Origin of the sequence: Microvirga rosea (assembly GCF_020595095.1) — a bacterium.
GTDB lineage: Bacteria > Pseudomonadota > Alphaproteobacteria > Rhizobiales > Beijerinckiaceae > Microvirga > Microvirga rosea.
In genome coordinates this window covers 1-55387 of record NZ_JAJDOP010000015.1, presented here as the reverse complement: position 1 = coordinate 55387, position 55387 = coordinate 1, and the positions used below count along the sequence as shown (strand labels likewise).

Annotated in this window: 56 protein-coding genes (1 of these 56 cut by a window edge); 38 read left to right on the top strand and 18 right to left on the bottom strand. The window is 64.0% G+C overall.

The genetic code is table 11. The features are described from left to right. The 5 genes from ispG to LJD17_RS21560 all read left to right on the top strand — a co-directional run. On the top strand, window positions 1–912 hold the 3' portion of the coding sequence (ispG, locus tag LJD17_RS21580; protein ID WP_406600863.1) for a flavodoxin-dependent (E)-4-hydroxy-3-methylbut-2-enyl-diphosphate synthase. Its footprint begins 372 nt before the window's first position; only the last 912 of its 1284 coding nucleotides appear in the window; its start codon lies beyond the left edge, outside the window; it ends in the stop codon at window positions 910–912. Window positions 913–1101: 189 nt separating this feature from the next. Next, window positions 1102–3030, top strand: coding sequence for a potassium transporter Kup (locus tag LJD17_RS21575; RefSeq protein WP_406600862.1), 1929 nt, complete (start codon window positions 1102–1104; stop codon window positions 3028–3030). 57 nt (window positions 3031–3087) lie between these two features. Continuing rightward, window positions 3088–3636 (top strand): GNAT family N-acetyltransferase, encoded by a 549-nt coding sequence (locus tag LJD17_RS21570; RefSeq protein WP_227386267.1) that lies wholly within the window; start codon window positions 3088–3090, stop codon window positions 3634–3636. Window positions 3637–3684: 48 nt separating this feature from the next. After that, the gene (locus LJD17_RS21565; RefSeq protein WP_227386266.1) at window positions 3685–4284 is read left to right on the top strand and encodes a class I SAM-dependent methyltransferase; all 600 of its coding nucleotides are present in this window, start codon (window positions 3685–3687) and stop codon (window positions 4282–4284) included. A 99-nt stretch (window positions 4285–4383) separates the two neighbouring features. Continuing rightward, window positions 4384–5301 (top strand): DMT family transporter, encoded by a 918-nt coding sequence (locus tag LJD17_RS21560; protein WP_227386265.1) that lies wholly within the window; start codon window positions 4384–4386, stop codon window positions 5299–5301. On the opposite strand, the gene LJD17_RS21555 is transcribed toward LJD17_RS21560, so the two are convergent. Both LJD17_RS21555 and LJD17_RS21550 read right to left on the bottom strand, forming a co-directional pair. Continuing rightward, entirely contained in the window at window positions 5246–5791 is a 546-nt protein-coding gene (locus LJD17_RS21555; RefSeq protein WP_227386264.1) for a GNAT family N-acetyltransferase, read from the bottom strand. The two genes, LJD17_RS21560 and LJD17_RS21555, sit on opposite strands and share 56 nt — an antisense overlap. A gap of 2 nt (window positions 5792–5793) precedes the next feature. Beyond that, the gene (locus tag LJD17_RS21550) at window positions 5794–6720 is read right to left on the bottom strand and encodes a polyprenyl synthetase family protein (RefSeq protein ID WP_227386263.1); all 927 of its coding nucleotides are present in this window, start codon (window positions 6718–6720) and stop codon (window positions 5794–5796) included. Between LJD17_RS21550 and mtgA the strand changes: the two genes are divergently transcribed. The 3 genes from mtgA to LJD17_RS21535 all read left to right on the top strand — a co-directional run bounded on the left by mtgA (window position 6719) and on the right by LJD17_RS21535 (window position 9673). After that, complete coding sequence (mtgA, locus tag LJD17_RS21545; RefSeq protein ID WP_227386262.1) at window positions 6719–7498, top strand: monofunctional biosynthetic peptidoglycan transglycosylase; 780 nt, start codon at window positions 6719–6721, stop codon at window positions 7496–7498. The two genes, LJD17_RS21550 and mtgA, sit on opposite strands and share 2 nt — an antisense overlap. A gap of 155 nt (window positions 7499–7653) precedes the next feature. Next, complete coding sequence (gene rpmF, locus LJD17_RS21540; RefSeq protein WP_227386261.1) at window positions 7654–7839, top strand: 50S ribosomal protein L32; 186 nt, start codon at window positions 7654–7656, stop codon at window positions 7837–7839. A 193-nt stretch (window positions 7840–8032) separates the two neighbouring features. Beyond that, window positions 8033–9673: an EAL domain-containing protein gene (locus tag LJD17_RS21535; RefSeq protein ID WP_227386260.1), complete on the top strand. Its 1641-nt coding sequence runs from the start codon at window positions 8033–8035 to the stop codon at window positions 9671–9673. A 15-nt stretch (window positions 9674–9688) separates the two neighbouring features. On the opposite strand, the gene phaR is transcribed toward LJD17_RS21535, so the two are convergent. Beyond that, entirely contained in the window at window positions 9689–10276 is a 588-nt protein-coding gene (gene phaR / locus LJD17_RS21530) for a polyhydroxyalkanoate synthesis repressor PhaR (protein ID WP_227386279.1), read from the bottom strand. 245 nt (window positions 10277–10521) lie between these two features. Between phaR and LJD17_RS21525 the strand changes: the two genes are divergently transcribed. The 3 genes from LJD17_RS21525 (at window position 10522) to yddG (ending at window position 13576) form a co-directional block, all read left to right on the top strand. Then, window positions 10522–11700, top strand: a complete 1179-nt coding sequence (locus LJD17_RS21525) for an acetyl-CoA C-acetyltransferase (RefSeq protein ID WP_227386259.1) — start codon at window positions 10522–10524, stop codon at window positions 11698–11700. A gap of 171 nt (window positions 11701–11871) precedes the next feature. Then, complete coding sequence (phbB, locus tag LJD17_RS21520) at window positions 11872–12597, top strand: acetoacetyl-CoA reductase (protein WP_227386258.1); 726 nt, start codon at window positions 11872–11874, stop codon at window positions 12595–12597. 103 nt (window positions 12598–12700) lie between these two features. Next, on the top strand, window positions 12701–13576 hold the full coding sequence (gene yddG / locus LJD17_RS21515; protein WP_227386257.1) for an aromatic amino acid exporter YddG: 876 nt from the start codon (window positions 12701–12703) through the stop codon (window positions 13574–13576). Here yddG and LJD17_RS21510 read toward each other — a convergent pair. Then, window positions 13554–14309, bottom strand: a complete 756-nt coding sequence (locus tag LJD17_RS21510) for a GNAT family N-acetyltransferase (RefSeq protein ID WP_227386256.1) — start codon at window positions 14307–14309, stop codon at window positions 13554–13556. The genes yddG and LJD17_RS21510 overlap by 23 nt on opposite strands. A gap of 92 nt (window positions 14310–14401) precedes the next feature. Next, window positions 14402–15169, bottom strand: coding sequence for a hydroxyacylglutathione hydrolase (gloB, locus tag LJD17_RS21505; RefSeq protein WP_227386278.1), 768 nt, complete (start codon window positions 15167–15169; stop codon window positions 14402–14404). A gap of 111 nt (window positions 15170–15280) precedes the next feature. Here gloB and LJD17_RS21500 point away from each other — a divergent pair, with 111 nt between their 5' ends. The 4 genes from LJD17_RS21500 to LJD17_RS21485 all read left to right on the top strand — a co-directional run bounded on the left by LJD17_RS21500 (window position 15281) and on the right by LJD17_RS21485 (window position 19881). Continuing rightward, window positions 15281–16039 (top strand): class I SAM-dependent methyltransferase, encoded by a 759-nt coding sequence (locus tag LJD17_RS21500; protein WP_227386255.1) that lies wholly within the window; start codon window positions 15281–15283, stop codon window positions 16037–16039. A 195-nt stretch (window positions 16040–16234) separates the two neighbouring features. Continuing rightward, entirely contained in the window at window positions 16235–17188 is a 954-nt protein-coding gene (locus tag LJD17_RS21495; protein WP_227386254.1) for an acetyl-CoA carboxylase carboxyltransferase subunit alpha, read from the top strand. Between the two features lie 59 nt (window positions 17189–17247). Further along, a complete protein-coding gene (locus LJD17_RS21490) occupies window positions 17248–18345 on the top strand; it encodes a D-alanine--D-alanine ligase family protein (RefSeq protein WP_227386253.1) in 1098 nt (365 codons plus the stop codon). A gap of 210 nt (window positions 18346–18555) precedes the next feature. After that, window positions 18556–19881, top strand: coding sequence for a L,D-transpeptidase family protein (locus LJD17_RS21485; protein ID WP_227386252.1), 1326 nt, complete (start codon window positions 18556–18558; stop codon window positions 19879–19881). A gap of 57 nt (window positions 19882–19938) precedes the next feature. Here LJD17_RS21485 and LJD17_RS21480 read toward each other — a convergent pair whose 3' ends face one another. From LJD17_RS21480 to LJD17_RS21470, 3 genes are all read right to left on the bottom strand, one after another. Then, window positions 19939–20424, bottom strand: coding sequence for an EVE domain-containing protein (locus LJD17_RS21480; RefSeq protein WP_227386251.1), 486 nt, complete (start codon window positions 20422–20424; stop codon window positions 19939–19941). After that, on the bottom strand, window positions 20414–20803 hold the full coding sequence (locus LJD17_RS21475) for a VOC family protein (RefSeq protein WP_227386250.1): 390 nt from the start codon (window positions 20801–20803) through the stop codon (window positions 20414–20416). The genes LJD17_RS21480 and LJD17_RS21475 overlap by 11 nt, the downstream gene beginning before the upstream one ends. Window positions 20804–20939: 136 nt before the next feature. After that, the gene (locus LJD17_RS21470; RefSeq protein WP_227386249.1) at window positions 20940–21629 is read right to left on the bottom strand and encodes a helix-turn-helix transcriptional regulator; all 690 of its coding nucleotides are present in this window, start codon (window positions 21627–21629) and stop codon (window positions 20940–20942) included. Between the two features lie 132 nt (window positions 21630–21761). On the opposite strand from LJD17_RS21470, the gene LJD17_RS21465 reads away from it, so the two are divergent. Both LJD17_RS21465 and LJD17_RS21460 read left to right on the top strand, forming a co-directional pair. Further along, window positions 21762–22181: an NUDIX hydrolase gene (locus tag LJD17_RS21465; RefSeq protein ID WP_227386248.1), complete on the top strand. Its 420-nt coding sequence runs from the start codon at window positions 21762–21764 to the stop codon at window positions 22179–22181. Window positions 22182–22288: 107 nt separating this feature from the next. Beyond that, complete coding sequence (locus tag LJD17_RS21460) at window positions 22289–22969, top strand: LysE family translocator (RefSeq protein ID WP_227386247.1); 681 nt, start codon at window positions 22289–22291, stop codon at window positions 22967–22969. Between the two features lie 74 nt (window positions 22970–23043). On the opposite strand, the gene secA is transcribed toward LJD17_RS21460, so the two are convergent. Beyond that, window positions 23044–25854, bottom strand: coding sequence for a preprotein translocase subunit SecA (gene secA / locus LJD17_RS21455; protein ID WP_227386246.1), 2811 nt, complete (start codon window positions 25852–25854; stop codon window positions 23044–23046). 249 nt (window positions 25855–26103) lie between these two features. Here secA and LJD17_RS21450 point away from each other — a divergent pair, with 249 nt between their 5' ends. Both LJD17_RS21450 and argJ read left to right on the top strand, forming a co-directional pair. Beyond that, window positions 26104–26988, top strand: a complete 885-nt coding sequence (locus LJD17_RS21450; protein ID WP_227386245.1) for a peptidylprolyl isomerase — start codon at window positions 26104–26106, stop codon at window positions 26986–26988. Between the two features lie 153 nt (window positions 26989–27141). Beyond that, entirely contained in the window at window positions 27142–28383 is a 1242-nt protein-coding gene (argJ, locus tag LJD17_RS21445; protein ID WP_227386244.1) for a bifunctional glutamate N-acetyltransferase/amino-acid acetyltransferase ArgJ, read from the top strand. A 9-nt stretch (window positions 28384–28392) separates the two neighbouring features. Here the strand turns inward: argJ and LJD17_RS21440 are convergent, their stop codons facing one another. Continuing rightward, window positions 28393–28758 carry a hypothetical protein gene (locus LJD17_RS21440; protein ID WP_227386243.1) on the bottom strand — a complete coding sequence of 122 codons (366 nt, stop codon included), beginning with the start codon at window positions 28756–28758 and terminating at the stop codon, window positions 28393–28395. Window positions 28759–28905: 147 nt separating this feature from the next. Here LJD17_RS21440 and mutT point away from each other — a divergent pair, with 147 nt between their 5' ends. Both mutT and LJD17_RS24290 read left to right on the top strand, forming a co-directional pair. Beyond that, window positions 28906–29319, top strand: coding sequence for an 8-oxo-dGTP diphosphatase MutT (gene mutT, locus LJD17_RS21435; protein ID WP_227386242.1), 414 nt, complete (start codon window positions 28906–28908; stop codon window positions 29317–29319). 9 nt (window positions 29320–29328) lie between these two features. Then, window positions 29329–30261, top strand: coding sequence for a DMT family transporter (locus tag LJD17_RS24290; RefSeq protein ID WP_227386241.1), 933 nt, complete (start codon window positions 29329–29331; stop codon window positions 30259–30261). Window positions 30262–30265: 4 nt separating this feature from the next. Here LJD17_RS24290 and LJD17_RS21425 read toward each other — a convergent pair whose 3' ends face one another. Beyond that, window positions 30266–30979: an alanyl-tRNA editing protein gene (locus LJD17_RS21425; RefSeq protein ID WP_227386240.1), complete on the bottom strand. Its 714-nt coding sequence runs from the start codon at window positions 30977–30979 to the stop codon at window positions 30266–30268. A 132-nt stretch (window positions 30980–31111) separates the two neighbouring features. On the opposite strand from LJD17_RS21425, the gene LJD17_RS21420 reads away from it, so the two are divergent. Further along, window positions 31112–31615 carry an Mpo1 family 2-hydroxy fatty acid dioxygenase gene (locus tag LJD17_RS21420; protein WP_227386239.1) on the top strand — a complete coding sequence of 168 codons (504 nt, stop codon included), beginning with the start codon at window positions 31112–31114 and terminating at the stop codon, window positions 31613–31615. 13 nt (window positions 31616–31628) lie between these two features. Here the strand turns inward: LJD17_RS21420 and LJD17_RS21415 are convergent, their stop codons facing one another. Together LJD17_RS21415 and LJD17_RS21410 are read right to left on the bottom strand one after the other, a co-directional pair. Further along, the gene (locus tag LJD17_RS21415; RefSeq protein ID WP_227386238.1) at window positions 31629–31994 is read right to left on the bottom strand and encodes a DUF427 domain-containing protein; all 366 of its coding nucleotides are present in this window, start codon (window positions 31992–31994) and stop codon (window positions 31629–31631) included. 70 nt (window positions 31995–32064) lie between these two features. Then, window positions 32065–32946, bottom strand: a complete 882-nt coding sequence (locus LJD17_RS21410; protein ID WP_227386237.1) for a methyltransferase domain-containing protein — start codon at window positions 32944–32946, stop codon at window positions 32065–32067. 143 nt (window positions 32947–33089) lie between these two features. On the opposite strand from LJD17_RS21410, the gene LJD17_RS21405 reads away from it, so the two are divergent. The 6 genes from LJD17_RS21405 (at window position 33090) to nhaA (ending at window position 37513) form a co-directional block, all read left to right on the top strand. After that, window positions 33090–33872, top strand: a complete 783-nt coding sequence (locus tag LJD17_RS21405) for a ComF family protein (RefSeq protein WP_227386236.1) — start codon at window positions 33090–33092, stop codon at window positions 33870–33872. A 41-nt stretch (window positions 33873–33913) separates the two neighbouring features. Next, window positions 33914–34171 carry a glutaredoxin 3 gene (gene grxC / locus LJD17_RS21400; RefSeq protein WP_227386235.1) on the top strand — a complete coding sequence of 86 codons (258 nt, stop codon included), beginning with the start codon at window positions 33914–33916 and terminating at the stop codon, window positions 34169–34171. A gap of 110 nt (window positions 34172–34281) precedes the next feature. Then, complete coding sequence (locus tag LJD17_RS21395) at window positions 34282–35145, top strand: carbon-nitrogen hydrolase family protein (protein ID WP_227386234.1); 864 nt, start codon at window positions 34282–34284, stop codon at window positions 35143–35145. A 55-nt stretch (window positions 35146–35200) separates the two neighbouring features. Beyond that, the gene (locus LJD17_RS21390) at window positions 35201–35650 is read left to right on the top strand and encodes a DUF1178 family protein (protein ID WP_227386233.1); all 450 of its coding nucleotides are present in this window, start codon (window positions 35201–35203) and stop codon (window positions 35648–35650) included. Window positions 35651–35713: 63 nt separating this feature from the next. Beyond that, complete coding sequence (locus LJD17_RS21385; RefSeq protein ID WP_227386232.1) at window positions 35714–36235, top strand: metallophosphoesterase family protein; 522 nt, start codon at window positions 35714–35716, stop codon at window positions 36233–36235. A gap of 54 nt (window positions 36236–36289) precedes the next feature. Next, window positions 36290–37513, top strand: coding sequence for a Na+/H+ antiporter NhaA (gene nhaA, locus LJD17_RS21380; RefSeq protein ID WP_227386231.1), 1224 nt, complete (start codon window positions 36290–36292; stop codon window positions 37511–37513). Here the strand turns inward: nhaA and ubiG are convergent. After that, window positions 37486–38229, bottom strand: a complete 744-nt coding sequence (gene ubiG, locus LJD17_RS21375; RefSeq protein ID WP_227386230.1) for a bifunctional 2-polyprenyl-6-hydroxyphenol methylase/3-demethylubiquinol 3-O-methyltransferase UbiG — start codon at window positions 38227–38229, stop codon at window positions 37486–37488. The genes nhaA and ubiG overlap by 28 nt on opposite strands. A gap of 142 nt (window positions 38230–38371) precedes the next feature. Here ubiG and LJD17_RS21370 point away from each other — a divergent pair, with 142 nt between their 5' ends. From LJD17_RS21370 to LJD17_RS21340, 7 genes are all read left to right on the top strand, one after another. Beyond that, window positions 38372–39610, top strand: a complete 1239-nt coding sequence (locus LJD17_RS21370; protein ID WP_227386229.1) for an aspartate kinase — start codon at window positions 38372–38374, stop codon at window positions 39608–39610. A 93-nt stretch (window positions 39611–39703) separates the two neighbouring features. Further along, window positions 39704–41971 carry a phosphoenolpyruvate--protein phosphotransferase gene (gene ptsP / locus LJD17_RS21365; protein ID WP_227386228.1) on the top strand — a complete coding sequence of 756 codons (2268 nt, stop codon included), beginning with the start codon at window positions 39704–39706 and terminating at the stop codon, window positions 41969–41971. Then, window positions 41971–43053, top strand: a complete 1083-nt coding sequence (prfA, locus tag LJD17_RS21360; RefSeq protein WP_227386227.1) for a peptide chain release factor 1 — start codon at window positions 41971–41973, stop codon at window positions 43051–43053. Before ptsP ends, prfA begins: the two co-directional genes overlap by 1 nt. After that, window positions 43050–43463, top strand: a complete 414-nt coding sequence (gene fosX / locus LJD17_RS21355) for a FosX/FosE/FosI family fosfomycin resistance hydrolase (RefSeq protein WP_227386226.1) — start codon at window positions 43050–43052, stop codon at window positions 43461–43463. The genes prfA and fosX overlap by 4 nt, the downstream gene beginning before the upstream one ends. Then, complete coding sequence (gene prmC, locus LJD17_RS21350; protein ID WP_227386225.1) at window positions 43460–44320, top strand: peptide chain release factor N(5)-glutamine methyltransferase; 861 nt, start codon at window positions 43460–43462, stop codon at window positions 44318–44320. The genes fosX and prmC overlap by 4 nt, the downstream gene beginning before the upstream one ends. Before the next feature lie 420 nt (window positions 44321–44740). Beyond that, window positions 44741–45652 (top strand): DUF4167 domain-containing protein, encoded by a 912-nt coding sequence (locus tag LJD17_RS21345; protein WP_227386224.1) that lies wholly within the window; start codon window positions 44741–44743, stop codon window positions 45650–45652. A 140-nt stretch (window positions 45653–45792) separates the two neighbouring features. After that, window positions 45793–48000, top strand: a complete 2208-nt coding sequence (locus LJD17_RS21340) for a patatin-like phospholipase domain-containing protein (RefSeq protein WP_227386223.1) — start codon at window positions 45793–45795, stop codon at window positions 47998–48000. Window positions 48001–48075: 75 nt separating this feature from the next. Here LJD17_RS21340 and LJD17_RS21335 read toward each other — a convergent pair whose 3' ends face one another. Next, the gene (locus LJD17_RS21335) at window positions 48076–48858 is read right to left on the bottom strand and encodes an MOSC domain-containing protein (protein WP_227386222.1); all 783 of its coding nucleotides are present in this window, start codon (window positions 48856–48858) and stop codon (window positions 48076–48078) included. Window positions 48859–48926: 68 nt separating this feature from the next. Beyond that, entirely contained in the window at window positions 48927–49343 is a 417-nt protein-coding gene (locus LJD17_RS21330) for a tautomerase family protein (protein ID WP_227386221.1), read from the bottom strand. Window positions 49344–49437: 94 nt separating this feature from the next. Here LJD17_RS21330 and LJD17_RS21325 point away from each other — a divergent pair, with 94 nt between their 5' ends. Further along, the gene (locus LJD17_RS21325) at window positions 49438–50304 is read left to right on the top strand and encodes a LysR substrate-binding domain-containing protein (RefSeq protein ID WP_227386220.1); all 867 of its coding nucleotides are present in this window, start codon (window positions 49438–49440) and stop codon (window positions 50302–50304) included. 64 nt (window positions 50305–50368) lie between these two features. On the opposite strand, the gene LJD17_RS21320 is transcribed toward LJD17_RS21325, so the two are convergent. Together LJD17_RS21320 and LJD17_RS21315 are read right to left on the bottom strand one after the other, a co-directional pair. Next, complete coding sequence (locus tag LJD17_RS21320; RefSeq protein ID WP_227386219.1) at window positions 50369–50647, bottom strand: hypothetical protein; 279 nt, start codon at window positions 50645–50647, stop codon at window positions 50369–50371. A gap of 3 nt (window positions 50648–50650) precedes the next feature. Further along, entirely contained in the window at window positions 50651–50971 is a 321-nt protein-coding gene (locus LJD17_RS21315; protein WP_227386218.1) for a hypothetical protein, read from the bottom strand. 178 nt (window positions 50972–51149) lie between these two features. On the opposite strand from LJD17_RS21315, the gene clpB reads away from it, so the two are divergent. Both clpB and LJD17_RS21305 read left to right on the top strand, forming a co-directional pair. Further along, complete coding sequence (clpB, locus tag LJD17_RS21310; RefSeq protein ID WP_227386217.1) at window positions 51150–53774, top strand: ATP-dependent chaperone ClpB; 2625 nt, start codon at window positions 51150–51152, stop codon at window positions 53772–53774. Window positions 53775–54282: 508 nt separating this feature from the next. Beyond that, the coding region (locus LJD17_RS21305) for a right-handed parallel beta-helix repeat-containing protein (protein WP_227386216.1) at window positions 54283–55387 on the top strand (1105 nt) is incomplete at its 3' end.

Here is a 55387-nt window from a genome sequence, read left to right as displayed (position 1 = left end):
TACCGGATCAACCCGGGCAACGTCGGCTTCAAGGAAAAGAAGGACCGGCAGTTCGGGGCGATCGTCGAAATGGCGATCCGCCACGGCAAGGCCGTGCGGATCGGCGCCAACTGGGGCTCCCTCGACCAGGAGCTCCTGACTCACCTCATGAACGAGAACGCCGCCTCGGCCGCCCCGCGCGACATGCGCTGGGTCACCCGCGAAGCGATGATCCAGTCGGCCCTCCTGTCCGCTGCCCGGGCCGAGGAGATTGGCCTCGAACGGGATCGGATCATCCTGTCCGCCAAGGTCTCGGCCGTGCAGGACCTGATCGCGGTCTATCAGGAGCTGGCGCGCCGGTCCGACTATGCCATCCATCTCGGCCTGACCGAGGCCGGAATGGGGAGCAAGGGCATTGTGGCCTCCTCGGCCGCCATCGGGATTCTGCTGCAGCAGGGGATCGGGGACACCATCCGGTTTTCCCTCACGCCGGAGCCGGGAGGAGATCGCACCCTCGAGGTCAAGACGGCCCAGGAACTCCTGCAAACCATGGGATTTCGCACGTTCGTGCCTCTCGTTGCCGCCTGTCCCGGCTGCGGGCGCACGACGTCTTCGGTCTTCCAGGAGCTGGCGCGGGATATCCAGAACTGGATTTCCACCTCCATGCCCGAATGGCGCAAGACCTATGCGGGCGTCGAGAACTTGAACGTCGCGGTCATGGGCTGCATCGTCAACGGCCCCGGCGAGTCCAAGCATGCCCATATCGGCATTTCGCTTCCCGGAACCGGAGAACAGCCCGCGGCGCCGGTTTTCATCGACGGACACAAGGCCATGACCTTGCGCGGACCGACGCTGGCTCAAGATTTCCAGAAAATCGTCCTAGAATATATCGAGCGGAACTATGGCCAGCCGGGGCGCGATGCTGCGGAATAGATAAGTTTCCAGCCAAGCCTTATGGAACCCTAGCTCAAATTCGGTTTTACGCTTTGGCGCGATGTGCTAGAGAGCCCGCCGCGCCGGCACCGACGGCCGCCGTATCCGATGAGGAGGGGCGCCCTTCTAAGTCGTCTGAGAGCAGTTCAACGAGGGCCGTCCGCGGATCGATCCGCAAAGAACATACATATGGTACAGCACGCAGTCGCTCCTGGGCATGCGGACTCCGCAGCTCCGGAGGCCTCCCTTCCCGAATCCCATCACAACGTGAGCTTCTGGACGCTCATGTTGGGCGCTATAGGCGTTGTGTTCGGCGATATCGGCACGAGCCCTCTCTATGCCTTCAAGGAGTCCGTTGCCGCAGCGGCAGCGGGCGGCCCGGTCACCCGCGACATCATTCTCGGGGTGCTGTCCCTGATCCTCTGGTCGCTCGTGCTCGTCGTGACGGCGAAATACGTGTTCATCCTTCTGCGCGCCGACAACCGGGGCGAGGGCGGGACACTGACCCTCGTCGCCCTGGCGCAGCGGGCGCTCGGCCGGAGACACGGTCTCGTTCTCGTGCTCGGCATCGCCGGCGCGGGGCTGTTCTACGGCGACGCGGTTCTGACGCCTGCCATCTCGGTGCTTTCAGCCGTGGAAGGATTGAAGCTCGCCACGCCCGAACTCGATCCTTACGTGGTGCCGATCACCCTTGTGATCCTGGCCGCCCTTTTCATGGTTCAGAGCCGGGGAACCGGCCGGGTGGCAGCCTTCTTTGGACCGATCATGCTCGCATGGTTCGCGGCCCTTGCGATCGCGGGCCTCATGCACATCGCGGACGACCCGACCGTGATGTACGCCATGAACCCGGTTTACGCCTTCTCGTTCTTTCATCATCACCCCAGCGTATCCCTCGCGGTTCTGGGGGCGGTGTGCTTGTCGGTGACGGGCGCCGAAGCTCTTTATGCCGACCTTGGTCACTTCGGCGCGCGACCGATCCGCAGCGCCTGGCTGTATCTGGTTTTCCCGGCACTGGTCATCAATTACTTCGGCCAGGGCGCCTTGGTGCTGGCCCATCCGTCGGCAGCGGAATCGCCTCTCTTCCGCCTCGTTCCCGATTGGGCTCTTCTGCCCATGATCGGTCTTGCGACGCTCGCGACGATCATCGCCAGCCAGGCGGTCATCACGGGGGCGTTCTCCCTCACCCGCCAAGCCGTACAGCTCGGCCTCCTGCCGCGCCTCGAGATCCGCTTCACCTCCGAGACCCATCAGGGACAGATCTATCTGCCCCGGGTCAACATGCTGCTTCTCTTCGGCGTGATCGTGCTGGTTCTGATCTTCGGGTCGTCGAGCAACCTGTCGCACGCTTATGGCGTATCGGTGTTCGGAGCCATGGCGGTGGACGCCATCCTGGCGATCCTGGTGATCTGGAAGGGCTGGCGCTGGTCGCTGGCCCTGACGCTTGCCGTCATGCTCCCCTTCCTGTTCATCGACCTGGCCTTCTTCGGTGCGAACCTCCTGAAGATCTTCACGGGCGGTTATGTGCCGGTGATCCTCGCGGCGGCTCTGATGACGCTCATGTGGACGTGGGTGAAGGGCACGACCATCCTGTTCGAGAAGACCCGGAAGATCGACGTTCCGCTGCTCGAGCTCGTGAAGATGCTTGAAAAGAGCCCGCCCCACCGGGTCAAGGGAACGGCTGTCTTCCTGACCAGCGACCCCGACACCGCGCCGGCCGCCCTTCTCCACAACCTCAAGCACAACAAGGTGCTGCACGAAAAGAACGTCATCCTGACGGTGCGGAACGAGGATGTCCCGCGCATCGAGGACGAGGATCGGGTTCAGATCGAGCATGTGGGCGATTCATTCTGGCGCGTCCAGATCGCCTATGGCTACATGGAGACGCCCAACATCCCGCGCGGCCTCGCCATTCTGCGCAAGCGCGGCTTCAAGTTCGACATCATGGCCACGTCGTTCTTCCTGTCGCGGCGGTCGATCCGCCCTGCCGCCCAGTCCGGCATGCCGCTCTGGCAGGATAAGGTGTTCATCAGCCTCGCCAAGTCGGCGAGCGATGCCACGGACTTCTTCCAGATTCCAACCGGACGCGTGGTCGAGGTAGGAACCCAGGTGACCGTCTAGGACAGTTGTCATTCGTGCGGCGCGGTGTCAGGGTCCGGCTCCCGAGACACTTGCCCGATGACGATGATCTCTCTCACCCGCCCGAACCTCGCCGATCTCCCTGGCTACGAACATGCTCTTGCACAGGGTTGGTCGCCCAACACCGACCAGGATGTGAGCCGCGAGCAGCTGGAACAGCTGCGGCGCAATCCGGCGCAGTTCCTGCATGATCTCTACAGCAGCCCGACGATCCGCCTGCCTAATGGACGCGATGTCCCACGGCTGCCGGCTCATGACTTCTGGATCAGCGACGGCGAGTTCTGCGGCCGCATCGGCTTTCGCTTTCAACCGGGCACGGAAGAATTGCCGCCAACTTCCCTCGGCCATATCGGATATGCGGTCGTGCCGTGGAAACAGCGCCGCGGCTACGCCACGCAGGCCTTGAGGCTGATTCTGCCCATCGCGCGGGCCGAGGGTTTTTCCCGGGTGATGGTGACCTGCGACGAGACCAACGAAGCCTCCCGGAAAGTCATCCTCGCCAATGGAGGCATCCTCGACGGCCGGTTCCCGCATGCCAGTCTCACGGGAAAGATCAAGCTTCGGTTCTGGGTTCCGACGGCGGAATGATGTATTGGATCGCCGCTGCTAGAAAGTCTTCTGCCAGGAAAGAAATCCATGTCCGGCCATGACTCCGTAACATTGAACTTTTACGCCGACGAGGCGGAGATTTATGCGACCCGCGGCCAGGAGGCCAGTCATCGGCACATCGACGCCTTCCTGAAGCACCTGCCGGCAGGCGGCACGATTCTCGAGCTCGGTTGCGGCGGCGGCCAGGACAGCGAAGCGATGCTCGCCAGAGGCTTCGACGTGACGCCGACGGACGGCACCCCGGAAATCGCCAGGGAGGCCGAAAAGCGCCTCGGCCGGCCCGTGCGCGTCTTGCTGTTCGACGATCTCGACGAGCACGGCGTCTATGACGGCGTATGGGCGAATGCCTGCCTCCTTCACGTGCCGCGACAGGATCTGCCGCGCATCATCGAGCGGATCCATGCGGCCCTGAAACCCGGCGGCGTCTTCTATGCGAGCTTCAAGGCCGGCACCCGGGAAGGACGCGATAAATTCGATCGATATTACAACTATCCTTCGGAAGATTGGCTACGCTCCGCCTACAAGGAGCCCGTTTGGAAGAGTCTTGCCATCGCGGAGGAAGGCGGCAGCGGATACGATGCGCTGCCGACAAGCTGGCTTCATGCGATGGCCATCAAAACGCCCTGACAGCATGCCTCGTCGTGGCAGTCATCCAAGACGGCCTTTGAGCTTGACCGCTTGAGCCGTTCCTCATAACCCACGGGACATCTCACCCAAGGATATCCCGTGGCCGCTGCCTCTTCTTCCGCCCCTCGCTTCCGCTTCTTCTTCAGCAAGAGCGAAGCCGTGCTGGTGGCGATCACCATGATCTGGGGCGCGACGTTTCTGACCGTGCAGAACGTTCTTGCCGTCAGTGGGCCGCTGTTCTTCGTCGGCCTGCGCTTCGGCACGGCGGCGCTGGTGATGGGATGTCTTGCGGCGCCCGTGCTGCGCGGACTCACCTGGGCCGAAGCCAAAGCCGGCATTCTCATCGGCATCAGCATCTTTTTCGGCTACACCCTGCAGACATATGGCCTGCAGACGATCCCGAGCAGCAAGTCCGCGTTCATCACGGCGCTCTACGTCCCGATCGTTCCCCTGCTGCAATGGCTCGTCCTCCGCCGCCCTCCAGGCGTGATGTCCTGGCTCGGCATCGCATTCGCCTTTGCGGGGCTCGTGCTGCTCGCGGGCCCTGACGGAACGTCGATCGGCCTCGGCAGGGGCGAGTTGCTCACATTGATCAGTGCGGTGGCCATTGCGTCCGAAATCATCCTCATCGGAGGCTATGCAGGCCGGGTCGACGTGCGCCGCGTCACCGTTGTGCAACTCGCGACCGCGTCGATCCTTGCCTTCGCCGGCATGGCGCCGCTGGGCGAAGGCATTCCGGACATGTCGTGGCTGCTGATCCTGAGCGCCATCGGCCTTGGCGTCGCCAGCGCCGGAATTCAGCTTGCGATGAATTGGGCGCAGAAAACCGTATCACCCACCCGCGCAACCGTCATCTATGCGGGCGAGCCGGTTTGGGCGGGAATCGTCGGTCGGATCGCCGGAGAACGCCTACCCGCAGCGGCATTGATCGGCGCCGTCCTCATTATCGTCGGCGTGATCGTCAGCGAACTGAAGCCGCCGCGTTGGGCGAAGGAGCGCCGCTCGGTGGAGGCGTGAGAACGCTCGCCTCCCATTCCGGGCGCAGAATCGACATGAGGATCAGCGAAACGCGCGTTCCGTCGGGCTTGGCATAAGCCTCCCGGAGAATGCCGTCTTCCCGCAGCCCGAGCGTTCCGTAGACCGAGCGCGCCCGCGTATTGTGACCGAACACATGGAGCCACACCCGATAGGTGTTCGGTCGATCGAATGCGACACCCAGGACAAGCCTTAGAAAGCGGGTCCCGAAGCCGGCCCCCGGCTGTTGCACGGCCACACGCTTGAGAAGCACGTTGCCGAACGGATCGTCGAGATCCTGTAGAATCGCGAAACCGTTGGGTCTGCCGTCCTGCTCGCCGATCAGATAGGCGCTTCCCGGCTTTGCAAGCTCCGCTCGGTGCTGGGTCTCGTCCCAGCGCCCGACCAGACCGTCATAGCCCTCCGTCCGCTCGGTCGCCATGATGAAGGGAATATCCGCGAGTTCGCCCGGTCGAAGGGTCACGGCCTCCATGATCAGACCTCTCGCTCGGCCACGAAACGGACGGCCTCCCGCAGGATCTGCGCATCCGGCCCGAAGGGTTCGAGGGCCGTTTGAGCGTCTTCCACGAGGTGCCGACACTCCCGCTTGGCGCCCTCCATTCCAAGATGATCCACCAGGGTGGCCTTCCCCTTTTCGAGGTCCTTGCCGGTGCGCTTGCCCAGAGCCTCGGCAGAGGCCTCCCGATCGAGAATATCGTCGGCGACCTGGAAGGCGGCCCCAAGGGCGCGCCCATAGGCCCGCAACGCCTCGCGGGCCGTCGTGTCGGCCCGTCCGAGGATGGCGCCGGCCTCGACGGAGAAGGTCAGAAGCGCGCCGGTCTTCATCATCTGCAGCCGCCGGATGTCCGCCTCGCTCAGCGATGCCGGCCCGTAGCGCCCCTCCGCCGCAAGATCGAGCTGCTGGCCGCCCACCATTCCGCCGAGGCCTGACGCCCGCGCAAGGCCGAAAACCAGTTCGGCGCGGACGACCGCATCCGGATCCGTCGCAGGATCGGCCAGGATCTCGAACGCCAAGGTCTGCAGGGCATCGCCCGCCAGAATCGCCGTGGCCTCGTCAAAGGCTTTATGCACCGTGGGACGCCCACGCCGCAGATCGTCGTCGTCCATGGACGGGAGATCGTCATGGACGAGGGAATAGCAATGAAGAAGCTCGATGGCGCTGCCGGACCGAAGGGGACCGGCTCCCTCCCTGGAGAACAGGCGGGCCGTTTCGATCGTCAAAAAAGGGCGCAACCGCTTTCCGCCCCCGAGAGCGGCATGCCGCATGGCGGAAATAAGCCGTTCAGGCCTTGCCATCTCGCCCGAACGCGCTTCGTTTGATAGCAACGCTTCGAGGCAGACCTCGACATCCCTTGCGACATCGGACAGTCGCGCCATGAAAGAGCCGGTGGATGACATCATGTTCAGCCTGAATGCGGGCGCGCAGAGCGACCGCCCTGAGGGAAACGACAACGTGGACCCGGCGCGGGAAGCGGCTCCCCGGAAAAGGCGGTCGGCCGTATCCCGCTGGCTTCGCCGTTTCGTGGGGCTCGGCCTTGGGCTTCTTCTCTTATGGGCAGCCGCGGTCTTTTGGCTAGGCCTCTTGTACTGGGGCGTTCCGCCGGTCTCGACCCTCATGGTCGGCCGGTGGCTGACGCTCCAGCCGGTGGAGCGCCGGTTCATCAGCCTGGACGAGATATCCCCCCAGCTGCCGCTTGCCGTCATGACATCGGAGGACGGCCGATTCTGCGATCACAACGGTGTCGACTGGGACGCCTTGCGCGATGTGGTGGAGGCGGCGGACGAGGACGGCCCGGCCCGTGGGGCTTCCACCATTCCCATGCAGACGGCCAAGAACCTCTTCCTGTGGCCCGGGCGCTCTTATCTGCGCAAAGGACTGGAATTGCCCATCGCCCTTTACCTCGATCTGATCTGGTCGAAGCGCAAGATGATGGAAAATTATCTCAACATCGTCGAATGGGGCGAGGGCGTCTTCGGCGCCGAGGCCGCGGCCCAGAGATATTTCGGCAAGCCGGCCAAAACCTTGACCCGCCGGGAGGCGGCCTTGCTGGCGACAGCGCTTCCCAACCCCCTCGTGCGCAATCCGGGGCGCCCCAGGCCTGGACACCGGGCCTTGGCCGCGCGGCTCATGGGACGCATGGAGGGAGCGGCCCCGTTCAGCGACTGCCTCAAGGGGTGAAGCTACAGGAGGTCGCAGCCCGATCGACGGACAGCCGCCGCGTTTAGGGCTAGATATTTCCTCAAATACCTTGTATGAGGCGCAACCTCATCAAGTTCCTAATGTGAGCGTTCCCCGGTTCGAGCGGGCGCTCCGCTGTTGACCGGAGACGAGAAATGGCCGTTCCAAAAAGAAAAACGTCGCCTTCGCGGCGCGGCATGCGTCGCTCCGCCGATGCCTTGCAGGCCCCGACCTATATCGAGGACAAGGATTCCGGCGAGCTGCGCCGTCCTCACCACATCGACCTGAAGTCCGGCATGTACCGGGGCCGTCAGGTTCTCAAGGTGAAGTCGGAAGCTTAAAAAGCTGCCTATGCCAAGTACCAAACCGGCGCCGCAAGCGCCGGTTTTTTGTTGTTGAAGGCTTTCCGAAAGCGGTCAGCCTTTACAGTTCATTAAGCCTCAAGCCCGATCCTGAGCGCTGTTCTTCAAGGATGTCGACGGGCGGTTCGCGCCGCTCTCCATCCTTCATGTGTGCGTATCAGGGATCGGTGTCATGACAAGGAAGCGGCAGGGGCGGGCTGGGTTTTTCAAGGGAGCATCCTTGGCCCGGCATACGCAGTCCCTGCCGGTGGCGGACCCGCAAACCGCTCTCGCGGCCCTGAAGGCCACGGTTTACGAGTGGGATCTCGCGAGCGATGCCCTGACCTGGGGACCCAACGCCGCCGCGGTGCTCGGCCTTGCGCCCGAGGCTCTTCCCCACACGGGAGAAGCGTTCTCGCATCTCGTCGAGCCGGATAGCGGCCTGTCGGACCGGATCCGGGCCGCGTCCGATCCGGACGCTGAATTCGCCTACGAGCTTCGTTATGCCCTGCGCTTCGGCAGCGATACCGTCACCATGGTTCAGGACACGGGACGTCTTGCCTGCGACGGCAAGGGCCGGCCGCTTCACGCCCGCGGTCTCCTGCGCGTTGACGGGACCGTCGATGAGCTGCTGCCGAGCGCCATCAGGCTTCGGTCGGCCCTGCTGGCGCGCCTGAACGGCAATATCGCGGAGGCCCTGCGCTTTTCCCATTCCATCACCCTGGTCGTCGGCAGGGTCGAGGACGAGGACGGCGCGCCGGATCTCGACCTGATCGCCCACCATCTCCGCCCCGTCATGCGTCGGCGCGACGCCCTGACCGCGCTCGGCACGAACCGCTTCGCGCTCGTTCTCGCGTCCTGCGCCGCCTGGGATGCCATGAGCGCGATGAAGCGCCTTGCAGGCCTCGCCTCCGCTCAGGGCATTTCGGTGCACCTCGGGGCGGCCTCGGCTCCGGACCATGCCTTGGAAGCAAGCGATCTGCTGCGTTATGCCGAACAGGCCCTGGCTGCCACCTCCGACCAGGAAACGGCCGTTTTATACAGAGCCCAGCGGCGTTCCCCGACTCGTGCGTCGAAGACGGCGGCGGACCCGCTCGACATGGTGCACGCCCTCAACGATCGCCGGGTCGCCCTTGCACTCCAGCCGGTCGTGGATGCGCAGACGCGCAAGCTCGTCCTGGCCCAGGCCCATACCCATCTCGCCTCGGAATCAGGCGAGCCTGGATGCATTGTCGGACGGGTTCCGGTCCTTAAAGGGGCCAATCTTCCCCTTCTCGTGGACGGTCGCATGCTGGAGCTTGCGGCCGACCATCTGGCCCGCCAGCCGAACACGCGGGTCGCCTTGAGCATATCACCCGCAACCCTGCGTGACGGGGAATGGCTGACCATGCTCGCGGCGCATCTCGGAGCCCGCCCCGGGATCGAATCCCGCCTCCTGATCCAGGTGCCGGAATCTGTGTTGAAGCAGCCTGGCGCAACACGGGGCCGCCTCGACGCCATGAAGGCCCTTGGCGTCGGAATCGTGCTCTCCGGCTATGGCGCAGGCTACGCCGCCCTCGCGCAGCTCAAGAATTTCCCCATCGATCTCCTCAAGATCGACAGCGCCTTCATTCAGGTTCTTGGCCGCTCCACCGACGACAGGCTCTTCGTCAGGCGTCTTGTGGATATCGCCCAGCATCTCGGCATCGCCACGATGGCCGACGGGGTCGATCAGGAGCAGAGCGCCCAAAGGCTGGTGCAATGGGGCGTCGATTACCTGCAGGGCCCTCTGATCGGGGGCACGGACATCCTCCCCCTGCCCGGGCTCATGCCGCTCAAGGCCAGAACGGCCTGACGGCAGGCGCCGACGTTATTTCCGGGAAAGCTGGTCGAGCTTGGCCTGCATCTCGGCCATTTGGCGCTTCAGGTCCTGGAGATCGCCGGAACCGTTGCCCTGATCCTCGGATGCCGGCTTGGCCTCCCCTTCTCTGCGCTGGGCAAAGGGCGAGAACATCCGCATGGCCTCGGAGAAGAACGTCATGTTCTTGCGGACATGTTCTTCCATCGTCTGGAACGCGGATGGCCCGAAGGCCTGGCTCATCTGCTCGCGCAGCTTTTGCTGCTCGCGGGACAGGTTATCCATCGAAAACTCGAGATAGCTCGGCACGAGCGACTGGAGACTGTCGCCGTAAAAACGGATCAGCTGGCGCAGGACCGTGACGGGCAGAAGATTCTGCCCCTCCTTGTTCTCCTGCTCGAAAATGATCTGGGTCAGCACCGAGCGCGTGATGTCCTCGCTGGTTTTGGCGTCGAAAACCACAAAATCCTCGCCCTGGCGAACCATGCCGGCCAGGTCCTCGAGGGTCACATAGGTGGAAGTGCCGGTATGGTAGAGGCGGCGATTGGCGTATTTCTTGATAACGGTCGGTCGTTTCTCGGTTTGTTGATCCGTCGCCATGGAACCCGATGCGCCCTCGTTGAATGCGTAAACCCGGCGAGCCGGCATTCCCTGTCGCATAGATCCGGGACGTCAGCCGTCGCGTCAACCTACAAGTGTTCAGCGGCGCGATCAAAGCCCTAAAAGTCTAAGGGCGATCCGCCATCCTCTCCCTATATAGAGGCGATGGCGCTTGACTTCCCTCCGTCCGGCGCTTTGATCGAAGCCGAGAGAGGCTGCCCGCCTCGACAGCACAGGAGATCGGAATGGCCCGAGACAACATCGTCATCGTCGGCGCAGCACGCACGGCCGTCGGTTCGTTCAACGGCGCGTTCAGCAACACGCCCGCCCATGAGCTGGGCGCCGTGGCTATCAAGGCTGCGCTGGAGCGCGCCAAGGTCGAGGCCGGAGAGGTCGATGAGGTGATTCTCGGGCAGATCCTCACCGCCGGCCAGGGACAGAATCCCGCTCGTCAGGCCGCCATGGCGGCCGGCATCCCGCAGGAAAAGACGGCCTGGGGCCTCAACCAGCTCTGCGGCTCGGGTCTGCGCACCGTCGCGATCGGGCTCCAGCAGATCGCCAACGGCGACGCCAACATCATCGTGGCGGGCGGCCAGGAATCCATGTCCCAGGCGCCCCATGCCGCCCACATGCGCAGCGGCACCAAAATGGGCGACTTCAAGCTCGTCGACACCATGCTCAAGGACGGCCTGATGGATGCGTTCCACGGCTACCACATGGGCAACACCGCCGAGAACGTGGCCCAGCGCTGGCAGCTGACCCGCGAGGAACAGGACCAGTTCGCGGTCTCGTCCCAGAACAAGGCGGAGGCGGCCCAGAAGGCCGGCCGCTTCAAGGACGAGATCGTGCCGTTCACCATCTCCACCCGCAAGGGAGACGTCGTGGTCGATCAGGACGAATATATCCGTCCCGGCACCACCATCGAGGCCATCGCCAAGCTGAAGCCGGCCTTCTCGAAGGACGGGACGGTCACAGCCGGCAACGCGTCGGGCATCAATGACGGCGCGGCCGCCATCGTCCTCATGACCGAAGCGGAAGCGGAGCGCCGCGGCCTCACGCCCTTGGCGCGCATTGCCTCCTGGGCGACGGCCGGCGTCGATCCGGCGATCATGGGCACGGGACCGATCCCGGCGTCCCGCAAGGCCCTGGAAAAGGCCGGCTGGAAGGTCGGCGATCTGGAGCTCGTCGAGGCGAACGAAGCCTTTGCGGCTCAGGCCCTGGCCGTGAACAAGGACATGGGCTGGGACCCGTCGATCGTGAACGTCAATGGCGGCGCCATCGCCATTGGGCATCCCATCGGAGCATCCGGCGGCCGCGTTCTCGTTACGCTGCTCCATGAAATGGGACGCCGCAACGCCAGGAAGGGTCTCGCCACCCTCTGCATCGGCGGCGGCATGGGCATCGCCATGTGCATCGAGCGTTGAGCCGTTGCCTGAAAGAACGGCCTCCGCGTGCGAATAATGAGGCATGCCCTTCTAGGCTCTCGTCCTGAACCTAGACTATGATCAAGACGGCCCGGCTCGATCCGGGCCGCTAACAAAAGATGGGCTGCACGACAGACCCTTCAGAGAACGGCTCATGGGAAGGAGACGAGAATGGCGCGCGTCACACTGGTCACGGGGGGAACCCGTGGCATTGGAGCTGCGATTTCACGAGCATTGAAGGCCGCCGGATACACGGTCGTGGCGAATTACGGCGGCAACGACGAGGCCGCCAGCAAGTTCAAAGCCGAAACGGGAATTCCCGTCTATAAATTCGACGTCTCCGACCCCGCCGCATGCGAGGCGGGCATCCGCACCATCGAATCCGAGTTCGGGCCGGTCGAGATCCTCGTCAACAATGCGGGCATCACCCGTGACGGCATGTTCCACCGCATGACCTTCGATCAGTGGTCGACGGTCATCCGCACCAATCTCGATTCCATGTTCACCTGCACCCGCCCGGTGATCGAAGGGATGCGCGAGCGGGGTTTCGGACGCATCATCCTGATCTCCTCCATCAATGGCCAGAAAGGCCAGATGGGACAGGCGAACTATTCCGCCGCGAAGGCCGGGGTGATCGGCTTTGCCAAGGCCCTGGCCCTGGAAAACGCCAACAAGGGCGTCACCGTCAATGTCATCGCCCCCGGCTATATCGCCACCGAAATGGTCCGAGCGGTGCCCGAAGAGGTTTTGAAGACCAAGATTCTCCCGCTGATTCCCGTAGGACGGCTGGGCGAGGCCGAGGAAATCGCCCGCAGCGTCCTCTATCTGGCGGGAGACGAGGCAGGCTTCATCACCGGTTCGACCCTGACGATCAACGGCGGCCAGTACATGGCCTAAAGAACATGGCCTGAAGGCAAAGGGCCGGCAAAATCCGCCGCCCTGCCCGGCGTCTCGCCGGAAAGCTCTCCCCACGGGGGGAGCTTTCGTTTATGCGGATCTCATGACGACACGCACCGCCACGTCCATCGGCTTCATCGCCGTGCTGCTCTGGTCCCTTCTGGCTTTGCTGACAGCGGCGACCGGACGAATTCCGCCATTCCAGCTCGCGGCGATGACCTTTCTCATCGGCGGGCTTGTGGGCGTGGCGAGCTGGGTCCGGCGACCGCAGGGGCTCAAAGCTCTGCGGCAAAAGCCGGTCGTATGGGCTCTCGGACTGGGCGGCCTGTTCGGCTACCACGCCCTCTATTTCGCGGCGCTGCGCCTTGCGCCGCCGGCGGAAGCCGGACTGATCAACTACCTCTGGCCGCTCCTGATCGTGCTGTTCTCGTCCTTTCTGCCAGGAGAGCATTTGCGGAAGGCGCATGTGATCGGGGCGCTTCTCGGCTTTGCCGGTGTCGTCGTGCTGATCGCCGGACGCGGATCCCTCGACGCGCGGGCGGAATATGTGCCGGGTTACCTCTGCGCCTTCGTGGCCGCTTTCGTCTGGTCCGCCTATTCGGTGCTGTCCCGCCGCTTCGGCGAGGTGCCGACCGATGCGGTCGCAGGGTTCTGCCTTGCCACGTCGGCCCTGAGCCTCGTCTGCCACTGGCTTTTCGAAACCACCGTTTGGCCGGAAACGGGCCTGCAATGGGGCGCGCTGATTGCCCTGGGTCTCGGCCCCGTCGGGCTCGCCTTCTATGTCTGGGATATCGGCATGAAGCGGGGGGACATCCGCTTTCTCGGCGTCGCCTCGTATGCGACGCCCGTCCTCTCGACGCTCCTGCTGGTGGTCGCCGGTTACGCCCCGCTGTCGCTGACCCTGGCCCTGTCCTGTGGATTGATCGTCCTTGGAGCGCTGGTCGCGACCCTGACGCCTAGTAAGCGCCGCCCGGCATGACCCTGTGGGTGTAGCGGTAGGCCGGAGAGAACCCGAGCGTCCGATAAAGCGAGACGGCGATTTCGTTCTCTTCGCGCACCTGCAGATAGGCCGTATGTGCGCCTTCCCGGCAGCCCCAGGCCATGAGGCTTGCCACCACCCGGCGTCCGAGCCCGATACCGCGCAGATCCGGCGCAACCACGATATCATAAAGACCCACATACCCGCGCTCGGCGACGCCCAGCCCCCAGGCGACAGGCCGCTCGTCGAGGCTCAAGGTCGCGAAGGCGGCCTTCTGGCGGATCCGTGACACGATCTGGATCAATGTCGCGTCATCCGCCTTGTCGCCACCGTAGGATTGAGCGGCCTCTCTCACCCACCGCTTCGAGACCTGGGACTCGATCGTCACTTCCGGATCGACCTCGCAATCGCCGCTGACCGGCGCCGTGAGCACGAAGGTCGGCTCGATTTCCGTGAAGCCGCGCAGCTTGAGCATGCCATCGACGGCCGGATCCTGAAGTCCCGTCAGGCGAAATGTGGGACGAATGTTCGCGTCGAGGAAGCGCAGGATCATATAATCGATCAAGGCGTCGTCGAGGGTCGCCCCCGGCATGATCGGCGTCGCGGAGTTGGCCCGCTTGCTATAACCATTGGCCAGACGCAGGATCCAACCCTCGAAGGCCTGGTAATCGAAGGCGGGCCACGCGTTCATGAGCCGGCTCTCGAGGCTGAGGACAACATCGTGGTCGCTCATCGTACTGGGCTCTCCCGGCCATATGCCGTCATGAGAAAAGCATCATGGCCCGCGAAGGATCCCTCCGAAGGATCCTCACGGCGCCGCTTCGTTCAAAACCGGTTCTTCCACTCGCGCAGCGCCTGGAACACCTCGACCGGCGCAGCGCCTTCCTTGCCGACTGTCCGCGCCACTTCCGGCCTGTCGGCGCGCAGGAACGGATTGGTCGCCTTCTCGGTCGCCAGGGTCGAGGGAATGAGGAAGCGACCTTCCGCCTTGGCCGTTTCGGCCTCCTTCATCCGCTCCTTGATGGCGCCGTTGTCGGGATCGGCCGCGAGCGCGAAGCGGCCGTTCGAGAGGGTATAGTCATGGCCGCTGTAGATGCGGGTCTCGTCCGGCAGCCCTGCGATGCGCTGGAGCGAAGACCAGAACACCGGATACGTGCCTTCCAGCAGGCGTCCGCAGCCCAGGGTGAAGATGGTATCGCCGGCGAACAGCACCCGGTCCGCGGAAAACCAGTAGGAGATGTGATCGTCGCAATGACCCGGCGTTTCCCACACATCGGCCCGGAGGTCGCCCACCTGAACGAAGTCCCCCTCGCGCACCAGCATGTCGGCTTCGGGAACGGCGCTCTCCGCCTTCATCGGCGCCACGACACGGCAGCCGAACCGCTCCTTCAGCGGAGCGATGGCCGCCACATGATCCGCGTGACGATGGGTGACGAGGATATCGGACAGGGACCAGCCCGTTTCGGAAAGGGCCTTGAGAATAGGCGCCTCTTCGGGAGCATCGATGGCGGCGCAGGCGCCTGTCTTGGGATCGTGCACGAGAACACCGATATTGTCTTCGCGGCAGAGGAAGGCGTGGATCTGGATGGGCATGGAGCGACCTTGGCTTGATGCGTCACGGGTTATCATGGGACAGTCCGAAGAGGAAACCAGATCCCCGTTTGGGATTGCAGCCGGGATGACGAAAAGAGTGACGGGTACGGCATGAGCATCGACATCACGGACCTGCGCAGCTTCTATGCCAGTCCTCTCGGTGGCGTCACGCGCCGGTTCGTCGGGCGAGCTGTCGGACGTTTTTGGGGGCCGCTGACGGGCCTGCGCGTCCTCGGTCTCGGTTACGCCTCCCCTTATCTGACCGCTGTCCGCGCCGAGTGCGAGCGGGCCCTCGCCTTCATGCCGGCGAGCCAGGGGGTGGTGAACTGGCCGAGCACCGGTGCCTCCGCCTCGGCCCTGGTGGACCCCCTTGTCATGCCTTTGCCGGACGCGTCCATCGACAGGGTGCTCGTCGTCCATGCCCTGGAGACGGTGGAAAGCCCGACGGAACTGCTTCACGAGATCTGGCGAATCCTGACGCCGGGCGGGCGCATCATCCTGGTCGCGCCGAACCGGCGCGGGTTGTGGGCGCGCATGGACACGACACCGTTCGGCTATGGGCAGCCCTACAGCCGCTCCCAGCTCAAGAGCCTGATGCGACAGACCTGGTTCTCGCCCGAAGGCTGGGCCGAAACCTTGTATGTGCCGCCCCTGCGCAACCGCTTTCTTCTTCGGACGGCGCAGGCCTGGGAGCAGATCGGCATCGGGTTCTCCCTGCCCTTCGCAGGGCTTCATATTGTCGAGGCGACCAAGCAGCTTTATCGTCCGGGCGCCGTCCGGGCCGTCCGCCGCGTGGCCCGGACGGCGCCGGTCTTCGTTCCCTCCCCGGCCCCCGCCTCCCGCACGTTTCTGCCCACAAAAGGGCCATGATCAGCCTGTTCATCCTGGGCCTCGTCGTGACAGGCCTGTTCACCCTTCTGCCCGGCCGTCTCATGCACCAGATCGTCTTCAGCAATGGAGACCCGACCCCTTCACCTTGACTTGGCGCCGCCAAGTCGCCAGTGTCCGCGCGGTCCGGCGAGGACCCTTCAGGTCGGCGCCGGTTTTTCATTTTCATAGAGTCTGATGCGCAGTTATCTCGATTTCGAAAAGCCGGTCGCCGAACTGGAAGCCAAGGTCGAAGAACTCAAGGCCCTCGGCGAGAACCGGGATGCCGTCTCGATTTCCGACGACATCAACCGCCTGGAAGCCAAGGCGGCCGAAGCCCTCAAGGATCTGTATGCCAAGCTCACGCCCTGGCAGAAGACTCTCGTGGCCCGCCATCCCCAGCGCCCGCACTTCATCGATTACTGCGCAGGCCTCATCACCGATTTCACGCCTTTGGCGGGCGACCGCAAGTTCTCCGAGGACGAGGCGATCGTCGGCGGCTTCGGCCGTTTCAAGGGCCAATCGGTCTGCGTTCTGGGCCAGGAGAAGGGCCATAACACCGAAACCCGCATCCGGCACAATTTCGGCATGGCCCGCCCCGAAGGATACCGCAAGGCCGTCCGCCTGATGGAAATGGCCGACCGCTTCGGCCTCCCGGTTCTGTCCTTCGTGGACACGGCCGGAGCCTATCCGGGCATCGAGGCGGAAGAGCGGGGCCAGGCCGAGGCCATCGCCCGCTCCACGGAGACGCAGCTCGGCCTTGGCGTCCCCAACGTGTCCCTGGTCATCGGCGAGGGCGGTTCGGGCGGCGCGATCGCGATCGCCACGGCCAACAAGGTCCTCATGATGGAACACGCCATCTACAGCGTGATCTCCCCCGAGGGCGCGGCCTCGATCCTTTGGCGCGATTCGACCCGCGCGCAGGACGCCGCCACCAACATGAAGATTACCGCGCAGGACCTGCTGCGCCTCGGCGTGATCGACGCAATCGTATCCGAGCCGACGGGCGGAGCCCATCGGGACCCGCAGGCGGCGATTGCGGCCGCTGGCAGCGCGATCGAGGAAGCCCTCCAGGATCTCGGCAATATGGGGCCGGCGGAACTGCGCGACCATCGCGCCGACAAATTCCTCAATATCGGCCGCAAGCTCTAGATATTAACTGTGCTTCAACTCCTTCGGCCATACTGCGAAGCTGGCCGGAGGACCATGTGATGAATCGGACACGCAGGACCGTTGGACTTTTGTTCGGCGGATGCTCGGCGGAGCACGATGTTTCCAGGATGTCCGCGGCCAATATCCTGCGGGCCCTCGACCCGGAAAAATACGACATCGTACCGATCGGGATCAGCCGGAACGGCCATTGGCTCCTCGGCAACGCCGCGGCCCCGGATGCGAAATCCCTTGAAATTCCCTCCGACGCGGCGGACGTCGCGCTTCTGCCCGGCCGTGATGGAGACCTGATCGTCCTCGACGCCACGAACAAGACCATCCGTCTCGACGTCGTCGTGCCGGTCCTGCATGGGCCCAACGGCGAGGACGGCTCCGTTCAGGGCCTTCTGGAACTCGCGGGCATTCCTTATGTGGGCTCCGGCATCATGGGATCGGCGGCCTGCATGGACAAGGACGTCGCCAAGCGCCTTCTGCGCGATGCGGGCCTCCCCGTTGTGCCCTTCCTGTCGGTGACGCCGGGGAAGCAGGTCGACTACCAGACGGCGACGGAGACGCTCGGCACCACGGCGCTGTTCGTCAAGCCCGCCAACATGGGCTCGTCCGTCGGGGTGTCCCCGGCCCGCTCGGCGGCGGAATTCGACAAGGCCTGCGCGTTGGCTTTCCGTTACGACACGAAGATCCTGGTCGAGCGCAGCGTCGCCGGAGCCCGCGAGATCGAGTGCTCCGTGCTCGAAGATCATACGGGCAAACTGAGCGCCTCCCCTCTTGGCGAGATCGCCCCGGCCCAAAGCCATGGCTTCTACAGCTACGATGCCAAATACGAAGACGCGGCGGGAGCGGATCTGCGCATCCCGGCCGTCCTTGCCGCAGACGTGGCGTCCCGGATCGGCCACCTCGCCGTGGAGGCCTTCCGGGTGCTGGGCTGTGAAGGATTGGCGCGGGTCGACTTCTTTGTCGATCCGGCGGACGAGACGACTATTTTCCTCAACGAGATCAACACGTTGCCGGGATTTACGGCAATCAGCATGTATCCGAAACTCTGGGAAGCAGGCGGCCTGCCGCAGCGTGATCTGATGGATGTCCTGATCGGCCACGCTCTCGCCCGGCATGGCCGAAAGCGCGCCGTCTCCAACGCCTGACCGGGGACTTTCGCCCGAATGGCGGGCGAAAACGGCTATGTGTTCTTCGGAGAGCGTCGGCGATTTTTACAATGACGTTACGTCATAATGCCTTAACCATAACTTCATTGCGTGGCCGCTTGCGGTAAGGTGGAGTTAAGGCTAAAAAACTAAGGCTATCGGGGAACCGTTCGGGCATCCCGGACGGATCAAAAAACTGCGGGGTCCCCTATGATGAAGCGTATCGTATTGGCCGCGAGCCTGACGCTCGCGCTTGCCGCCTGCCAGGATGATGGCTTTTCCCGAAGCTCGACGCGCCACCTGACGCCGATTCCGGCGGCTACCATGGCGCTCATGTCGAGCAAGGGGATGTCCAAGAACGACCCCATCCTGATCCGTGCCTACAAGAAGGAATCGGAGATGGAGGTCTGGAAGCGCGGCACCGACGGCCGCTATGCGCTTCTCAAGACCTATCCGATCTGCCGCTGGTCCGGCCAGCTGGGTCCCAAGACCCGTGAAGGCGACCGCCAGGTACCGGAGGGCTTCTATACGGTCAGCCCGTCCCAGATGAATCCGAACTCCGCCTATTACCTGTCCTTCGACACCGGCTATCCCAATGCCTTCGACCGCTCGCTCGGTCGCAACGGTGGCGACATCATGGTTCATGGCTCCTGCTCGTCGCGGGGCTGCTTTGCCATGACGGATCAGAACATCGCGGAAATCTACGCCATCGCCCGGGAATCCTTCGCCAGCGGGCAGAGGGCGTTCCAGTTCCAATCCTATCCGTTCCGCATGACGGCCAAGAACCTGGCCCAGCACCGGCTCGACCCGAATATCGGCTTCTGGAAGAACCTGAAGGAAGGCTCCGATTACTTCGAGGTCACGAAGGAAGAGCCGCGGGTCGCGACCACCAGCGGGCGCTACCAGTTCAACACGACGAGCGAGACCGCGGTCGCCGCGGTTGCCGAGAAGCGCCAGAAGGACGAGCAGGAGGTCGCAGACCTCGTTGCGCACGGCGAGAAGCCTGTGAAGCTCGTCTATCACGACGGCGACTCGCACGAATCCTTCCGCACGGCTCTTGCCAACGCCATGGGCGCCGACGGTTCCCTTGTGGTGGACGCACGCGACAAGTTCGGGGCCGTGAGCCGCCCGGAGGGCCTGTCGTCCGGTCCGCAGCAGATCGCCCTCGACGAGACAACCGGCAAGTCCAAGGCTGAAACGCCGTCGACGGCTCTTGCTTTCGCGTCGATGAACCAAAGCCCGGCCGCGACACCTGCTCCCGCCAAGGCACCTGCCCCCCAGATCAAGGTGGCGGCCGCCACTCAGCTGGCACCGCAGCCCGTAGCCGCCTCGGCGGGTGGAACCGAAGCACCGTTCTACAAGAAGATGTTCAACGGGATCGGGGATCTGTTCGGCTCCTCCTCGGCAACTCAGCCGGCGCCGGAAACCGCCCAGGCCGCTCCGGTCGGAAACGCTGCAGGCCAGAAGGCCCATGCGGCTCCGCAGCGTGGGGCTCAGGGCACAAGTGCCGTGAACGTCGCGGCGGCAGTGAATTGATCCACATCTGAACGCAAGATCGTTGAAAAGCCCGCCGATTGGCGGGCTTTTTGCTGTCTAGGCAAACAAATCAAGAGGCTGGAACCGGGCGATTTCCCGGGATCTCTCGGGCAAAGTCGCTCGCATCGCCGCTGCGATCAGATCCCGATCGTGGTCCGTGAGGCGCAGGAGGCCGAAGCGCAGCTGGTAACCCCAGTTTTTCTGCCCTCTCGTGAGATCGAGTTGATCGAGGAGAGGCTCGATCGAAGCCTCTGCCGCCGCTTGCCAGTCCACATCGCGCCGATAGGGCCGAAAGTCTCCTGCCCCCTCGAAGGGATATGGCTCGCCAGGAATCACACGCCCAATGGCGGTGAAAGACTGAAGCCGATCCTTCCCGCGAAATGTGTTGGTCGGCGAATAGTAGATGATCGTATCTCCCGGCTGGATCCGGCGCAGGGGAGCCGCTTTGCCGTGGCAAAGCTGCATGAAACCCTCGGAGCGTCCGCGACGGACATGCTCGGCACAGGCGACGCCGAGCCAGCTACCGCCCCGGTTACCGCTCATGGCCCGCTCCCTGGGCATCCGGAGCAAAAACGCGCAGACGATGGCCGTCAGGATCGCTGGCGGTGAACGTGACGCCGAAATCCACCACTTCGGGCGGCTGCAGGATCGCCACGCCGCGCTGCCGCCAGGCTTCGTAGGTCGCTCGGACGGCGGCTTCATCCGCAACCGTGAAGGCCACCTCGCTCGCTCCCGGAGGCGCGGTGACGGCAGGCGCTGCGGTGTGCCGCGACCACAGGCCGAGCATGAGGCCTGGAGCCAGCGCAAACAGGGCGAAGGTGGGCGAGAGCTCCACCGGGGTCTTGTCCAAAAGACCGCCATAGAAGCTGGCGCTCGCTTCCGGACGATCGACAAAGAGAAGAATGAAGTGCGGCTGAGACATGGTGGGTTCCTTGTGTTGGCCAATCAGCTTTAGGAACCTTCACTGTCAGTTTTTGGCAGCAGCCTGCTGGCAGACAAAGCTTGAGGCACGTCCGTCGGCAATCCCCCGCATGTCGGGCCATGATCGCCGCCCCCGCCTATTGCGGCCGGATGCCTTCCTGCTCCCGCCATTCCTTCAAAAGCGCCACGCGCCGGCGCGGATAACGCTCTTCCCGAACCTCAAGTCCCGCGATCCGGTCAGTCCGGAAATGGCGGAAGCCCTGTCGCATCTCGCACCAGGCGACGAGCACCCGGATTTTGTCGAAGAAGCCGAGGGCGAAGGGCCAGACCGTGCGCCTTGAATCCGCTCCGGAGCCATCGCGATAGACGAGGTCGAGCTTTCGCTCCCGACGGATGGCATTGCGCAGGGAGGGCAGAAGTTCGTCGTCGGAAGGCGTAGTCTCACCCGATCCGATCAGCAGCGCTGAGGCATCGAGGTTTTCGCGAAGGTCGGTCGGCAGCACGGCGGCAATCTTGGCGAGGGCGTTGCCGGCGGCATCGGCGAGACGGCGGTCGCCGTTTCGGCTGACCCATCGGGATCCCAGAACCAGCGCCTCGATTTCCTCCTCGGAAAACATGAGCGGCGGCAGCATGAAGCCCGGCCGCAGGATGTAGCCTACGCCCGCCTCGCCTTCGATTCCGGCTCCCTGAGCCTGAAGGGTCGCGATGTCCCGGTAGAGGGTCCGGATGCTGACGCCCAACTCGTCGGCCAGCGATTTCCCGCTGACCGGCATGCGATGCCGGCGCAGGACTTGGATCAGGTCAAGAAGGCGTTCGGATCGAGACATGCCAAATCCTTGCAGACGATGCTGCCAGAACTTGGCAGGAAGACGCCCCTGGCGCCAGCCCGGCGCTCCGGATTGATGGGGGTCGGAGCATCGGCATAAGCTTGGCGTGGACAATGATCAGGACACTCGGGCATGAAGGAACCTCGGTGCGGTTGCGGCGCCGCCATTCTGAAAGACCGCAAGCTCCTTCTGGTCCAGCGCCTCAAGGCGCCGGAAGCCGGCCATTGGGGTCTGCCCGGCGGAAAGGTCGATTGGCTGGAGCATGTCGAGGAAGCCGTGATCCGGGAGGTCGAGGAAGAGCTGGGCATTCGGCTTCGGGATCTCAGGTTGCTCTGTGTCGTGGACCAGATCGATGCGACCGCCGACGAGCATTGGATCGCACCGGTCTATGCCGCGCTCGCATTCAACGGGATCCCCCTGCTCCGCGAACCCCACAAGCATCGTGCCTTCGGCTGGTTTTCACTCGACGACCTCCCCTCCCCGCTGACCCGGGCAACCGAGGTCGCCGCATCGGCTCTTCGGCAGGGGCAGGCAAGGGACGGGAGCGGCTGACGACCCAGGCGAAATCTCTCCCTGCGCGAAGTCGCTCCCTGCGCACGAGGAACATGTTCCGGCAGGCAACGTTGGCTACGGGGCTCCGGGACAAAAGGCTCCCGCCGATGGCGGGCTTTCCGCATCCGGAGCCGAACGCATGGAGGCGGACCATTCCAAGCCCATCGACCCTGCTCCTGTTCGTGGGGGCCGCCCTGGTTCTGGCGGCCCTCCCGGGTCCCGGCCTTTTCTATATCGCCGGACGAACCCTTGCGGCGGGCCGCGCCGACGGCTTGGCGTCCTGCGTCGGCTCGGCCCTCGGGGGCCTCGTTCATGTGCTTGCCGGTGCCGTCGGCGTGTCGGCTCTCATCATGGCGAGCGCAACCGCATTTACGGTCCTCAAGCTTGTCGGCGGCCTCTATCTGATCTGGCTCGGCATTCAGACATGGCGCTCCGCCAAGGGTGGTCTCGAAACCCTTCAGGCGGCACCGGTCGCCCGTCGAACAAGGACCATTCGCCAAGGTTTTGTCGTCGAGGCCACCAACCCCAAGACCGCCGCCTTCTTCCTCGCCCTGATCCCGCAATTCATCGACCCGTCGCAAGGCCATGTGGCGATGCAGTTCTCGATCTTCGGCCTGATATCGGTGCTGCTCAACACGAGCATGGGCGTTCTGGTGGTCGTGCTGGCCACGAAGCTGCGCCAATATCTCGCCGGGAGGGCTGGGGTTCTGAGCCGGCTGCGACAGAGCTCCGCCATCATTCTGGCAAGCCTCGGCGTCTCGCTGCTTTTGACACGCAGGCCGACCTAGCCCCGCCCCTGGCGCCCCCAAAGAAAAGCCCGGCACAGGAGGCCGGGCTTTTACGTGATCGGGATTTGGAAGGATCAGGCGACGAACTGCCCGTGGCAGTGCTTGAATTTCTTGCCGGATCCGCAGGGGCACGGCTCGTTCCGTCCCACGCGCCCCCAGGATGAGGGATCGTTGGGATCACGGGCCTGGGCGGCAGCCCCGGCCTCAGCGGCCACGAACCCGAGGGCGGGGCCCGCCCCGAAGCCTGCGCCCTGCGCCATATCGAACTCGTTCTCGCCCGTCGCGGGATCGAGGTGCTGCGCGAACATGGGCGGGAGCTGCTGCTGTTCCGGCTGCTGGAACACCACCTGAATGCGCATGAGCTGGCCCGTCACCTGCTCGCGCAGACGGCCGACCAGGTCATTGAAGAGCTCGAAGGCCTCGGACTTGTATTCGTTGAGCGGATCACGCTGGGCATAGCCACGCCAGCCGATGACCTGACGCAGGTGGTCGAGCGTCACGAGATGCTCGCGCCAGAGGTGATCGAGGCTTTGGAGGAGAACCTGCTTCTCCACGTAGTTCATGACCTCGGGCGTGTTTTCCTCGATGCGCTGGGCATAGGATTCGTCCGCGGCCTTGCGGATACGCTCGCGGATCTCGTCGTCGGCGATGCCTTCTTCCTTCGCCCAGTCCTCGATGGGCAGGTCGAGATTGAGGAAGTTGGCGACGCTCTCCTTCAGGCCCGCGACATCCCACTGCTCCGCATAGGCATGCTCGGGAATGGCCCGGCCCACGAGATCGTCGATGACGCCGTGGCGCATCTCGTCGATGGTCTCGCGAACGCTTTCCTCCGCCATGAACTCCTTGCGCTGCTCGAACACGACCTTGCGCTGGTCGTTCATGACGTTGTCGTATTTGAGAATGTTCTTGCGGATATCGAAGTTGCGCGCCTCGACCTTCGCCTGCGCCCGCTCGATGGCCTTGTTGATCCACGGATGGATGATCGCCTCGCCTTCCTGCAGGCCGAGCTTCTGGAGCATGCCGTCCATCCGCTCGGAGCCGAAGATCCGCATCAGGTCGTCCTGAAGGGAGAGGTAGAACTTCGACCGCCCCGGATCGCCCTGGCGGCCCGAGCGGCCGCGCAGCTGGTTGTCGATGCGCCGGGATTCATGGCGTTCCGTTCCGAGAACGTAGAGGCCGCCGGCGGCGAGCGCCTTTTCCTTGAAGGCCACGACTTCGTCGAGGATCGCCTTTTCCTTGGCGGTGCGCTCCTCGCCTTCGAGCCCGGTGAGCTCACGCTCGATCCGCATCTTGGCGTTGCCGCCAAGCTGGATGTCGGTTCCGCGGCCCGCCATGTTGGTGGCGATCGTGATGGCTCCAGGCACACCGGCCTGCGCGACGATAAAGGCTTCCTGCTCGTGGAAACGGGCGTTCAGCACGGCGAAGTGCTTGGTCGCCTTGCCTTCGCGAGCCGCCTTGTAGAGGGGTTCGAGCGCCTGGGGATTTTCGAAGTCGATCAGCTTGAAGCCGTCCTTGATCAGCAGCTCGGCCAGATACTCCGATTTCTCGATGGAGGTGGTGCCGACCAGGATCGGCTGTCCCTTGGCGGACGCCGCCTCGATGTCACGGATCACCGCCTTGTAGCGCTCCTCGGCGGTCCGGTAGACCTCGTCGTCGTCATCGATACGGGAGACGGGCCGATTGGTCGGGATCTCCACGACCTCGAGATTATAGATCTCCAGGAATTCGTCTGCTTCCGTCGCGGCCGTACCGGTCATGCCGCCGAGCTTGCCGTAAAGGCGGAAGTAGTTCTGGAACGTGATGGATGCGAGCGTCTGGTTCTCGGGCTGAACCTGGACCCGCTCCTTCGCTTCGAGCGCCTGATGCAGGCCTTCCGAATAGCGCCGGCCCTGCATCATGCGGCCGGTGAACTCGTCGATGATGACGACCTCGCCATTGCGGACGATGTAATCCTTGTCCCGCTGGAAAAGGGTGTGGGCCCGCAGGGCCTGGTTCATGTGGTGAACCAGGGTCGCGTTGTGAGCGTCGTACAGATCGCCTTCCGTGAGGAGGCCGGCGTCCCGAAGAAGATTTTCCATCTTCTCGGTTCCCGCCTCGGTCAGGGACACGGCGCGCTGCTTCTCGTCGAGGTCGTAATCGCTCTTGTCGAGGCGCGGGATGACCACGTCGATGGCGTTGTAGAGTTCCGAGCGATCGTCGAGGGGACCGGAAATGATGAGAGGCGTGCGCGCCTCGTCGATCAGGATCGAGTCCACCTCGTCGACGATCGCGAAATTGTGTCCCCGCTGGACCATCTGCGCCATCTCGTACTTCATGTTGTCGCGCAGGTAGTCGAAGCCGTATTCGTTGTTGGTGCCGTAAGTGATGTCGGCCGCATAGGCCTGGGCACGCTCCACATCGTCGAGCCCGTGGACGATGACGCCCACGGTCAGGCCGAGGAAGCGATAGATCTGGCCCATCCACTCCGAGTCGCGGCGGGCCAGGTAGTCGTTCACGGTCACCACATGGACGCCCTTGCCGGCCAGGGCGTTGAGATAGACCGGGAGGGTCGCCACGAGGGTCTTGCCCTCACCGGTCCGCATTTCGGCGATGGACCCTTCATGGAGAACCATGCCGCCGATGAGCTGCACGTCGAAGTGGCGTTGGCCCAGCGTGCGCTTGGCGGCTTCGCGGACGGTCGCGAAGGCCGGAACCAGAATGTCGTCCAGGGACTTGCCGGCGGCGAGCTGGGCCTTGAAATCCTCGGTCCGGGCGCGGAGCTGGTCGTCGGTCAGGGCTTCGAGCTCGGGCTCCAATGCGTTGATGGCCGCTACTTTCGGCCGGTAGGACTTCAGCCGGCGTTCGTTGACCGAACCAAAGATTTTCTTCGCGAGTGTTCCGAACATCGAGAGCCTTCAGACTTCTGGGATTCTGGAGAAACGTTAATTTGAGCCGCGTTATAGACTTAATTATGCAGGAGCGCATCTAAAAGACTGCGCCAAGACGGCACACTTCCACGGCGCACTCCCTCGACCCACGTCAGCGTTCGGCTTGGCGGGCGGGGGTGTGCCATAAATAGGCGGCTGCTTGCAAACCGCAATGAACTCGGTCATCGGTCCACGCGATTGTGGGCGATTCCCATGAGAGGATCAGACATGTCAGTTTCCAAATCGCTTCGCGTGAGCCTTCTTGCTCTCGGCGTCGCCCTCCCCCTGGCAGCGGGCCCGGCTTTGGCGCAGGGCACCGCTCCGGCGGCTCCCGCCGCAGGGGCCCAGCAAGGCAGCAAGGTCGTCGCCCGGGTCAACGGGCAGGACATCACGGAGGCCGACCTCGCCGTCGCCGCGGCCGATCCGGCCCTGCAGCTTCCGAACATCCCGGACGAGCAGAAGCGGGAGCTGCTGACGAGCTACCTGATCGACCTCAAGCTCGGGGCCAAGGCCGCGGAAGCCGCCAAGGTCAGCGACAATCCCGATTTCGCCCGGAAGCTGGCCTATACCCGCGACAAGACCCTTCTGGACGAATACCTCGATCAGCAGGCCCGCAAGGCCGTCACGCCGGAAGCGGCCAAGAAGCTCTATGACGATACGGCGAAGACCATGACGCCGGAACAGGAGGTTCGCGCCCGCCACATTCTCGTGGACAACGAGGAGGACGCCAAGAAGGCGGCCACCCGCGTGAAGGGCGGCGAGGATTTCGCCAAGGTGGCGAACGAACTTTCGAAGGACCCAGGCTCCAAGACGGACGGCGGCGATCTCGGCTTCTTCACGAAGGACCGGATGGTCGAGCCTTTCGCCGAAGCCGCATTCAAGCTCGAGCCGGGACAGATCTCCGATCCGGTCAAGAGCCAGTTCGGCTGGCATGTCATCAAGGTCGAGGAAAAGCGGACAAAGCCGATCCCCTCTTTCGAGGAGATGAAAGACCAGGTGAACACCTACCTGGAGCGCAAAACCCAGCAGGACCTCATCGTCGGCCTGCGCAAGGATGCGAAGATCGAAAAGCTCGACGACAAGGGCAACCTTGTCGAACAGAAGAAGCAATAAGTTCTACGAATCGAGGCAACAGGGGCGGCCGAAAGGCCGCCCCTTCCTTTTGCGGAGGGGCCGACCGGAAACGCAGGCTTGACAAAAAGCCTTGAAAAGCCACAGGTCGCCGCTGGCTGTTCCGGCCTTTTTCCACCGTTTGTGGGTTTCTCCATGTCGAAAACCGTGTCGCCCCTCGCGCCCAAAACGTATCCCGCGCTTCCCGAGATCGACGGCGTCCGGATCGCGACGGCGGAGGCCGGGATCCGCTACAGGAACCGGACCGACGTGCTCTATGTGGACCTGGACAAGGACACCACGGTGGCGGGCGTCTTCACCCGGTCGAAATGCCCTTCGGCCCCGGTCGATTGGTGCCGCAAGAACCTGGAAAAAGGCGTGGCCCGCGCGCTGGTGGTCAATTCCGGCAACGCCAATGCCTTCACGGGCAAGAAGGGCGCCGAGGCGGTCAAGCTGACCGCGGACATCGCCGCCAAGGCCGCCGGGTGCAGGGCCTCACAGGTCTTCATTGCCTCGACCGGCGTCATCGGAGAGCCGCTGGACGCGACGAAATTCTCCGGCGTGCTGGAGAAATGCGCCCAGAAGGCCTCGCCCAAGGCCTGGGTGGATGCGGCCAAAGCCATCATGACCACCGACACCTTTCCGAAGGTGGCGACCCGCACCGCAACCATCGGCGGGGTCGAAGTCACCATCAACGGCATCGCCAAGGGCGCCGGGATGATCGCCCCGGACATGGCGACCATGCTGTCGTTCATTTTCACGGATGCTCCGCTCGCGGCCCCCGTGCTCCAGGCCCTTTTGAAGAAAGGCGCCGACAAGAGCTTCAACTGCGTGACCGTGGACAGCGATACATCGACCTCGGACACGCTCCTGTTCTTCGCCACCAGGGCCGCCGCGAAGCGGGGCGCTCCGTACGTCAACCTGCCGAGCGACCGTCGCCTCAAGGAGTTCCGCCAAGCGCTCGAGGGCCTTCTCTGCGATTTGGCCCAGCAGGTTGCCCGCGACGGCGAAGGCGCGCGCAAGTTCGTGACCGTGAAGGTCACGGGCGCAACCGGGGCCCAATCGGCCAAGCGCATCGCCATGGCGATCGCCAATTCGCCCCTCGTGAAAACGGCGGTAGCGGGCGAGGACGCCAATTGGGGCCGCGTGGTCATGGCGGTCGGCAAGGCCGGCGAGCCCGCCGAGCGCGACAAGCTCGCGATCTGGTTCGGCGATATCCGTGTCGCGTTCAAGGGCGCGCGGGATCCCGCCTACGACGAGGCAAAGACCACCGCCTACATGAAGGGCGACGAGATCACGATCCGGGTCGATCTCGGCCTCGGACGCGGCGAGGCGACCGCCTGGACCTGCGATCTCACGAAGGCCTATGTGGAAATCAACGGCGATTACCGGAGCTGACGGCGCGATTTAAGGGATTACGTCCACCTTCTGGCGGATCGTGATATTGATCTCGCCTCCATAGGCTTCCGTGCCCTCATAGGTATAGGCGAACTCGTCCCGCCCCTTGAAGCCGGGCTTGGGCGCATAGAAAACCGCGCTTCCGCGGATTCCCGCGATCCCGGATTTGGGCTTCTGGATGATCTTGATATCGTTGATGGCCCCTGGAAGCGTGATGTTCATGCCGCAGGCGCTCCCTGAAGATACCACCATGTGGCTTTCCGTATCGATCTTCCGTGCCAGTGGCAGGGGATCGACCTCGCAGGTGCCGGCCGCCTCCGCGTGACCAAAGCTTCCCAGGACGAGAACGGCCGCAGCAGAGTAAAGAAATTTCATAGCCCCCACCGGATTTCATTTCGTTCCTCCCAGTTGAGTTTCCACGGCAAAGCTTGTCAAGCCGAACCAAAAGCGGTTCGCTCCCGCGGCAAAAGAGGCGTAAGAGAAGCGCCCTCGCCCGTCCTCTCGCGAACGGATCCTCCGCCCGTGTCCACCGTCAAGCTCACCCTCGTCGTCGCTGTCGCCCTCGTGGACACCGACAACCGCATTCTTCTGGCGCAACGGCCTGAGGGGAAGCAGCTGGCCGGCTTGTGGGAGTTTCCCGGAGGCAAGGTCGAGCCGGGCGAGAGGCCGGAAGAAACCCTGATCCGCGAGCTGCGCGAGGAGCTCGGCATCACGGTCAAGGAGGCTTGCCTGGCCCCGCTGACATTCGCGAGCCATGCCTATGAGAGCTTCCATCTTCTGATGCCGCTCTACATCTGCCGGCGCTGGGAAGGATTTGTGCAATCCCTGGAGGGGCAAGCCCTCAAGTGGGTGAAACCCCAGGAGCTTCGCTCCTATCCGATGCCCCCCGCGGACGAACCGCTGATCCCGTTCCTCATCGACATCGTCGGGGCGTAGGTCTTTCCCGTGTCGCGCCCCGAGCTAGCGGCTGCCGCTCCCCTTCCGCCTGTCGGACAGGGTTTTCTCGTCTCGAGCCTTCTCGGCTGCTCCATCCTCTGGGCCAGCGGATTCCTGTTCATCAAGCTGAGCGGAGACATCAGTCCCTTCGTGATCGCCGCCATGCGCGGGCTCGTCGGGGCTTCTTCCCTCGCACTCTGGTTCAAGCTCCAGGGCAAATCCCTGCTGCCCGAGCTGCGGGAGCTGAAGGATTGGCTGATCCTTGGAACCTTCAACGGCTGGGCGCCGAACGTGCTCGTCTCCTATGCCTTGAGCCAGATCACCACCGCCTCCGCCGCCATGGTGCAGGCCGCCGGCCCTCTGATCGTCGCCGTGATGGCCCACATGCTGTTTCCGGACGAGCGGCTGACGCGGCTGCGCTTTCTCGGCGTTCTCATCGGCTTCGTGGGCATGGGCATCCTGATCGGCCCCGCCGCCTTTCCGCAAAGCGGCATCAGCCCGGCGGGCTCCCTGGCGATGGTGGCGGTCACGCTGAGCTACGCGACCGCCAATCTCTATATTCGGACGATCAGGCAGGCCGACCCGTCCCGGTTGGCGCTGGGCCAGCAGGTCTGCTCGGGCCTGCCGGCCACGATTCTGGCGCTGGCGGTGTCGGGTCCCGGAGCCTTTGCGCCCGTTCCCTCCCATCTCGGGCCTCTTCTTGCCCTCGGGATCGTGGCGACCGCCATGCCGATGCTGACCTTCATGCGCATGATCCGCCGCGCCGGCCCCACGCGGGCCTCCATGGTCGGCTATCTTCTGCCGGTCTGGACCGCCATCCTGGCCGTTCTCTTTCTCGACGAACATCTGGGTCTTCGCGAGATGCTGGGCGGCGGCGTGGTGCTCACGGGCGTGGCTTTCGTCACCTTCAGCGGCCGTTTCAAACGCCCTGGAGTTGCCTGAGGCTCTAGGGCGCGAAGCCGACCTTGATGCGCCTGTTCTGCCGGCCCTTGTTGTCGACCTTCAGGATCGTCACCGGCCGGGCGGCTCCCGTGGAAACGAGGTGGGTTCCGCCGCAGCCCTGCCGGTCGAGATCCCGGATCTCGACGATCCGGACCTGGCCGTCCGGCCCGCGTGGCGGAGACACCGCCTTGCTGCGGAAAAGGCCCGGCACGGCGGCCGCCTCGTCCCATGGCATAGACGATGCACTGACGGGCAGATCCTGCCGGATCACGTCGTTGATGGCCTCGTCCAGGCGCCGCAAGCGCTCCGAATCAGCTCCGGGGAGATCGAAGTCGACCCGGAATGTCCCATCCGCCGAAAGCTGAGCCCCGGTGAGCAGAGCGCCGCCGAAATCCCGATACACAAGGCTGTTGGCCACGTGAGCCAGCGTGTGGAGTTCGCTCATGAGCCGGCGGAACTCAGGATCGACGGAGATGTGGACGGTGCCGTGGATCTCCGCATCGCCCTCGATCTCGTGCCAATACCCGCGCTCATCGCGGGAAACGGAGCACACGGGCGCTTCCCCTCCCGACCAGGAAAGGGTCGCCCTGTCCGGCAGCTGCCCGCCGCCTCCGGGAAAGAGCGGAGATTGCGCGAGGAGGACCGAACCGGGGCGCGCATCGAGAACAGGGCTCTCGAGGGTGAGAATGTCGGGATGATCCTGGCAGAAGAGGCGCATGGGAACTCGGAATGGCTCGAGGCACCGCACTCTGCCGTCTCGGCTCACGGTCCACAACCGGGGGCCTTCATGGGGATCTTTCCTTAAGCCCGTTCTCCGCTACACTCTTGCAGAAAGAGGGAGGGAACGGTCATGCCGACCTTGTTCGAGCGTCAGCTCGAAACTTACTCCGGTTATCACCGGGACCATCGCAACCGGGCGACGCACGTCGTCGGTATCCCGGCGATCGTGTTCTCCCTCCTTCTGGTTCTCAGCCTCTGGCGGGTCTCCCTCGGAACCCTTTCCCTGTCGGGTGCCTGGATCGTCGGCCTTCTGGCGGCCCTTGGATGGATCGCCCTCGACCGTACCGTCGGGCTCGCCATGACGGCAATCGTCGCCGTCATGGCTCTCGCGGCCGACGCGATCACGGCGCATGCCGGCCAAGGCACGGTATGGACGCTCTTTGCCATCCTGTTCGCCGGCGGCTGGGCGCTTCAGTTTCTCGGCCACGCCTTCGAGGGGCGGCGCCCTGCGCTGATGGACAACCTGTTTCAGGCCTTCATCGGACCGATGTTCATCATGGCCGAGGTGCTGATGGCCTTAGGAGTGCGGCGGGATCTTTCCGCCTACACGGACAGGGAAAGACGGCCGACCTGATGAACCGACCGGTTCAGCTTTCGAATTCCTCGATGGCGTCGACCCGTTCCGGATAGAACGCCAGATAACCGGCGATCTCCTTCACGGCCGGATAAGGCTCTTCATAGGACCACACGGCGTTCTCGCGCACCAGGCCCCCGGCCATCGCCGTGAAATAGGAAGCGTCCCCCTTATAGGGACAATGGCTCCTGTGATCCGTCCGCTCCAGCAGGTCCATGCGGGCATCCTGGCGGGGAATGTAATGAACCGGATCGAGGGTGCTTTCCTGTAGGGTCAGGGCTTCCGTCGTCTCGGCGACGATGAAGCCTCCGAGCACCACGCGGATCCGGTGCGGATTGCGTGTGATCGTGATCGGGTGATCGGGACCGGGGGTCTTCATGCGTCTGTTCTCCGAAGCGGTTTCGAAAAGCAGATAGGGCGACCGGGAAGCACCCCAAGATCCGCGCGCCTCAGTCCTGACCTTTCTCTCCCGTGGATTGCTCTTTCACGCCGAGCGCATCCGCAAGACGCATCTTGGCGGAGCCCGGCCGGAGCGGCTTCTGCTGGCTTTCATGGGGCGCCCAGCCGGAGAGCCAGACAATTTCGAACGTCGCCGGCAACCGCCCGTCGGGATCGGCGAAGCGCTCCGCATAGATGGCGGCCGCCCGCATGAGGGTCGCGCGGCGGAGGGGAGTCCTGCGCCGATCCTGAAGCGCGTTTGTCAGACCCATCTGACGAAGGTCCCGCATGAGAGCGAAGGGGTTGCCGTAACGCACGCGCACCACCTCGGAATCCGCCACCGGCAAGGCAAACCCGGCCCGCTGCAGCAAACCGCCGAGATCACGCACATCCGCGAACGGCGCCACCCGGGGGCTGACCCCACCCTCAAGCTCCGCTTCCGCCTGGGTGAAGGCTTGGCGCAATTCGGTCAGGGTCGCCCCGCCGAACAGCGCCCCCATGAAGAGCCCGTCAGGCTTGAGGGCACGGCGGACCTGCACGAGGGCTCCAGGCAGGTCGTTGACGCTCTGAAGGGAGAGAAGCGACACGGCCAGATCGAACTGCGCTCCGGAGACCGGCAGGTTTTCCTCGTCACCCCCGATGCTCCCAGGCTCCGGCACGGGCGCAATGCGCAGCACGCGTTCCGAGCGGCCGTTGCGGCGAAGAAGATCGGCGGCCGCCGGTGTGGGCGTGCCGACATCCAGGGCGAGCGGAAAAGCCCGCAACACCGGCGCGAGCCGCTCCTCCAGGTCGTCGACGGCCCGGGCAAGCAGGAAATCGGCATATCCGGTGCGGAGCGCCCGTTCGAGGCGGCGACGGACAAGGGAGCGGTCAAAGACGAGAGGAGCTGTCATGGAACTCCCGATATGGCGTGAGACGACGCAAGAGCCAAGAGAAAGAGCCAAGAGAAACTGCGAAACGAAATTCAGAAGAGAAATCAGGATCCTCTCCAGGCGGAGAGATGCGCAAGCCAGGGCACGACCGTTAAACTCGGCCGATGATCGCTGTTCCTGACGGCCGTGACGATCCTTCCCGATCCCGCTGGCCCCGAAGCCTCCGCCGTTTCGGGGAGCTTCTGCTTGGTCTTCTCTATCCGCCGACCTGCATTGCCTGTGGAGCGGCGACCGATGCTCCTCACGGCCTCTGCGCCGCCTGCTGGTCCGGAATCGCCTTTATCGAGAAGCCCTATTGCGAGCGGCTCGGCACGCCTTTCGCCGTCGATCTGGGCCAACCGCTCCTGTCGCCGGCCGCCATTGCGGATCCGCCGGTCTTCGGCCGTGCCCGAGCCGTTGCGCGCTACGAGGGAACGGCCAGCGCCCTGGTGCACCGGCTCAAATATGGCGACCGGCCGGAGCTTGCCCGGGCCATGGGCGTAATGATGGCCCGCTCGGGAGCCGAGCTCCTGCGGGATGCGGACGTGATCGTGCCCGTTCCCCTGCACCGCTGGCGCCTGTGGCGCCGCCGCTTCAACCAGGCGATGGCCCTTTCGACGGTGATCGCCCGTGCCGGCCGGATTTCCTGCGACCCCTTCCTGTTGGCCCGCGTGAAGCGGACCCGCCCGCAAGTCGGGCTGACGAGGGTACAACGCCAGGACAATCTGCAAGGCGCGTTCCGGGTCCCGGCCGCCGCGAAGGCGCAGCTTCAGGGCCGGCGTGTCCTGCTGGTGGACGATGTTCTGACCACCGGCGCCACGGCGAATGCCGCGGCCCGGGTTCTCATCCGCGCCGGCGCCGCCTCGGTCGATGTGCTGGCCTTCGCCCGGGTCGTGACGGATGCGTAAACGGTCCCTATATGCAGGGGATCTGACATGAAAGGCTCCGCATGCCCGCAATCACGATCTATACCAAGAGCTGGTGCCCCTATTGCGCCGCCGCAAAAAAGCTCCTGAGCGAAAAAGGGGCGGCCTTTACGGAAATCGACATCGAGGCGAAACCCGAAAAGCGGGCCGAGATGGTCCAGAAGGCGGGCGGGCGCACCACCGTGCCGCAGATCTTCATCGGCGAGCGCCATGTGGGCGGCTGCGACGACCTTTACGCCCTGGACGAGAAGGGTGATCTGGAGCCGCTTCTGGCGGCCTGACCGAAGGCGCGGCCGAGAGAAGTTCCGACAGACGGTTCCTGTCGGCAACGAGGCTCTAGACAGACGTGTCATTTGGGCCCAACTACAGGCGTGACGGAGATCTGAACCTCATGACCGCTCCCCGCTTCACTGCCGCCTGCGTCCAGATGCGCTCCGGGCGCGACGTTCTCGCGAACCGCGACGATGCCGTGGCTCTCGTGCGCGAGGCGGCCGACAAAGGCGCGCATTTCGTCCAAACTCCCGAGATGACCTCCCTGGTGGACCGGGACCGGGCTGCCCTCTTCGAGAAGGTGGGGCCGGAGGACAGGGATCCGACCCTCGCGGCCCTGCGCGACGTCGCGCGGGAGCGGGGAATCGTCATCCAGATCGGGTCGGTGGCCGTCAAGGAAGGCGACAAGATCGCCAATCGGGCCTTTCTGATCGGCACGGACGGGGCGATCGTCGCCTCGTACGACAAGGTCCATCTGTTCGACGTGGACCTGCCGAACGGGGAAAGCTGGCGCGAATCGGCCACCTATACGGGCGGCGACCGGGCCGTTCTGGGCGAGACCCCCTGGGGCCTGCTCGGCATGACGATCTGCTACGACGTGCGCTTCGCGGCTCTCTACCGGGCCCTTGCCGAAGCGGGTGCCGCGTTCCTGTCGGCGCCGGCCTGCTTCACCAAGCAGACCGGCGAGGCTCATTGGCATGTGCTGCACCGGGCGCGGGCCATCGAGACGGGATCCTTCATGATCTCGGCCGCGCAGGGCGGCCTGCATGCGGATGGCCGCGAGACCTTCGGCCATTCCCTCATCGTCGATCCCTGGGGACGGGTTCTGGCGGAAGCCGGCGCGGAACCCGGCGTCATTCTGGCCGAGATCGATACCGCTCTGGTGGGCGACGCAAGGGGCCGCATTCCGACCCTCAAGAACGCCCGGCCCTTCAGGGTCGAGATCGCCGCGGCCGCGCCGACAAGGCAGGCGGCGAGCGCTTGAGCCACCCTCACCTCCTCTTGGACAATCCCCTCACCATCACCACCTGCAAAAGGACATGATTAAGTATGCCCTGGCCTGCGAGCAGGCCCACGAGTTCGAAAGCTGGTTTCCTTCAAGCGACGCGTACGAGACGCAGCGCAAGCGCGGCTTCGTGACCTGTCCCTATTGCGACTCCGCAAAGGTGGAAAAGCAGATCATGGCTCCCTCCGTCGGACGGACGGACAAGGCGCCGGACAAGGCACCCATGCCGGAGCCGCAATCGGTCGCCATGCTCTCCGAAAAGGAGAAGCAGATCCGCGCCATGATCCGGGCCGTGCGCGAGCATGTGATGCAGAATTCGGAGAATGTCGGCAAGGCCTTCGCCGAAGAGGCCCGCAAGATCCACTATGGCGAGGCGGAGGAGCGGGCCATCTATGGCGAGGCCAATCCGGCCGAGACGCGCGCCCTGCTGGAAGAGGGCATCGATATTCTGCCGCTCCCAGCCGTCCCGGACGACCGGAACTAGGGCCGTTCCCTTGAGCGGGGACTGACCCATTTAGAGGGACAGTCCAACACGCCGGAACGCCTTTTGACCATCTTCTTCACAAGCGACACGCATTTCGGCGATCCGCGGGTCCTGCGGATCGACAAACGCCCCTTTTCATCCATCCCCGAGCACGATGAGGCATTGATCGCCCGCTGGAACGACACGGTCGGGCCGGGAGACGACATCTGGCATCTCGGCGACTTCGCCCTGCATGTGAAGCCGGACCGCATTGCGGAGCTGCTGACCCGCCTCAACGGCCGAAAGCACCTGATCACCGGCAATAATGACGGACCCGAAACAATTGCCGCCGTCGGTTGGGCCAGCGTTCAACCTTATGCGGAACTTCATCTCGATGGTTACGGACTCGTGCTGTGCCATTATGCCTTCCGCACCTGGAAGAACATGGGGCGCGGCTGGATCGACCTGCACGGTCACTCGCACGGGAAGCTGAAACCCCAGACACGGCAGTTCGACGTGGGAGTCGATGCCCGCGATTTCCGCCCCGTGACCTTGGATCAAATCCTGAGCTCTTCCCGGATTCGCCATCGCCAAACATCCGGTTAAGGGTTTTCCTGACGGGTCGTTCACCCTAGGACCGAAGGGTCGAAGGAGATTGCGATGAATCATGCACGAGACGACCAAGGATCGGCCGGCAGCCCGAGGCGCGTCTCGCTGATGCGCCGGTTCTTCGACAGCGAGGCCTCGGGCGGGATTCTGCTCATGGGCGTCACCGTCGCGGCGCTGGCGATCGCCAACTCCCCGGCATCCGGGGCCTATTTCGGCATCCTCAAGACCTATGTGTTCGGCCTGAGCGTCCTGCACTGGATCAACGATGGCCTGATGGCCGTGTTCTTTCTGCTCGTCGGCCTCGAGATCAAGCGCGAATTCCTCGATGGGCAGCTGTCCACATGGCCCCGCCGCATCCTGCCGGGAATTGCCGCTCTCGGCGGCATGATCGTCCCAGCCCTGGTCTATACGGCGATCACTTGGTCGGATCCGAATCTGCGGGCCGGATGGGCGATTCCGGCGGCCACGGATATCGCCTTCGCCCTCGGCGTCCTGAGCATTCTCGGCTCCCGGGTCCCGGCATCGCTCAAGATTTTTCTCACGGCTCTCGCCATCCTCGACGACCTCGGCGCCATCGTCATCATCGCGCTTTTCTACACGGGCGACCTGGCCCTGCCCATGCTGGGCCTGGCCCTCTGCTGCCTTGTGGCGCTGGTCGCCCTCAATCGCCTCGGCACGACGAGGTTGCTTCCCTATCTGGCAATCGGAACCCTCATGTGGTTCTTCGTGCTCAAATCCGGCATCCATGCGACGCTCGCGGGCGTCGCCCTGGCGCTGACGATCCCGCTTCAGGCAAAGCCGAAGAAGACGCGGGCGGAAAACTCTCCCCTTCACCGCCTCGAACACGCCATTCAACCCTGGGTGGCCTACGGCATCATACCGGTCTTCGGCCTTGCCAATGCGGGATTGTCCTTCAGCGGCCTCTCGTTTGCCTCTCTGGTCTCGCCCCTGCCCCTTGGGGTTGCCCTCGGGCTCTTCGTCGGCAAGCAGATCGGCGTTTACGGCTTCGCCATCGCGGCGGTGCGCCTTGGCCTCGCGGACATGCCCGCCGCCGCGTCACGGCTTCAATGCTATGGCGTCGCCCTTCTGTGCGGCATCGGCTTCACGATGAGCCTCTTCATCGACGCTCTCGCCTTCTCGGAACGGGAGGACCTGATCGACAGCGCCAAGATCGGCGTGCTCGCCGGATCGTTCCTGTCGGCGCTCTGCGGCTTCCTGGTTCTGCGCTTCGCGCCCCGGGCCGTGCCTCAGCCGCGTGCGGCGACCAGCATGTAGTTCACGGCCATGTCGCGGGAGAGCGACCAGGAGCCCGTCAGGGGATTGTAGGCGACGCCCGTCTGGTCCCCGACCGCAAAGCCCGCCTCCCCCAGCGCCGCGCCCAGCTCCTCCGGGGTGACGAACTTGTCCCATTCATGGGTGCCCCGAGGCAGCCAGCCGAGCACATATTCGGCGCCGACGATCGCCAGGGCGAAGGAGCGCAGGGTCCGGTTGAGGGTCGCCATGACGAGAGCGCCCCCGGGCTTCACGGCCTGGGCGCAGGCGGACACGAAGGCTTGCACGTCGGCCACATGCTCCACCACTTCCATGGCGAGCACGAGGTCGAAGGTCTCGCCCCTCGCCACGACGGCCTCGACGGTCTCGTTGCGGTAATCCACCGGCACGCCCGCCTGCTCCGCGTGAAGGCGGGCAACGGACACGTTGGTCGGCGCGGGATCAAGCCCGGTCACCTGGGCGCCGAGCCGTCCCAAAGGCTCCGACAGCACGCCGCCGCCGCAGCCGACATCGAGGATCCGCAGCCCTTCCAGAGAGCGGGCCGAGCGTGAATCGCGGCCGAATCGGCGGCAAGCCTCGTCCCGGATATAGGCGAGCCGCACCGGATTGAACCGGTGCAGGACCTTCATCGGCCCTTTCGGGTCCCACCAGGTCGCCGCAATGCGCTCGAATCGGGCGACTTCCGCCGGATCGATGGTGGTGCTGGCGCCGTCGACCATGAAACTTGCCTCTCGGAAACTTGCATCATCAGTAAAAGAGACATATCCGCCGCGTTGACAGCGCGCTACCCCACAGTCATGTATGAGCGCCTCCCGCCCCCGGCGAAGAGGCGCCTCGTCCTCCTGCTCGGCCCCAGATCCCATGCCTCGTCTCGTCATGAAGTTCGGCGGTACTTCCGTCGCCAATGTTGAACGCATCCGCAACGTGGCGCGGCACGTCAAACGCGAGGTCGAGGCAGGCTACGACGTGGCGGTGGTGGTATCCGCCATGTCGGGCAAGACGAACGAGCTCGTCGGCTGGGTCAAGGAAGCATCCGCTCTCTACGATTCGAAGGAATACGACGTGGTTGTCGCCTCCGGCGAACAGATCACCTCGGGCCTGCTTGCCATCGCGCTGCAGGAAATGGGCCTCAAGGCCCGCTCCTGGCAGGGTTGGCAGATTCCGATCATGACATCGGATGCGCACGGATCCGCGCGGATCGCCGCCATCGACGGCACCGGCATCCTCCAAGGGTTCAGCCAGCATCGGGAAGTGGCGGTCGTGTCCGGGTTTCAGGGCCTGCACCAGCCGACCCAACGCGTGACCACCCTCGGTCGCGGCGGATCCGACACCAGCGCCGTGGCTCTCGCGGCGGCGATTCAGGCCGAACGCTGCGACATCTACACGGACGTGGACGGCGTCTACACAACCGACCCCCGGATCGTCAGCAAGGCACGCCGTCTCGACAAGGTTTCCTACGAGGAAATGCTGGAAATGGCCTCCCTCGGCGCGAAGGTGCTGCAGGTGCGCTCGGTGGAGCTCGCCATGATGCACCGGGTGCCGACCTATGTCCGCTCCAGCTTCGACGATCCCGCCGCGCCCCAGCTCGGCACCCTCATCTGCGACGAGGAAGATATTATGGAACAGCAGGTTGTCACCGGCATCGCCTATTCGCGCGACGAGGCGCAGATCACGCTGCGGAACGTGGCGGACAAACCGGGGATCGCGGCCTCGATCTTCGTGCCCCTGGCCGAAGCCAACATCAACGTGGACATGATCATCCAGGTGGTGTCCGACGATACCACCACGACCGACCTGACCTTCACGGTTCCGGCTGCGGACTATGATCGGGCCTGCGCGGTGCTGAATCAGCACAAGGACGAGATCGAGTTCAAGAATCTTCAAGGCGCTACGGACGTGGTGAAGGTGTCGGCCATCGGGGTCGGGATGCGCAGCCATGCGGGTGTGGCGGCGAAAGCCTTCAAGGCCTTGGCTGACAAGGGCATCAACATCCGGGCGATCACCACCTCGGAGATCAAGTTCTCCGTTCTGATCGACTCGGCCTACACGGAGCTTGCAGTGCGCACGCTCCACTCGCTATACGGCCTTGATCAAGCCTGATTGACGGCAAGTCCATGAGGCTGCGACACTCAACATCATAAGAAGCCGGCGGCTCAGCCCCGTCGGCCAACCAGGACGGGAATACGAAAGCTCATGCCAAGCGCCCCCGGCGGTCCGCGCCTTCTGCTGCGCCGCCTCCGCGAGATCATGGCGGAGCCTGTCGGTGCGCAGGATCGCCTCGACAAGATCGTCGTCCTGATCGCCGCAAACATGGTGGCCGAGGTCTGTTCGGTCTATGTCATGCGTGGCGACGGCATGCTGGAGCTGTTCGCGACGGAGGGCCTCAACCGCGAGGCCGTTCACCAAACCACCATGCGCTCCGGCGAAGGCCTCGTGGGCCTCATCGCCGCGACGGCGGAGCCGCTGGCCCTCTCCGACGCCCAGACTCACCCGGCCTTCTCCTACAAGCCCGAGACGGGCGAGGAAATTTATCACGCCTTCCTCGGCGTGCCGCTCCTGCGCGCCGGGAATACGCTCGGGGTCCTGGTCGTCCAGAACCGCACGCTCCGGGTCTATGCCGAAGAAGAGATCGAGGCGCTCCAGACCACCGCCATGGTGCTGGCGGAGATGATCGCCGCCGGCGAGCTTCAGGCGCTCGCCCCCGTCGAGACGGGCATCGCCCTGCGCCGCCCGGTCTACCAGAAGGGCATCGCCCTGGCGGACGGGGTCGGCCTCGGATACGTGGTGCCCCATGAACCCCGGGTGGTGGTCAAGAACCTGATCGCCGAGAATGTCGAAGCGGAATTGCTGCGTCTCGAACATGCGATTGCCGAGGTCCGAACCTCCATCGACGAGCTGATCGAGCGCGGGGACGTCGCCCATCATGGCGAACATCGCGAAGTCCTGGAAACCTTCAGGATGTTCGCCCACGATCAGGGTTGGCTGCGGCGCATGCGGGAAGCCGTGACCTCGGGCCTCACGGCCGAAGCGGCGGTGGAGCGCGTCCAGTCCGACAACCGGGCCCGCATGCAGCGTCAGACCGACCCCTATCTCCGCGAGCGGCTGCACGACCTCGACGATCTCGCCAACCGGCTGCTGCACCGCCTCGTCGGCCGCAACCTCGTCGCGGAACGCGGCTCGCTGCCGGAAAACGCCATTATCGTCGCCCGCTCCATGGGTCCCGCGGCCCTCCTGGATTACGACCGTTCGCGTCTGCGCGGTCTCGTGCTCGAGGAGGGGGGACCGACAAGCCATATCGCGATCGTCGCACGGGCGCTCGGCATTCCGGCCGTCGGCGAGGTGGCCAACGCCACGTCCCTGACGGAACAGGGCGACGCGATCATCGTGGACGGCGCTGCCGGTGAGGTGCAGATCCGCCCAAGTTCCGACGTGGAGGCCGCCTACGCGGAAAAGGCCCGCCTGCGCGCTCGGCGCCAGGAGCAGTATCTCAAGCTGCGGGATGTCCCGCCGGTGACCAAGGACGGCGTTCCCATCAGCCTCCAGCTCAATGCCGGCCTTCTCGTCGACCTGCCGCATCTGGCGGAAACCGGCGCGGAGGGGGTCGGCCTGTTCAGGACGGAACTGCAGTTCATGATCGCCGAACGCATGCCGACCGCGACCGAGCAGCAATCCCTCTACAGCGCCGTCGTGGCGGCCGTGGGCGATCTGCCGATCACGTTCCGGACGCTCGATATCGGCGGCGACAAGATCCTTCCCTATATGAACACCATCGAGGAGGAGAACCCGGCTCTCGGCTGGCGCGCCATCCGCATTGGCCTCGACCGGCCGGGCCTGCTGCGGGTGCAGATCCGCGCACTTCTCAAGGCGGCCGGCGGACATGCCCTCAAGATCATGTTCCCGATGGTGGCGACCTGCGACGAGTTCATTCGGGCCAGGGAGATCGTCGAGCGCGAGAAAGCCCATCTGTCACGCCACGGCTACCCCCTGCCGAGCGAGCTCAAGCTCGGCGCGATGCTCGAAGTGCCGTCCTTGCTGTTCCAGCTGAAGGAGATCTGCGCCGTTGCGGACTTCCTGTCCATCGGTTCCAACGACCTGATGCAATTCCTCTTCGCCAGCGACCGCGAGAACCGCCGGGTCGCCGACCGTTTCGATCCGTTGAGCCCTCCCATGCTGCGGGCTCTCAAGATGGTCGTGGACGAGGCCGAGGAGAGCGGCTGTCAGCTCACCGTCTGCGGCGAGATCGGCGGCCGGCCCCTCGAGGCCATGGCCCTGATCGGCCTCGGCTACCGATCCTTCTCCATGTCCCCCTCCTCCATCGGCCCTGTGAAGGCCATGCTCCTGGAACTCGAAGCCGGGCCGGTCGGGACCTTCCTGCGTGACGAACTGGAGCGTGCCGGGGGCGGCGATACGCTGCGCCCGAAGCTCGCCCAATTCGCGGAAACCCATGGTATTCCGATCTGATGTCGATTGCCCCTCCGTCTGACCGTTTGAACGCTATCCTGGCCCGTCATGACATCGTGACGGCGACCCTGAATGCGGCGTCCGATTCCGACACCATCGTGTCGCTGTCCCGCGAGTTGGCGGAACTCGATGACGTCGTGGCGGCCATCAAGGCTTATCGCGCCATGGAGGAGAACCTCGCGGGCCTCCAGGCCATGCTCGATGACGCGGATCCCGAGATGCGCGCCTTGGCGGGCGAAGAGCTGCCGCGGGCACGGGAGGATCTGGAGCACGCGGCCCAGAACCTTCGCCTCATGCTCCTGCCGAAGGACGAGGCGGACGAGAAGAGCGCGATCCTCGAAATCCGGGCCGGCACCGGCGGCGACGAGGCGGCGCTTTTCGCGGGCGATCTTCTCCGCATGTACTCCCGCTATGCCGATCTGAAAGGCTGGAAGGTCGAGATCCTGTCGGAGAGCGAGGGCACGGCGGGCGGCTACAAGGAAGTGGTGGCCGAGGTGAAGGGGCGCGGGGTCTTTGCGCGCCTGAAATTCGAAAGCGGCGTTCACCGGGTCCAACGGGTTCCCGATACGGAAACGCAAGGGCGCATCCATACGTCGGCCGCCACGGTGGCCGTGCTTCCGGAAGCCGAGGACGTGGACATCGCCATCAACGATGCGGATCTGAAGATCGACACGATGCGCGCTCAAGGCGCGGGCGGTCAGCACGTGAACAAGACCGAATCGGCCATCCGCATCACCCATATCCCGACCGGCACGGTGGTGTTCGTCCAGGACGAGCGCTCCCAGCACAAGAACCGCGCCAGGGCGCTGGCCCTGCTCAAGGCCCGCCTCTACGACGCGGAGCGCACCGCAAAGGACGCCGCCCGGGCGGCGGACCGGAAATCCCAGGTCGGCTCGGGCGACCGTTCCGAGCGCATCCGGACCTACAACTTCCCGCAGGGCCGCGTGACCGACCACCGGATCAACCTGACGCTCTACAAGCTGGAAGAAGTGCTGAGCGGCAACGCCCTCGACGAGCTTGTCGATGCCCTGGTGACCGAGCATCAGGCGGCCCAGCTGGCGGCGCAGGACGAGGCGGCGTGATCGAAGGCCTGAGCCACATCACCCTGATCACCCGCGATTTGGCCCGCATGGGCCAGATCATCGAGACGGTTCTGGACGGCCGGGAGGTCTATGCCTCGGGCGAGGAAACCTTCTCGCTGTCGCGGGAGAAATTCTATCTGGCCGGGGGGCTCTGGATTGCCATCATGGAGGGTGAGAGCCTTCCTGGCCGGTCCTACAACCACATCGCCTTCAAGATCCCGGCAGGGGAAATCGATACCTATCGCCGACGAATCGAGACGCTGGGGCTGGAGTTCCGGGAGTCCCGTCCGCGGGTCGAAGGGGAAGGCGCCTCCCTTTATTTCTATGACCACGACAATCACCTGTTCGAGCTCCATACGGGCACGCTCGAAGAGCGCCTCGAGCGCTACCGCCTGGGCAGAAACCGGTGACCCTGCGCAATCCGACCCGGTCGGAGGCCCTGGCTCAGCTTCGTAAAAGCTTGGCAGAAGCCGGGTTCGAGACCCCCGCCCTGGATGCGCGCCTGCTGCTTCTGGCAGCTCTCGACATTCCGGCGACGGAACTGGTGATGCGTCCGGAAAACATTCTCACCTCAGCGGAGACAGAGGCGCTTGCATCCCTTGTGAAGCGTCGCCTCGCCCATGAGCCGGTCGCCCGGATCCTCGGCTACCGGGAATTCTGGGGGCTGCCATTTCGTCTTTCGGCGGAAACGCTGGTGCCGCGGCCGGATACTGAAACCCTGGTCGAAACGGCGCTCCGGCTGCTTCCGGACCATCGATCGTCCCTCCGGATCGTGGATTTCGGGACCGGGACAGGGGCCATCCTGACGGCGCTGCTTCACGAGCTGCCTCAGGCCCTGGGGATCGGAATCGATCTTTCGGAAGGTGCGGCCCGAACGGCGCGGGAGAATGCCTCCCTGAACGGGGTCGGCGACCGGGCTTTTTTTGCCGTTTCAAACTGGGCCGCGGCCCTCAGGGGACCGTTCGATCTGATCGTGTCCAATCCGCCCTATATCGCCTCGCCCATCGTCGATACCCTGGACAGGGAGGTGCGGGAACATGATCCCCGCCTCGCCCTCGACGGCGGCCCGGACGGGCTCGGCCCCTACCGGGTGCTCATCGGCGAGGCGGATCGCCTGTTGACGCCGGGGGGCCTGATGATCCTGGAGATCGGCTACGATCAGGCCGAGCCGGTGAGCCGTTTGGCCGCGGATTACGCCCTTGAAGTCATCTCCCTCGTTCACGATCTATCGAACAACCCCCGCTGCATTGCCCTGAAACGGACATGATCGCATGGAAATTCCACGTTCCCAGGGAAATTCCAAGGGCACCCTCTGAGGGAGGTTTATCGCCTCTCCAGGGGATAAAGGCTGAAATATCGCTTGTTGGACCGAGCGGAACCCGCTAGATTCGGGTTTAGAGATCGTCCTCGGTCGACATAAATCGGTGGAACCCTATACGGGCGAATCCCGGAGACCAAACGATATCAATCGCGCGCAGGCAGGGGCAATTTGAACAGCCGGGCGTGATCATTTGAACCCGACACTGAAGGATGGCCAAGGCTGTGAAAGCTGTGGCTTAACGACAGACGGTTGCCACGCGAACGTTAGGCATGAGAGCCCGTTCGGTGAGACATTGGCTTGCATCGCGTGGGCTCGAAGAACCAGCGAGGGTCGTAGACCAGAATGAGACCAGGACAGAACAGGCGCATGCGCGGTCGTAACCGCAACGGCAACAAGGGGCCCAATCCCCTGACGCGGAGCTACGAATCGAACGGCCCGGATGTAAAGATCCGCGGCACCGCGCAGCATATTGCTGAGAAATACAGCCAGCTCGCCCGCGATGCGACCGCAAGCGGCGATCCGGTGGCGGCTGAAAACTATTTCCAGCACGCAGAGCACTATTTCCGCATCATCGCCGCCGCTCAGGAGCAGCTGCGCGAGCAGTACGGCTACCAGCGCCCCTTCGACGAAGACGGAGAGGACGAGGGCTTCGCGGGCGACCGCCAACCCTATGCCAACGGCGAGGATATGGATCCGGGCTCCCAGCCGCAGCCCTACGAGGCCCGGCAGGACGGCGAACGTGAGCGTCCCTCCCGTTTCGACCGAGGCGATCGTCAGGACCGTGCCGAGCGCCAAGAGCGCGGAGACCGTCAGGAGCGTGGCGAGCGTCAGGATCGCGGGGAACGCCAGGAGCGTGGTGAACGGCGTGAGCGCTTCCAGCGCGATCGTGGACCGCGCCAGGATTTCGCCCGTGACGAGCAGCCCCGTCTCGAGTTCGAACGTCCCGAGCGGAGCGATCGTCCGGAACGTCCGGAGCGCGCCGAGCGAGGTGAACGCCAGGAGCGGAACGGACGGGCTCCTTTCCGTCGCGAACGCCAACGTGAAGAGGCCGAGGCGCAGGACACCGGCAGCTTGCCGGCATTCCTGACGAACCCGGTTCGCGCGCCCATCGTCGAAGAGCCGGAGGCCGTCGCGGCTCCCGTGCCGCAGGAAGCTGCGAACGACGAAGACGCCCGTCCCCGCCGCCGCACCCGGCGCCCCCGCCGTACCGCGGCCGACGAAGCCGGTGCGGAGGCTCCCGCAGGGTTCGAAGGTGTCGAGACACCCGCAGCGGAATAATCTGCTGCCTTGAAGGCATCACCGGAAAGGGAGGGCTCACGCCCTCCCTTTTTCGTGGCCGGCTCCTCCGTCGGTCATTTGATCCCGGCATTCCGTCGTGAAATGCTTCCCGAGGCTGCCTCGGCCACACGGGTTTCCCCATGACGCATGCAAGCGACAATTCCGATCAGGCTCCGACGGAGCCGAGAGCCTTGCTCGAATGCGATGTGGTCATGGCAGGCGGCATCACAAGCGGGATCATCTATCCCGGTGCCATCGCGATGATCGCGCGGCGCTACTCGTTCCACTCCATCGGCGGGACATCGGTCGGAGCCATCGCGGCGGCTGTTACGGCCGCCGCGGAGTATGGCCGCCGTACGGGACGTCACCCCCATGCGTTCCGGCAGCTCGAGGAGTTGCCGGCAACCCTCGGCGAGAAAGCCGATGACGGCTATTCGCGCCTGTTTCATCTGTTTACGCCGGAGCCGCAGACCGCGCCTCTGCTCGCCCTGCTGACACCCCTCCTCGGACGCGGTGGGCATTTGCGGCGGATCTTCCACGTCTTTTCGGTGAGCTTGTCGACTTGGCAAGTCGCCATGCCCCTGGCGCTCGCCGGTGGGACGGGACTTGCGGCATTGATCGTTCTGGCCGCCGACGGCTACCCGTTTCTCTTCCTGGTCGGCCTGATCGCCACAATGGCTTTCATGCTCGTGGTGTGGCTTGCCATGCTGGCCATCATGGCAGCATATCGGTGGTTGCCGGCATGGCGTCGGAACGGCTATGGGATTTGCACCGGCAACTTTGCGCCCCATGACGTTACTGGAGCCGGAAAGCCCCCGTTTCAGGCACTGACGCCATGGTTGAACCATGTGGTGCAGGCCGCTGCCGGTCGCGACGACAATGGCCCGCCGCTCACGTTCGGCGATCTCTGGAATGCCGGACCGGACAGCACCGCCGTCGCGGACGGACCAAGCCCGTCGGAGCCTCGCTCCATCGATCTGGCGATGATTGCGAGCGACATCAGCCGCCACCGGATGGTGCAGCTCCCCTTCATCGAGACCCCTTCGCCGCTGTATGTCGAGATCGAGATGCTGCGGCGGTATTTTCCTCCATCGATCGTGAACGGGATGGTGGAACGGGCCGGAAGCTACGATGAACGGGTGGAGGTTCGGGCGGATGTGATTCGCCTGCCGAGACCGCAGGATCTGCCGGTGGTCTTCGGCGCGCGGCTTTCTTTGAGTTTTCCCGTTCTCCTGTCCGCGGTGCCGCTTCTGACCCCGGACTTCTCGAAAAAGGATGCCGCCGGGCGCATCCCGCTTCGACCTGTCTGGTTCTCGGATGGGGGCCTCACGTCGAACTTTCCCATCCATTTCTTCGACAGTCCGATTCCGTCGCGTCCGACCTTCTGCTTCAATCTCATTCCCTTCGACGCCGAAGCACCCATCGTCGACACCGGCGAAACCGGTGCCGATCAAGAAGGGACCTCGGAATGGGTTCTCCCCGAGACCCGGAAACCGATTGCGCAGCCGAGGGATCCGGCGCGCATGGCCGCCAGCCGCCCGAAGGCGCCGCCGTCCGGCGATCCGCGTCCAGGAGAGGCCGTCTGGGGTTTCGTGTCCATGGCGAAAGGAAACTGGGTTTCCCCCGTCCCCTTCACGGCCTTCGATACGGCGCCGGGGGCCGGAATCCTTCCGTTCTTCCAGACCCTTCTCAACACCGCCCGGTTCTGGAGCGACAATCAAATGCTCATCGCGCCGGGAGTGCGCGACCGGGTCGTCAACATCGCCTTGCGCGATGATGAGGGCGGGCTGAACCTCGATATGAGTTCGGACACCATTGCGGATCTTCACCGCAGGGGACAGGCGGCAGGTCTCCTGATTTCGGCCCGTTTCGATCCGGAAGCGCGACAGGACCCGGAAACCGGGGCCGCCAACGAGGAGATCTTCGCGAACCATCGCTGGGTCCGCTATCGCAATTTCATGGCGGCGTTCGAAGATCTTTCGCGACGGTTTGCGCGAGCGCGGCGCCTGTCGGACAGAGCCGCGGCTCATCGCGGCGAGTCCCTTCTCGACGACATGATCGCGGGCCGCGCGAAAGAGAAGCTCGGTTATCCGGCGCCTCGTAGCGCCCAAGACTTCTATCGCGCGGCGACGGACGATCTCGAGCAGCTGGCCCTCAAGATGGCGGCGGCCACGCAGGCCGATTCCAACGCCACGTTCGACAGACCCCGGGCGTTCGGGACCGACCAGAGACGCAGGCCGCCGGGCGCCGCACCGCGTCCGAAGATGCGGCTAAGGCTACGTCCCCTGGTCAACAACGACCCGCGCGAGGAAACAGCGGATCCGCCCGATCTGCCGGGACAAGCATGACGGATTGCCCCGTCCCGCGCTCACTCCTTGAAGAGCGCATCACGGCAGATCGAGGCCCTTCTTCCGCCTGATGCGCTAGAGGGCCAACTCCGCCTGTTCGGGCATGAGCGCATCGCCTTCCGAAACCGTTCCGTCCGACAGAACCTCGGCATAGATGCCGCAATCGAAGTGGCCGTATCGCCGCATGAGGGTTTTGGGAATTTCGAGGTCCCGAATACCCGTTGCAGGGTCCACGTTTGTCGCCGCGCAACGCTCGATGCGTTTCGTCACCTTGAGCCGGACTCCGGAGCCCGTGGTGAGCACCTGCCCGACGAGGTCGAGCTCAGCCCAGGGCGCAAGGCCTTCCACATGAAGGTTGCCCCGGAAACGGAGAGGATCGATAGGCGCGCCGATGGCCTCTTCGAGAGCCTCGACGCTCGCAAGATTGATCAGCGAGACGAAGCCACGGCGGGAATCGGTGAATCGGAAACCTTCCGGCGCCGTGAGAACCTTCGGCGGCCCGCGTAACTCGGACGGCATGAACCGACGGAAGAAGGCCTCGATTGCAAGCCGACCTTCACGGGTGGAGAGATCGCCCCGAGCCACCTCGCGCCCGTTATCCTCGATGAACAGCGTCGTGATGGTGTCGAGATAGCGTGTCTTCAGCCGCGCCAGGCTCTCGTTGCGCATGAGCATCAGAAACTTGATCTTCGGCTGATGCTGGGGATCGCCGTCATCGAAACCGGAAGGGCCGTTTTCAATGGCGAAAAGCCGATCGCCCGGGAAATAGCCGCCCTTTTTCAGAACAGCGGAACTCAATCGCTCCGGGGACAGGCCTTTGACGGGATAGCGATGAAGAGAGGCGATGCGGATGCTCATTTCTCTTCGATAACGGCGGCCCGGCAATGCGGCAAGGGCCCTGCGTCAGGCCCTTGCCCGCTCCTATCCTAGGCGGCCCGTTGCGCGGGAAGCTTTCCCGCCACATAGCGGTATTCCTGGGTCGTCCCGCCATAGCCGTAGGCGTCCGCAGAGACCTCGTGGACCAGCACATAGCTTTCCTCGTGCAGATCTCCGAGGACGCGTCTCATGAAGCCGAACACCTCCGCCAGATAAGCGGCCTTTTCGTCCTTCGTGTTGGTGCCGTCCACGACTTTGATGTCGAGCCAGAAACTCGCCTTGTGCTGCTCCGCCAATGTCCGGCCGCCGACGATCCAGTCTTCGGGCGACACATAATCGATAGCGACCGCGGTGATGGTCGGGTTCTTGCGCAGGACTCGGGCCGTCAGGTCGACAAGGCCTTCGGCAATGGTTCGCGACAGCTGAGCGGAGCGGGTGGCGGCGACTTTGACATTAAGGATGGGCATGGTTGGATCTCCATTGAGCAAGGACATCATAGGGTCCGTGAAATATTTAGAAAAATTGATTTATCAATATTAATATTTTATATAATCTCAACATATGGTCGCCGAACGTCACCTCGATATCGCCGTGCTCCGGGCTTTTTTGCTGATTGCCGAAGGGCGCAGCTTTACGGAGGCGGCGGATCGGCTGGGGCGCTCCCCTTCGGCGATTAGCCTGCAGATTCAAAAGCTTGAAACCGACCTCGGAACATCGGTGTTCCGCCGCAACAATCGCCAAGTGGTCCTGACCCTGGCCGGTGAGCGGCTGCTCGGCTTTGCCCGGCGCATTCTGCAGGCGAATGACGAGGCCGTATCCGCGTTCTCATCCAAGACCGCGAAGCAGGCACCGCTCCGCTTCGGGACCACGCAGGACATCGCCGAAGCGGTGCTGCCGGATGTCCTCGGCCAGTTCGCTCGGGAACACCCGGATGTGGAGCTCACCTTGCAGGTCGACCGCTCCGCAACCCTGATCGACGCGGTTCAGACGGGCACCATCGATGTGGCCATCGCCCTGCGCCGCGATCATCCTCTCAATCGGGAGCAGCTTGCCGAGGTCCCGATGATCTGGATCGGGCGGGACGACGTCAGCATGGCCGGGAACGCAACCGTCCCGCTGGTCATGTTCGACCCGCCCTGCACTTTCCGCTCGGCGGCGATCGAAAGCCTCGGCGCGGTTGGGCGCGCGCATCGCATCGCGTTCACCAGTCCCAGTCTTTCGGGTCTCCGCCTGGCGATCGAAGTGGGGCTCGGCCTGACGGTGCGGACCCGACATCTTCTGGCGCCGCGCTTGGACGACGTCGCGGCCCGCTTGAGGCTCCCTCCGCTTCCGAACGCCGGCTTCTCTCTTTATGTGAGCGACATGAACGGCGCATGGTCGGCCCGGGACGATCTCGTGAAGCTGTGCCGCCGGGCCTTCCAGGCTTGAAACCCGACCCAAATGAAAGCCCCGCCGTGAGGCGGGGCAATTCAGTCGGAACAGCTCTATATCGTCAGGAAGCATCGCCCGAGCGAGCAACCTTGGACCGTTTCAGCTGAGGGGTGAAGCCTGCTTCACGGCCGCTGCTGCGGTCGAAATCCATCATCGATGGATCCTTGCGCATGCCTTCATGGGAGGTCTGATGCGGCGGAATATGGGTGCCGGTATCGGCCTCCTGCTTCATCCGAAGAGCCTTCTCGGCATTGGCGCGCAATTCCGCACGCGCCTTCTCGGCTCGCCGCTTCTTTGGGCTGAGGCGGGAAAGGGCATCGGTCAGCTTGGATAGGACCATCGTCTACTCCTTGGCGCGCGAAAGCACGTCCTCATCGTTGGTGGTTTGATGTGTATCGGAATCCTCAGGCCAGACCGGCACACGGCCATCCGGCGGAATTGTGCCGGTCCCGGTAGAGTCGCCGTCATCCCTTTCGGGGCCGCCGGCTCCCGTCCCTTCCGGGTCGACGAGCACATTGGCTTTTTGTGTCGTATCGCCGAAGGTTTTCGGGGTCACGGAGGGCTCGCGCTCCAGGGGGCTTTCCGGGACAGCCATCCCGAGCTCGGAATTCCGGGCCAGATCGGCGCGGGCTTTTTCGGCGTCGGAACGCGGATCGCGTGTCATGATCACCTCCATGAATCCTGGAGGATCAATGCAAGGCTCGACAAGCGGTTCCCCCTCTTGTTGTGGCGGATCCGCCACACCACTTTAAGCGCAGCGGATGCTTCGACAGGAAGGTCCGACATCGCAAGAACCTGCCCGGGCCGCTTCGAAGGACGGACAGGTTCCAGGAGGGGTGAAGATGAATTTCGAGAAATACACCGAGCGCGCGCGCGGCTTCGTCCAGGCAGCTCAGAATCTCGCCATGCGGGAAGGCCATCCACAATTGGCTCCCGGCCATGTGCTCAAGGTTCTGCTCGACGATCCGGAAGGCTTGTGCGCCGGTCTTATCGATCGGGCGGGCGGGCGGTCCCGCGAGGCGCATGCGGCGGTCGAGCAATGGCTTGCCAAGCAGCCGAAGGTTTCAGGCGCCGCCTCGCAGCCGCAGGCAACGCGCGAGCTGATGCGCTTTTTCGACAATGCCGAAAAGGCCGCCGAGAAAGCAGGCGATTCCTATGTCACCGTGGAGCGCATGCTGCTGGCGCTCGCGCTCGACAAGGACACGGATGCCGGGCGCATCCTGGCGCAGGCGGGCGTGAACCCCCAATCGCTGAACGCTGCGATCAACGCGCTCCGCAAAGGCCGTACGGCAGACAATGTCACGGCCGAGAACGCCTATGATGCGCTCAAGAAATACGCCCGCGACCTCACCGAAGCTGCCCGCGAGGGCAAGCTCGATCCCGTGATCGGACGTGACGAGGAAATTCGCCGCACGATCCAGGTTCTGTCCCGGCGCACCAAGAACAATCCCGTCCTCATCGGCGAGCCGGGCGTCGGCAAGACCGCCATCGTGGAAGGACTTGCGCTGCGCATCGTCAATGGGGACGTCCCCGAATCCCTGAAGGACAAGCAGTTGCTTGCCCTCGACATGGGGGCATTGATCGCCGGGGCGAAATACCGGGGCGAGTTCGAGGAACGTTTGAAGGCCGTCCTGAGCGAGGTGACGTCGGCGGAAGGCGGCATCATCCTGTTCATCGACGAAATGCATACGCTCGTCGGCGCAGGCAAGGCGGATGGGGCCATGGATGCCTCCAACCTCCTGAAGCCTGCTCTGGCTCGCGGTGAGCTGCACTGTGTCGGCGCCACGACTCTCGATGAGTATCGCAAGCATGTGGAGAAGGATGCGGCGCTTGCCCGCCGGTTCCAGCCCGTTTTCGTGAATGAGCCGACCGTGGAAGACACGGTATCGATTCTGCGCGGCCTGAAAGAAAAATACGAGCAGCACCACGGCGTGCGCATCACCGACTCGGCGCTTGTCGCCGCGGCGACGCTTTCGAACCGCTACATCACCGACCGGTTCCTGCCGGACAAGGCGATCGACCTCGTGGACGAGGCCTCCTCGCGCCTGCGCATGCAGGTGGATTCGAAGCCCGAGGAGCTCGACAACATCGATCGCGAGATCGTGCGCCTGAAGATCGAGCAGGAAGCGCTCAAGAAGGAAACGGACGCGGCCTCCAAGGATCGCCTCCTGCGCCTTGAAAAGGAGCTTGCGGATCTGGAAGAGCAATCGGCGGCGATCACGGCGCGATGGAAGTCCGAAAAGGACAAGCTCGGCCATGCGGCGGAGCTGAAGAAGCGGCTCGACGAAGCGCGCACGCAGCTTGCCAATGCTCAGCGCTCCGGCGACTGGGCGAAGGCGGGCGAACTCTCCTATGGCATCATTCCGGGCCTCGAGAAGGAACTCGCCGACACCGAGGCCAAGGGTGACGGTGCAGGCATGATGGAGGAGGCGGTCACGCCCGATCACGTCGCGCAGGTCGTCTCCCGCTGGACCGGCGTGCCTGTCGATAAAATGCTCGAAGGGGAGCGCGAGAAACTGCTGCAGATGGAGCAGCAGCTGGCAAAGCGAGTCATCGGCCAACGCGAAGCGGTAGAAGCGGTGTCCACGGCGGTCCGCCGTGCCCGCGCGGGCCTGCAGGATCCCAACAGACCCATCGGTTCGTTCATGTTCCTCGGCCCGACAGGCGTGGGCAAGACCGAGCTGACGAAGGCGTTGGCGAGCTTCCTGTTCGATGATGAAACGGCGCTGATCCGCCTCGACATGTCGGAGTATATGGAAAAGCACTCGGTCGCGCGGCTGATTGGAGCGCCTCCGGGCTACGTGGGATACGAGGAAGGCGGTGCGCTCACCGAAGCCGTTCGTCGCCGGCCCTATCAGGTCGTGCTGTTCGACGAGATCGAGAAAGCGCATCCCGACGTCTTCAACGTGCTGCTCCAGGTGCTCGACGACGGACGTCTCACGGACGGGCAAGGACGCACCGTGGACTTCCGCAACACACTGATCATCATGACGTCGAATCTCGGCGCCGAGTATCTGGTGAACCAGCCGGAAGGTCAGGACAGCGACGCTGTGCGCGACGAGGTGATGGGTGTGGTGCGGGCGCATTTCCGGCCGGAATTCCTCAACCGCGTGGACGAGATCATTCTGTTCCATCGGCTGAAGCGGTCGGAAATGGGTGCCATCGTCGACATCCAGATCACACGCCTGCAGAAGCTCCTGGAGGATCGCAAGATCACCCTGACGCTCGACCCGGAAGCGCGCGAGTGGCTCGCCGACAAAGGCTACGACCCGGCCTACGGGGCCCGTCCTCTGAAGCGCGTGATCCAGAAAAACGTGCAGGACCCGCTCGCGGAACAGATCCTCTCCGGCGAGATCCACGATGGCGAGCCCGTGACCGTTCACGCGGGCCCGCTCGGTCTGATCATCGGCGACGTACCGGTCACCAAGGCGCCCGAGAAAGCGCCGGAAGGCGTCCGGCTGAACTGACGGCCTGGCAATAATCCCAAATCCGGCATCAGGAGCCCCGCAGATCATCTGCGGGGCTCTTTTTATGTGCTGACCCGAACGGCTAAAATTCCTGGCGTCTTTTCACATGAAAGTGGCCGATCATCACAAGATCTAAATATGTTATAACATGTAATAAAACTGCGTTTCCAAACACCTTTTTGTCGCTTTGTTCTCATTATCCCGACCCGGAACCGAAAGGAGAAGCTGAAACGATTTCAAAATGAACATTCAAAAAATGGACTTCCAAGGGGCATTGCACATGAACGTCCTCGTTTCCTAGAACCCGCGAGCCGACAGGATCTGCCAGCACAAGGCTGTGTCGAAGCAGAAGCCTTTGTCCACGCTCGTCCGGTCACCACGCTTTTTTGCATGTCCCGATCATTCAAGTCCGCATTGCCGACCGACACGGTTCAGGCGCCGGCTTTCTGCGCACTGAACCATTCCGCTTTCCCATCACCTTTCAGCTTTTACAAAACAGGAATTGATCATGACCTTTCCCACTGCATCGACGACGGGCTTGCCGTCTGGTGTCACGCTGACGCCGTCCGGGGACATCATCGTCACCAAAGCCGGCACGGTTCTCAGCAACCTCAACGTGCGCGGCCAGATCTGGGTCCGGGCCGAGAACGTAACGATCCAGAACTGCAAGATTACGTCGGACAACTATTATGGGGTGCGCATCGATCACGGCCTGAAGGGCGTGACGGTGAAGAACTGCGAGATCGATGGCCAGGGCCAGGTGCTCAACGGCATCGGCGGCGCCGGGACCTTTGTCGGCAACAACATCTACGGCTGCGAGAACGGCATCAACATCGAAGGCAACGTCGCCACCAAAATCGAGGGAAACTACATCCATAACTTCTTGAACAACGAAGGTGGGCACTTCGACGGTATCCAGATCTTCGGCGACAACGCCAATGTCGAGGTCGTGCACAACACCATCATCAACGATGGATCGCCCAACGGCGTCTCGGCGGTTTTCGTCGCGAACACTTTTGGCGCGGTGGATCACGTGTCGATCCACGACAACTACCTCGCCTCTCCGGGCAATTTCCCGATCTACAACATCGGAACCTATACGAACGCGCCCATCACGAACGTGACATGGGCAAACAACTATGTGGTTAAAGGCTATTACGGCTACGAGTATATCCGCGCCGACAGCCAGGGGCATATGCCGACCATGATCAACAACACCATGGTCACCAATGGTGCGTCGCCCGCGCAGGCGCCGGATTCCTATTCTGGCGGCTCACCGACGCCTACTCCTACGCCCACGCCGACGCCTTCGACCGACATCACCGGCACCACCGGCGCCGATACCCTCAAGGGCACCACCGGCGCCGACACCCTCAAGGGCCTGGCCGGCAACGACACCTATGTGGTCAACCACACCGGCGACAAGGTCGTCGAGCTCGCCGGCCAGGGCACCGATACGGTCCAGAGCACGATCACCCACACCCTGGCGGCCAATGTCGAGAACCTGCAGCTCACCGGCGACGGCGCCATCAACGGCACCGGCAACAGCCTGGACAACGTCATCACCGGCTATGGCGGCGCCAACGTCCTCAACGGCGGTGACGGCAACGACA

Bases quoted from the DNA above. Each gene is read 5' to 3' on its own strand.
- LJD17_RS21470 (WP_227386249.1), bottom strand. From the start codon at position 21,629: ATGTCTCGATCCGAACGCCTTCTTGACCTGATCCAAGTCCTGCGCCGG.
- nhaA (WP_227386231.1), top strand. From the start codon at position 36,290: ATGAATCATGCACGAGACGACCAAGGATCGGCCGGCAGCCCGAGGCGC.
- LJD17_RS21475 (WP_227386250.1), bottom strand. From the start codon at position 20,803: ATGTCTCAGCCGCACTTCATTCTTCTCTTTGTCGATCGTCCGGAAGCG.
- grxC (WP_227386235.1), top strand. From the start codon at position 33,914: ATGCCCGCAATCACGATCTATACCAAGAGCTGGTGCCCCTATTGCGCC.
- yddG (WP_227386257.1), top strand. From the start codon at position 12,701: ATGACGACACGCACCGCCACGTCCATCGGCTTCATCGCCGTGCTGCTC.
- LJD17_RS21510 (WP_227386256.1), bottom strand. From the start codon at position 14,309: ATGAGCGACCACGATGTTGTCCTCAGCCTCGAGAGCCGGCTCATGAAC.
- LJD17_RS21395 (WP_227386234.1), top strand. From the start codon at position 34,282: ATGACCGCTCCCCGCTTCACTGCCGCCTGCGTCCAGATGCGCTCCGGG.
- LJD17_RS21425 (WP_227386240.1), bottom strand. From the start codon at position 30,979: ATGCGCCTCTTCTGCCAGGATCATCCCGACATTCTCACCCTCGAGAGC.
- LJD17_RS21555 (WP_227386264.1), bottom strand. From the start codon at position 5,791: ATGGAGGCCGTGACCCTTCGACCGGGCGAACTCGCGGATATTCCCTTC.
- LJD17_RS21480 (WP_227386251.1), bottom strand. From the start codon at position 20,424: ATGAGCGGTAACCGGGGCGGTAGCTGGCTCGGCGTCGCCTGTGCCGAG.
- LJD17_RS21405 (WP_227386236.1), top strand. From the start codon at position 33,090: ATGATCGCTGTTCCTGACGGCCGTGACGATCCTTCCCGATCCCGCTGG.
- ptsP (WP_227386228.1), top strand. From the start codon at position 39,704: ATGCCAAGCGCCCCCGGCGGTCCGCGCCTTCTGCTGCGCCGCCTCCGC.
- LJD17_RS21370 (WP_227386229.1), top strand. From the start codon at position 38,372: ATGCCTCGTCTCGTCATGAAGTTCGGCGGTACTTCCGTCGCCAATGTT.
- LJD17_RS21495 (WP_227386254.1), top strand. From the start codon at position 16,235: ATGCGCAGTTATCTCGATTTCGAAAAGCCGGTCGCCGAACTGGAAGCC.
- LJD17_RS21525 (WP_227386259.1), top strand. From the start codon at position 10,522: ATGGCCCGAGACAACATCGTCATCGTCGGCGCAGCACGCACGGCCGTC.
- LJD17_RS21410 (WP_227386237.1), bottom strand. From the start codon at position 32,946: ATGACAGCTCCTCTCGTCTTTGACCGCTCCCTTGTCCGTCGCCGCCTC.
- LJD17_RS21490 (WP_227386253.1), top strand. From the start codon at position 17,248: ATGAATCGGACACGCAGGACCGTTGGACTTTTGTTCGGCGGATGCTCG.
- LJD17_RS21565 (WP_227386266.1), top strand. From the start codon at position 3,685: ATGTCCGGCCATGACTCCGTAACATTGAACTTTTACGCCGACGAGGCG.
- LJD17_RS21325 (WP_227386220.1), top strand. From the start codon at position 49,438: ATGGTCGCCGAACGTCACCTCGATATCGCCGTGCTCCGGGCTTTTTTG.
- clpB (WP_227386217.1), top strand. From the start codon at position 51,150: ATGAATTTCGAGAAATACACCGAGCGCGCGCGCGGCTTCGTCCAGGCA.
- LJD17_RS21485 (WP_227386252.1), top strand. From the start codon at position 18,556: ATGATGAAGCGTATCGTATTGGCCGCGAGCCTGACGCTCGCGCTTGCC.
- LJD17_RS21550 (WP_227386263.1), bottom strand. From the start codon at position 6,720: ATGATGTCATCCACCGGCTCTTTCATGGCGCGACTGTCCGATGTCGCA.
- LJD17_RS21465 (WP_227386248.1), top strand. From the start codon at position 21,762: ATGAAGGAACCTCGGTGCGGTTGCGGCGCCGCCATTCTGAAAGACCGC.
- LJD17_RS21450 (WP_227386245.1), top strand. From the start codon at position 26,104: ATGTCAGTTTCCAAATCGCTTCGCGTGAGCCTTCTTGCTCTCGGCGTC.
- LJD17_RS21440 (WP_227386243.1), bottom strand. From the start codon at position 28,758: ATGAAATTTCTTTACTCTGCTGCGGCCGTTCTCGTCCTGGGAAGCTTT.
- LJD17_RS21500 (WP_227386255.1), top strand. From the start codon at position 15,281: ATGAGCATCGACATCACGGACCTGCGCAGCTTCTATGCCAGTCCTCTC.
- LJD17_RS21330 (WP_227386221.1), bottom strand. From the start codon at position 49,343: ATGCCCATCCTTAATGTCAAAGTCGCCGCCACCCGCTCCGCTCAGCTG.
- rpmF (WP_227386261.1), top strand. From the start codon at position 7,654: ATGGCCGTTCCAAAAAGAAAAACGTCGCCTTCGCGGCGCGGCATGCGT.
- LJD17_RS21420 (WP_227386239.1), top strand. From the start codon at position 31,112: ATGCCGACCTTGTTCGAGCGTCAGCTCGAAACTTACTCCGGTTATCAC.
- LJD17_RS21390 (WP_227386233.1), top strand. From the start codon at position 35,201: ATGATTAAGTATGCCCTGGCCTGCGAGCAGGCCCACGAGTTCGAAAGC.
- mtgA (WP_227386262.1), top strand. From the start codon at position 6,719: ATGTTCAGCCTGAATGCGGGCGCGCAGAGCGACCGCCCTGAGGGAAAC.
- LJD17_RS21415 (WP_227386238.1), bottom strand. From the start codon at position 31,994: ATGAAGACCCCCGGTCCCGATCACCCGATCACGATCACACGCAATCCG.
- LJD17_RS21570 (WP_227386267.1), top strand. From the start codon at position 3,088: ATGACGATGATCTCTCTCACCCGCCCGAACCTCGCCGATCTCCCTGGC.
- LJD17_RS21315 (WP_227386218.1), bottom strand. From the start codon at position 50,971: ATGACACGCGATCCGCGTTCCGACGCCGAAAAAGCCCGCGCCGATCTG.
- phbB (WP_227386258.1), top strand. From the start codon at position 11,872: ATGGCGCGCGTCACACTGGTCACGGGGGGAACCCGTGGCATTGGAGCT.
- LJD17_RS21460 (WP_227386247.1), top strand. From the start codon at position 22,289: ATGGCGGGCTTTCCGCATCCGGAGCCGAACGCATGGAGGCGGACCATT.
- prfA (WP_227386227.1), top strand. From the start codon at position 41,971: ATGTCGATTGCCCCTCCGTCTGACCGTTTGAACGCTATCCTGGCCCGT.
- LJD17_RS21535 (WP_227386260.1), top strand. From the start codon at position 8,033: ATGACAAGGAAGCGGCAGGGGCGGGCTGGGTTTTTCAAGGGAGCATCC.
- LJD17_RS21320 (WP_227386219.1), bottom strand. From the start codon at position 50,647: ATGGTCCTATCCAAGCTGACCGATGCCCTTTCCCGCCTCAGCCCAAAG.
- gloB (WP_227386278.1), bottom strand. From the start codon at position 15,169: ATGCCCATCCAGATCCACGCCTTCCTCTGCCGCGAAGACAATATCGGT.
- LJD17_RS21340 (WP_227386223.1), top strand. From the start codon at position 45,793: ATGACGCATGCAAGCGACAATTCCGATCAGGCTCCGACGGAGCCGAGA.
- LJD17_RS21345 (WP_227386224.1), top strand. From the start codon at position 44,741: ATGCGCGGTCGTAACCGCAACGGCAACAAGGGGCCCAATCCCCTGACG.
- phaR (WP_227386279.1), bottom strand. From the start codon at position 10,276: ATGGCGACGGATCAACAAACCGAGAAACGACCGACCGTTATCAAGAAA.
- argJ (WP_227386244.1), top strand. From the start codon at position 27,142: ATGTCGAAAACCGTGTCGCCCCTCGCGCCCAAAACGTATCCCGCGCTT.
- ubiG (WP_227386230.1), bottom strand. From the start codon at position 38,229: ATGGTCGACGGCGCCAGCACCACCATCGATCCGGCGGAAGTCGCCCGA.
- secA (WP_227386246.1), bottom strand. From the start codon at position 25,854: ATGTTCGGAACACTCGCGAAGAAAATCTTTGGTTCGGTCAACGAACGC.
- LJD17_RS21335 (WP_227386222.1), bottom strand. From the start codon at position 48,858: ATGAGCATCCGCATCGCCTCTCTTCATCGCTATCCCGTCAAAGGCCTG.
- LJD17_RS21575 (WP_406600862.1), top strand. From the start codon at position 1,102: ATGGTACAGCACGCAGTCGCTCCTGGGCATGCGGACTCCGCAGCTCCG.